Source organism: Sphingobacterium wenxiniae, from assembly GCF_900116225.1.
GTDB lineage: Bacteria > Bacteroidota > Bacteroidia > Sphingobacteriales > Sphingobacteriaceae > Sphingobacterium > Sphingobacterium wenxiniae.
In genome coordinates this window covers 43,857-101,527 of the sequence record NZ_FOZZ01000009.1, presented here as the reverse complement: position 1 = coordinate 101,527, position 57,671 = coordinate 43,857, and the positions used below count along the sequence as shown (strand labels likewise).

51 protein-coding genes (1 of these 51 only partly in view) are annotated in these 57,671 nt (G+C 41.5%); 18 read left to right on the top strand and 33 right to left on the bottom strand.

Features of this window, described 5'->3' with window-relative positions:
- From BM375_RS12510 to BM375_RS12475, 8 genes are all read right to left on the bottom strand, one after another.
- A protein-coding gene (locus BM375_RS12510) for a hypothetical protein (RefSeq protein ID WP_093366517.1) crosses the window boundary here: on the bottom strand, positions 1-193 show its 5' portion. It extends 47 nt beyond the left edge of the window; only the first 193 of its 240 coding nucleotides appear in the window; the start codon lies at positions 191-193; the stop codon falls past the left edge of the window.
- A gap of 1 nt (position 194) precedes the next feature.
- Positions 195-1,073 carry an energy transducer TonB gene (locus BM375_RS12505; protein WP_093366516.1) on the bottom strand — a complete coding sequence of 293 codons (879 nt, stop codon included), beginning with the start codon at positions 1,071-1,073 and terminating at the stop codon, positions 195-197.
- 21 nt (positions 1,074-1,094) lie between these two features.
- Entirely contained in the window at positions 1,095-1,646 is a 552-nt protein-coding gene (locus tag BM375_RS12500; RefSeq protein ID WP_093366514.1) for an ExbD/TolR family protein, read from the bottom strand.
- Positions 1,647-1,664: 18 nt separating this feature from the next.
- A complete protein-coding gene (locus BM375_RS12495) occupies positions 1,665-2,318 on the bottom strand; it encodes an ExbD/TolR family protein (protein WP_093366513.1) in 654 nt (217 codons plus the stop codon).
- Positions 2,319-2,407: 89 nt separating this feature from the next.
- The gene (locus BM375_RS12490; protein ID WP_093366511.1) at positions 2,408-3,241 is read right to left on the bottom strand and encodes a MotA/TolQ/ExbB proton channel family protein; all 834 of its coding nucleotides are present in this window, start codon (positions 3,239-3,241) and stop codon (positions 2,408-2,410) included.
- 423 nt (positions 3,242-3,664) lie between these two features.
- On the bottom strand, positions 3,665-4,015 hold the full coding sequence (locus tag BM375_RS12485) for a translation initiation factor (protein ID WP_093366509.1): 351 nt from the start codon (positions 4,013-4,015) through the stop codon (positions 3,665-3,667).
- Between the two features lie 2 nt (positions 4,016-4,017).
- Positions 4,018-4,896: a diacylglycerol/lipid kinase family protein gene (locus BM375_RS12480; RefSeq protein WP_093366508.1), complete on the bottom strand. Its 879-nt coding sequence runs from the start codon at positions 4,894-4,896 to the stop codon at positions 4,018-4,020.
- A gap of 48 nt (positions 4,897-4,944) precedes the next feature.
- Complete coding sequence (locus BM375_RS12475) at positions 4,945-5,376, bottom strand: DUF2147 domain-containing protein (protein ID WP_093366506.1); 432 nt, start codon at positions 5,374-5,376, stop codon at positions 4,945-4,947.
- A 176-nt stretch (positions 5,377-5,552) separates the two neighbouring features.
- Here BM375_RS12475 and BM375_RS12470 point away from each other — a divergent pair, with 176 nt between their 5' ends.
- Complete coding sequence (locus tag BM375_RS12470; protein WP_093366504.1) at positions 5,553-5,900, top strand: phage holin family protein; 348 nt, start codon at positions 5,553-5,555, stop codon at positions 5,898-5,900.
- A 54-nt stretch (positions 5,901-5,954) separates the two neighbouring features.
- Here the strand turns inward: BM375_RS12470 and BM375_RS12465 are convergent, their stop codons facing one another.
- From BM375_RS12465 to BM375_RS12450, 4 genes are all read right to left on the bottom strand, one after another.
- Entirely contained in the window at positions 5,955-7,355 is a 1,401-nt protein-coding gene (locus BM375_RS12465) for a hypothetical protein (RefSeq protein ID WP_093366503.1), read from the bottom strand.
- A gap of 26 nt (positions 7,356-7,381) precedes the next feature.
- Positions 7,382-9,805, bottom strand: coding sequence for a TonB-dependent receptor (locus tag BM375_RS12460; protein WP_093366501.1), 2,424 nt, complete (start codon positions 9,803-9,805; stop codon positions 7,382-7,384).
- Positions 9,806-9,959: 154 nt separating this feature from the next.
- A complete protein-coding gene (locus BM375_RS12455) occupies positions 9,960-10,754 on the bottom strand; it encodes a hypothetical protein (protein ID WP_093366500.1) in 795 nt (264 codons plus the stop codon).
- A gap of 539 nt (positions 10,755-11,293) precedes the next feature.
- Positions 11,294-13,765 carry a TonB-dependent siderophore receptor gene (locus tag BM375_RS12450; protein ID WP_093366499.1) on the bottom strand — a complete coding sequence of 824 codons (2,472 nt, stop codon included), beginning with the start codon at positions 13,763-13,765 and terminating at the stop codon, positions 11,294-11,296.
- 203 nt (positions 13,766-13,968) lie between these two features.
- Here BM375_RS12450 and BM375_RS12445 point away from each other — a divergent pair, with 203 nt between their 5' ends.
- Positions 13,969-14,859 carry an AraC family transcriptional regulator gene (locus tag BM375_RS12445; protein WP_093366497.1) on the top strand — a complete coding sequence of 297 codons (891 nt, stop codon included), beginning with the start codon at positions 13,969-13,971 and terminating at the stop codon, positions 14,857-14,859.
- A 95-nt stretch (positions 14,860-14,954) separates the two neighbouring features.
- Here the strand turns inward: BM375_RS12445 and nagB are convergent, their stop codons facing one another.
- On the bottom strand, positions 14,955-16,877 hold the full coding sequence (gene nagB / locus BM375_RS12440) for a glucosamine-6-phosphate deaminase (protein ID WP_093366496.1): 1,923 nt from the start codon (positions 16,875-16,877) through the stop codon (positions 14,955-14,957).
- 217 nt (positions 16,878-17,094) lie between these two features.
- On the opposite strand from nagB, the gene BM375_RS12435 reads away from it, so the two are divergent.
- Positions 17,095-17,766, top strand: a complete 672-nt coding sequence (locus tag BM375_RS12435) for a peroxiredoxin family protein (RefSeq protein WP_093366494.1) — start codon at positions 17,095-17,097, stop codon at positions 17,764-17,766.
- A 40-nt stretch (positions 17,767-17,806) separates the two neighbouring features.
- Here BM375_RS12435 and BM375_RS17215 read toward each other — a convergent pair whose 3' ends face one another.
- Positions 17,807-17,983: a hypothetical protein gene (locus BM375_RS17215; RefSeq protein ID WP_170852661.1), complete on the bottom strand. Its 177-nt coding sequence runs from the start codon at positions 17,981-17,983 to the stop codon at positions 17,807-17,809.
- Positions 17,984-18,044: 61 nt separating this feature from the next.
- Positions 18,045-19,430, bottom strand: a complete 1,386-nt coding sequence (gene radA, locus BM375_RS12430) for a DNA repair protein RadA (RefSeq protein WP_093366617.1) — start codon at positions 19,428-19,430, stop codon at positions 18,045-18,047.
- Between the two features lie 108 nt (positions 19,431-19,538).
- Here radA and BM375_RS12425 point away from each other — a divergent pair, with 108 nt between their 5' ends.
- Both BM375_RS12425 and BM375_RS12420 read left to right on the top strand, forming a co-directional pair.
- Positions 19,539-20,045, top strand: coding sequence for an RNA polymerase sigma factor (locus BM375_RS12425; RefSeq protein WP_093366493.1), 507 nt, complete (start codon positions 19,539-19,541; stop codon positions 20,043-20,045).
- A complete protein-coding gene (locus BM375_RS12420) occupies positions 20,045-20,650 on the top strand; it encodes a hypothetical protein (protein ID WP_093366492.1) in 606 nt (201 codons plus the stop codon). Before BM375_RS12425 ends, BM375_RS12420 begins: the two co-directional genes overlap by 1 nt.
- A 3-nt stretch (positions 20,651-20,653) precedes the next feature.
- Here BM375_RS12420 and BM375_RS12415 read toward each other — a convergent pair whose 3' ends face one another.
- Together BM375_RS12415 and BM375_RS12410 are read right to left on the bottom strand one after the other, a co-directional pair.
- The gene (locus BM375_RS12415; RefSeq protein WP_093366490.1) at positions 20,654-21,826 is read right to left on the bottom strand and encodes a dipeptidase; all 1,173 of its coding nucleotides are present in this window, start codon (positions 21,824-21,826) and stop codon (positions 20,654-20,656) included.
- Entirely contained in the window at positions 21,813-23,540 is a 1,728-nt protein-coding gene (locus BM375_RS12410; protein ID WP_093366616.1) for a serine hydrolase domain-containing protein, read from the bottom strand. Before BM375_RS12410 ends, BM375_RS12415 begins: the two co-directional genes overlap by 14 nt.
- Positions 23,541-23,951: 411 nt before the next feature.
- Here BM375_RS12410 and xseA point away from each other — a divergent pair, with 411 nt between their 5' ends.
- The 7 genes from xseA (at position 23,952) to BM375_RS12375 (ending at position 33,251) form a co-directional block, all read left to right on the top strand.
- Entirely contained in the window at positions 23,952-25,214 is a 1,263-nt protein-coding gene (gene xseA, locus BM375_RS12405) for an exodeoxyribonuclease VII large subunit (protein WP_093366489.1), read from the top strand.
- Positions 25,214-25,462 carry an exodeoxyribonuclease VII small subunit gene (gene xseB, locus BM375_RS12400; protein ID WP_093366488.1) on the top strand — a complete coding sequence of 83 codons (249 nt, stop codon included), beginning with the start codon at positions 25,214-25,216 and terminating at the stop codon, positions 25,460-25,462. Before xseA ends, xseB begins: the two co-directional genes overlap by 1 nt.
- Positions 25,425-27,002, top strand: coding sequence for an NAD(P)H-hydrate dehydratase (locus BM375_RS12395; RefSeq protein WP_093366486.1), 1,578 nt, complete (start codon positions 25,425-25,427; stop codon positions 27,000-27,002). The genes xseB and BM375_RS12395 overlap by 38 nt, the downstream gene beginning before the upstream one ends.
- Positions 26,999-28,153, top strand: a complete 1,155-nt coding sequence (locus tag BM375_RS12390) for a sialidase family protein (protein WP_093366485.1) — start codon at positions 26,999-27,001, stop codon at positions 28,151-28,153. The genes BM375_RS12395 and BM375_RS12390 overlap by 4 nt, the downstream gene beginning before the upstream one ends.
- A 128-nt stretch (positions 28,154-28,281) precedes the next feature.
- The gene (gene uvrA, locus BM375_RS12385) at positions 28,282-31,095 is read left to right on the top strand and encodes an excinuclease ABC subunit UvrA (protein ID WP_093366483.1); all 2,814 of its coding nucleotides are present in this window, start codon (positions 28,282-28,284) and stop codon (positions 31,093-31,095) included.
- Positions 31,096-31,106: 11 nt separating this feature from the next.
- The gene (gene pafA / locus BM375_RS12380; RefSeq protein ID WP_093366482.1) at positions 31,107-32,744 is read left to right on the top strand and encodes an alkaline phosphatase PafA; all 1,638 of its coding nucleotides are present in this window, start codon (positions 31,107-31,109) and stop codon (positions 32,742-32,744) included.
- Between the two features lie 54 nt (positions 32,745-32,798).
- Positions 32,799-33,251, top strand: a complete 453-nt coding sequence (locus tag BM375_RS12375) for an RrF2 family transcriptional regulator (protein WP_093366480.1) — start codon at positions 32,799-32,801, stop codon at positions 33,249-33,251.
- Positions 33,252-33,287: 36 nt separating this feature from the next.
- Here BM375_RS12375 and BM375_RS12370 read toward each other — a convergent pair whose 3' ends face one another.
- Both BM375_RS12370 and BM375_RS12365 read right to left on the bottom strand, forming a co-directional pair.
- Complete coding sequence (locus BM375_RS12370; protein ID WP_093366479.1) at positions 33,288-34,586, bottom strand: UDP-N-acetylmuramoyl-tripeptide--D-alanyl-D-alanine ligase; 1,299 nt, start codon at positions 34,584-34,586, stop codon at positions 33,288-33,290.
- 165 nt (positions 34,587-34,751) lie between these two features.
- On the bottom strand, positions 34,752-35,570 hold the full coding sequence (locus BM375_RS12365; RefSeq protein WP_093366477.1) for an SMP-30/gluconolactonase/LRE family protein: 819 nt from the start codon (positions 35,568-35,570) through the stop codon (positions 34,752-34,754).
- Positions 35,571-35,704: 134 nt separating this feature from the next.
- On the opposite strand from BM375_RS12365, the gene uxaC reads away from it, so the two are divergent.
- Entirely contained in the window at positions 35,705-37,120 is a 1,416-nt protein-coding gene (gene uxaC, locus BM375_RS12360; RefSeq protein WP_093366476.1) for a glucuronate isomerase, read from the top strand.
- Positions 37,121-37,132: 12 nt separating this feature from the next.
- On the opposite strand, the gene BM375_RS12355 is transcribed toward uxaC, so the two are convergent.
- From BM375_RS12355 to BM375_RS12340, 4 genes are all read right to left on the bottom strand, one after another.
- On the bottom strand, positions 37,133-37,720 hold the full coding sequence (locus BM375_RS12355; RefSeq protein WP_093366614.1) for an LOG family protein: 588 nt from the start codon (positions 37,718-37,720) through the stop codon (positions 37,133-37,135).
- A gap of 96 nt (positions 37,721-37,816) precedes the next feature.
- Complete coding sequence (locus BM375_RS12350) at positions 37,817-40,234, bottom strand: TonB-dependent receptor domain-containing protein (RefSeq protein WP_093366474.1); 2,418 nt, start codon at positions 40,232-40,234, stop codon at positions 37,817-37,819.
- Between the two features lie 101 nt (positions 40,235-40,335).
- On the bottom strand, positions 40,336-42,051 hold the full coding sequence (locus BM375_RS12345) for a PspC domain-containing protein (protein WP_093366473.1): 1,716 nt from the start codon (positions 42,049-42,051) through the stop codon (positions 40,336-40,338).
- Positions 42,052-42,084: 33 nt separating this feature from the next.
- Positions 42,085-42,417 carry a PadR family transcriptional regulator gene (locus BM375_RS12340; protein WP_093366471.1) on the bottom strand — a complete coding sequence of 111 codons (333 nt, stop codon included), beginning with the start codon at positions 42,415-42,417 and terminating at the stop codon, positions 42,085-42,087.
- A gap of 230 nt (positions 42,418-42,647) precedes the next feature.
- Here BM375_RS12340 and BM375_RS12335 point away from each other — a divergent pair, with 230 nt between their 5' ends.
- Positions 42,648-43,034: a VanZ family protein gene (locus tag BM375_RS12335; protein WP_244525897.1), complete on the top strand. Its 387-nt coding sequence runs from the start codon at positions 42,648-42,650 to the stop codon at positions 43,032-43,034.
- A gap of 177 nt (positions 43,035-43,211) precedes the next feature.
- Here the strand turns inward: BM375_RS12335 and BM375_RS12330 are convergent, their stop codons facing one another.
- From BM375_RS12330 to cdaA, 4 genes are all read right to left on the bottom strand, one after another.
- The gene (locus BM375_RS12330; protein ID WP_170852660.1) at positions 43,212-43,709 is read right to left on the bottom strand and encodes a ComF family protein; all 498 of its coding nucleotides are present in this window, start codon (positions 43,707-43,709) and stop codon (positions 43,212-43,214) included.
- Between the two features lie 210 nt (positions 43,710-43,919).
- A complete protein-coding gene (locus BM375_RS12325; RefSeq protein ID WP_093366469.1) occupies positions 43,920-46,850 on the bottom strand; it encodes an FAD-binding and (Fe-S)-binding domain-containing protein in 2,931 nt (976 codons plus the stop codon).
- Between the two features lie 18 nt (positions 46,851-46,868).
- Entirely contained in the window at positions 46,869-47,780 is a 912-nt protein-coding gene (locus BM375_RS12320; protein ID WP_093366467.1) for a DUF1338 domain-containing protein, read from the bottom strand.
- Between the two features lie 266 nt (positions 47,781-48,046).
- A complete protein-coding gene (cdaA, locus tag BM375_RS12315; protein ID WP_093366466.1) occupies positions 48,047-48,841 on the bottom strand; it encodes a diadenylate cyclase CdaA in 795 nt (264 codons plus the stop codon).
- A gap of 183 nt (positions 48,842-49,024) precedes the next feature.
- Here cdaA and BM375_RS12310 point away from each other — a divergent pair, with 183 nt between their 5' ends.
- On the top strand, positions 49,025-49,744 hold the full coding sequence (locus BM375_RS12310) for a pyridoxine 5'-phosphate synthase (protein WP_093366465.1): 720 nt from the start codon (positions 49,025-49,027) through the stop codon (positions 49,742-49,744).
- 93 nt (positions 49,745-49,837) lie between these two features.
- Here BM375_RS12310 and lepB read toward each other — a convergent pair whose 3' ends face one another.
- From lepB to BM375_RS12285, 5 genes are all read right to left on the bottom strand, one after another.
- The gene (lepB, locus tag BM375_RS12305) at positions 49,838-51,262 is read right to left on the bottom strand and encodes a signal peptidase I (protein ID WP_093366463.1); all 1,425 of its coding nucleotides are present in this window, start codon (positions 51,260-51,262) and stop codon (positions 49,838-49,840) included.
- Positions 51,263-51,433: 171 nt separating this feature from the next.
- Positions 51,434-52,177 carry a 4-hydroxy-tetrahydrodipicolinate reductase gene (gene dapB, locus BM375_RS12300; RefSeq protein ID WP_093366462.1) on the bottom strand — a complete coding sequence of 248 codons (744 nt, stop codon included), beginning with the start codon at positions 52,175-52,177 and terminating at the stop codon, positions 51,434-51,436.
- Positions 52,178-52,194: 17 nt separating this feature from the next.
- Entirely contained in the window at positions 52,195-52,938 is a 744-nt protein-coding gene (locus BM375_RS12295; protein WP_093366460.1) for a DUF5683 domain-containing protein, read from the bottom strand.
- On the bottom strand, positions 52,938-53,849 hold the full coding sequence (locus BM375_RS12290) for a ParB/RepB/Spo0J family partition protein (protein ID WP_093366459.1): 912 nt from the start codon (positions 53,847-53,849) through the stop codon (positions 52,938-52,940). The genes BM375_RS12295 and BM375_RS12290 overlap by 1 nt, the downstream gene beginning before the upstream one ends.
- Position 53,850: 1 nt before the next feature.
- A complete protein-coding gene (locus tag BM375_RS12285) occupies positions 53,851-54,648 on the bottom strand; it encodes a ParA family protein (protein ID WP_093366458.1) in 798 nt (265 codons plus the stop codon).
- Between the two features lie 213 nt (positions 54,649-54,861).
- Between BM375_RS12285 and BM375_RS12280 the strand changes: the two genes are divergently transcribed.
- Positions 54,862-55,383 (top strand): NADPH-dependent FMN reductase, encoded by a 522-nt coding sequence (locus BM375_RS12280; protein WP_093366456.1) that lies wholly within the window; start codon positions 54,862-54,864, stop codon positions 55,381-55,383.
- Here BM375_RS12280 and BM375_RS12275 read toward each other — a convergent pair.
- Positions 55,380-56,207, bottom strand: coding sequence for a UDP-2,3-diacylglucosamine diphosphatase (locus tag BM375_RS12275; protein WP_093366455.1), 828 nt, complete (start codon positions 56,205-56,207; stop codon positions 55,380-55,382). The two genes, BM375_RS12280 and BM375_RS12275, sit on opposite strands and share 4 nt — an antisense overlap.
- A gap of 120 nt (positions 56,208-56,327) precedes the next feature.
- On the opposite strand from BM375_RS12275, the gene BM375_RS12270 reads away from it, so the two are divergent.
- Both BM375_RS12270 and BM375_RS17210 read left to right on the top strand, forming a co-directional pair.
- A complete protein-coding gene (locus BM375_RS12270) occupies positions 56,328-57,044 on the top strand; it encodes a 3-keto-disaccharide hydrolase (protein WP_093366454.1) in 717 nt (238 codons plus the stop codon).
- Between the two features lie 34 nt (positions 57,045-57,078).
- Positions 57,079-57,671 (top strand): hypothetical protein (locus BM375_RS17210; RefSeq protein WP_170852659.1); only part of this gene is annotated, 593 nt, incomplete at its 3' end.

Here is a 57,671-nt window from a genome sequence, read left to right as displayed (position 1 = left end):
AATAAACGATCAACAAAACCCCAAAGATATTCTTGTAAGCCGGATCTATCGCTATGGGAAAGTTATCCCAAAATATGATAACCAATCCCAGTACAAAATAAAACAAGAACATCACGAGGCCTAAAATAGACAGAAATCGCTTTGTTGGCGATTTCTGTCTAAAATTATTGCTTTCTTTGTTAAAACCGAACATATTATTGTTGTAGGTTTAGTGACATTGGCAACGTGTAAGATACTTTTACCTTCCTACCGTTCTGTATACCCGGTTTCCAAGGTTTAGCTTTCTTAAGCACATTTATCAAAGCTTGTCCTGTACCATAAGACAAATCTTTCACTACTTTGATATCCTGCAACGTTCCATCTGTACCGATAACGAAGGAAACTTGGATTTGTCCTTTCACACCAGCATCAATTGCTCCTTGCGGGTATTGATAGTTATCCTGTACCCATTTACGGAAAGCATTAATACCACCTACTGGATCCGGTTGCACCTCCAAAGCTTCGAAAGCATAGATTTTATTCGGATCGCCATCCGGATCTCCAGTTGCACTACCTGTAATCTGACCTTCTACTTTCTTCGGACCGAACTCGCCTGTAGGAACACCAGATGCTCCTTTTGTACCTTTTAACGTAATACGTGCCGGAGTTTTATTCTCCTTTACGATTTCTTCTTGTGAGACCACCTCTTCCTTCACTTGATTCTGCGGAACAACCTTAGGTTCAGGGAAACGAACAAGATCCTCTGCAGGAGGTTCCTGTGCGATACGTTGAGGCGGTTCTTCATCTGGAATCGGCTCCTCTTCTTCCTCCTCTGGCTCCGGAATGTCCAAATCTTCCAAAGTAACCTCGGTAATCATAGGAGCTTCCTCGATCGGTTTATCAGGAAAAATTTTAATATTGAACATTTTTGGTGCACTCAAAAGAAGAACGGATGCTGAAATAATGAACAAACCTATATTGGTTGCCCGCGGAGCAAACTTACGCAGATCGTAGGCACCATATTCTTTGTTCCTATTCGCAAAAACGACATCAAGCCATTCCTTTTTGAATATATCTAATTTAGAACCAAACATATAACTCTTTAATTAATGCGATTAGTCGTTATAAAGACCTTCGCTTTTTAACACTTCTATTTCGTCATCATTGATCTTAGAAATCATGTAGCGCTTCACATCTACAATTTTCATCTCGTCTAAGATATCGACAAGATTACGTTGTACTGATTTTTCGCTTGGTCTGATCACCACAATCAAATCTTTACCTTGACTACGTGCAGGAACTTCTTTCTGCATTTTCAGCAGTACCTGACGGATACCTTCCTTGCCATATTCAACTGTTGCCGGGGCATAAATAGGCTTCGCCAACTGACCGTAGTACCAGGAAATTTTATTGTCTGAGCCTAACAACAACGTGATGGAACGTGTATCTGCAATTTCCAGATTATCGTTTTGATCAATCTTGTTTTTATCCGGCATCGCGACATCCATCGCCTGGGGTTTATTTAATGACGTGGTCAACATGAAGAAGGTAATCAATAAGAACGCTAAGTCCACCATGGCGGTCAAATCGACCTTACCACCGTTTTTCTTGGATCTTACTTTCCCGCCTTTGTCGCCTTTACCACTATCTTGATTTAATTCTGCCATTTTCTCGTACTTTTACCGTTATTCTTCCGCTGCCCTTAATCCAGTAACGAAACTAAATTTATTTTGTTTCTGGTTACGCAGGGTTTCGATGATTAAATTGACCACTGGATATTTTTCCTCTGCATCCGCTTTGATCGCTACCTTCATCGGCCCCGGATCAACGAAGTCTTTTTCACCTTCGCGAGAACGGTTAAATTCTATAGTAGCTTTCCGTGCTTCCTGCACCCAAGAGTATAATTCGTTCGAAGCAGTCTCTGTACTATCTACAGGAATACCAGGTTGAATATTTTCCTTACGTGCATCGTTCTCCAATGAAAGCAATTGACGCAAATTCTTGATCGGAACTCCGAATTCATCCAATTGCTTGAATTTCTCGTAATCCTCCGCTGAAAAGGCAACATTATATTTCTGCGACATATTTCTTAATGTAATCTCCCTAACATTAGGATTCTTAACACCAAAGAAAATCTTCCCGTTTGCTACCGATATGATACCTAGATTATCATCTGGTAATTTATCAGGCGTTGTCGATGCAGGCGTGTCAACCACTAATACCTCGGGCTGACGCGCTGTTGCCGTTAATACGAAGAACGTAAGAAGCAAGAACGAGACGTCACACATCGCCGTCATGTCGATGGATGTACTGGCTCTTTTTACTTTTGCTTTACCCATTTTCTTTACTTCTTTTAATTAACAATTCTTACTCTTTATATCTATGATGATTTATGCATACAAATTCCATAAAAGAATTTGTATTTTTCTTATTTATGGTTTGCAGCGTACGTTTGTACGATTGAGAAACCAGCCTCATCAATAGAATAAGTTAAGTTGTCAATTTTTGCAGTCAAGATGTTGTACATGATGATTGCGAAAGTTGAAGTCGCAATACCTGTGGCCGTGTTGATCAAGGCCTCAGAGATACCGTTTGCTAATTTTGCTGAATCCGGAGCACCACCAGTTGCCAAAGCCGAGAATGCTTTAATCATACCTGTTACCGTACCCAATAGACCAGTTAACGTACCGATAGAAACCAACGTAGCAAGAACGTTCATGTTTTTCTCCAACATAGGCATTTCTAATGCTGTAGTTTCTTCAATCTCTTTTTGAATAGCCAATACAGATTTTTCTGCATCTAAACCAGGATTAGCAGAAACGTCTTTGTATTTCAATAGACCTGCTTTTACCACGTTAGCGACAGAACCTTTTTGTTTGTCACACTCAGAGATAGCTGAATCGATGTTACCGCCATTAATCAATTGTTGGATTTTTCTAACAAAGTTACCTACGTTACCTGTTCCAGAAGCTCTGTTGATAACGATAAAGCGCTCAATAGAGAAAACCCATACCATAAGGAACAAACCGATAAGAACAGGCACAACAACCCCCGCGTGGTAAACCATACCACCGTAGTTACCTGGAAGAGGCTGATTCTCTGGGTTATTATCAATGAAGTTCGAAGGGTTACCCATTACGAATTGCCATACGATATAACCGATAATGAAACAAATAATAATTGCTAAACTCGCAAATAAATTACCTGAATTTCCGCTTTCTTGTTTTTTAGCCGGAGCAGTAGTTTTTGGTGCGTTTGCCATTTTTACTAATTTTTAGATTTTTACTGTTGTTTAATATTAATGTTTAATTCTAATTTGTGCAAGCCAAATACATTTGTCTTGCCATATAGCAAAACAAATATACTATTTTGTATTAAAAATAAAATTTTAACTGCATTAATTTATTCTTATTATAATAAGTCAAATATTAGTGAACCACCAGCGGTTTCCTTCCTTGCTAATATTTGCTTGACCACCTATTACTCATCAAGGCTAATGCGTTTTATTTTACAATGAAAACCATTTTTTTTGGTTTATGCAAATTAATAAATCATTAATTATGAAAAATAAGTAAGTGTTTACTTACAAAAACTTGGTGTTAAAACGTCTGTCGAAAAGAGAGTTTACAAACTCAGGAAAAGTTACAAAACGGACAACTCCAAGACAAATAAATGACATAAGGCATTATCCCCCAACCAATTTAACCTGATAACCCTCGGCCTTCAGCAGATCAAAAATCTTACTCTTGAAATCACCTTGCACTAAAATTTCACCGTCTTTTGCCGATCCTCCCACGCCACATTTTTGTTTTAACTTTTTTGCTAAATCGTTCAAATCATCTTCCGTTCCAATGAAGCCTTCTACAATTGTAACAATTTTTCCCTTCCTCGCCTTCCGATCTAGACTCACTTTTAGGCGTTGCTGGTTATTGGGCAAGGTCCCTATTTCTGCTTGCACACCTGATTCCACATAATCGAAATCATCGGCCGTCGAATATACTATTCCTTCAAATCGTTGCTTTTTCTGCTTGGCCATCACTAACAAATTATTTTTAAAGATTTATGTTTTATGGATACTTCCAACCGTTCGCCCATCTCTACCGGCTCTCCATCCACATGTACAGGTCCTTTCTTATCCCGAAGAATAACAATTTCCTTTCCCGGAATAATTTCAACATAGTCCGATTGGTCTGCACTTTTCGTAAAAAGATGAAACACCATCTTGGGTAAAAGGTATAAGGGAAACTTGTGTACGATGCACACATCCAATATGCCGTCGGTAATGGAAGCTTGTGGCGCGATATAAGCATTGTTGCCATATTGCGGTGAGTTGGCGACACTAATCATGAAGGCCTCTCGGGTATAAGTTTTACCATCAATAATCAGCTGGTAATCACTTGGTTTATATTTTGCCAACACATTCACAACCGAACGCAAATAACCCATCGGGCCACGGATATTTTCTGTAGCAAAATGGTCGCTGACCGAAGCATCAAAGCCCAGGCCTGCAATATTGAAGAAATTGCGTCCGTTCACTTCTCCTGTATCCACTTCGACAGATTCAAAACGATTTATTCTTCGGATTGCAGCTGATTCATTTAAAGGAATACCCAGATATAGTGCTAAACCATTCCCCGAACCTTCCGGAATTATTCCCAAAGGCATACCGGTTCCTAATATTGCAGAGCCCAACTCGTTGATCGTTCCATCCCCTCCAACTGCAACAACTGCATCATAGCCTTCTATTATAGCTAACTTTCCCAGCTCATAAGCATGGTTCGGATGATCGGTAATCTTAAAGGTAGGATCAAATTTTTCCAAATCCAACACTTCCAGCACCTGCTTATTAAAGGCTGTTTTCTTTTTTCCGCCTGAAATAGGGTTGACAACAAATAAAATCCGCTTACGTTCGCCCATGTTTGCTCACTTATGGCAATAAAGATAAGTAAAAGAAGTCAAAGAACTTTATTTCACTGCTTGCCAAGTCTGCGTTCGTCCTATTAGTGAAAATCCAACGTAGCCGCGGACATTCAGTTTATCGCCATCTCTTGTGATGGTGCATTTGTAGCTCTTGCCATTCTTCGGATCTGTGATCGTTCCTCCGGTAAATTCTTTTCCACTTTTAGACAGTCCACGAATAATTTCCAAACCTAATAGTGGTTTATTCTTCCTATCATCCTTGCATTGCACACATTTGTCATTTTCAGGCTTCATCAGTAGTTCACTGATTTTACCATAGTATTTTCCATCCGCCTTTTTAAAAACCTCAACAATAGACTTTGCTTCACCTGTTTCATCGTCTATCGTTTTCCATTTTCCTACAATCTGCTCATTGCTCTGCGCAAATACGCAGGCCACAAATAAAACGCCCAGAATCGTTGTGATTAATTTCTTCATATTATCCTCGTTTATATTAATTCCCTAATCAAATTTAAGGAAAACATTCTATGCGGGCATAGTTTTTCGTTGGATAATTATTCCATCCTATTTTCTTACCCGTTTCTCTGTGCAATTGGCATCTTTTTTGAGACTGCGTAATTAAATTTATTAGCGTTTACTTAAATTAGATTTATATGAGATTTATACTTTCACTTTTTATAACGGGAATTATTATTGCTGCGGCGACTTACATTGTGCCCGGAGCACATGTAGCCAGCTTCTGGTGGGCAATAGTGACCGGTTTGGTCATTGGTTTTGTGAACGCCATCGTGGGTGGTATTTTACGCCTGTTTACCTTTCCACTTAACTGGTTAACTTTTGGTTTGGTCTCATTTATTATCACCGTATTGATGATTATGCTTAGCGATACCTTAATGGGTACCAAATTTGAAATTGATGGCTTTTGGACAGCTACCCTATTTGCAATCGTAGTTGCCTTACTGGAAATGATTTTTGCGAACTTGTTTGACAAGAAAGATTAAACAAAACAGGGACGAACCAATGGTTCGTCCCTGTTTTGCTTTTATGGCTTATGTTTAATAAGCACCTATGAAGTAGCTTCCGGATTGACCTTTCAACTTCGCTCCTTTTGTAACAGCTTTGGTTTTCCAGTTGATAATGTAAAGATTTCCATCTAAACCACTTGGGGTCAATGGTACATAAACATTATCCCCTACTACACCAATATTTTGGAATTGACCAAATGTTGATGAAAGTCCTGCTACTCCCTGAACATCTGTGCTGATTGGTGTAGCTGAGTTATTTCTTAAATCAATCAATGCTACATATCCTCCGTCAACGCCTGTCTCAGTATATAACACAATGCCTACTCCATCTTGAATATATCTCCAAGCTTTTATAGCAACATTATTTGTAGTACCCAATGCTGTTTTCAAATCGAAATTGAAGCCATTGTCATAATCATTAGTTGATTTACTGATACGTAAAATCTGAGAACCAGAAGTAGCAGTAGCTTGATAAACGTGTCCATCAGTACCAACATATTGCGTCATAGTACGGTAGCTGTTATTGCTCGCTTTACTTTGTGTCGACCAGATTAATTTCGGATTGGCCAAAGAAGGATAATCTACAACCAAGGTAACAGTACCTTTGATATTTGCTGCATCGTTTACCCAACCCCATGATTCTTCACCGGTCCTTGAATTAACTGATTTAACAGGTTTTTTTGTAGGGTCTACTTTGCTAAGAGAACACCCGATATACAATTTATTTTTAGCCTGGTTTAATACCGGCACGTCTAAACGCCCTACAGAATAACCAGCTTCTTTTTCAGCAGCCGTAAATGGAAATTCAAATTCCGCAGAGTTAGGTACTCTTGGGTCATCTAAGTCAATATGTGCAATTTTAGCAACACCTCTTGTATATTCATAAGTCTGTGTTCCAGCCTCTGCCTTAGCAGGATCTATAGGAGCCGATGCACCGGAGATATTTACACCTATACCGATACCTTCCGCAGCTTTAACCCAACGAGGTGCAGTCCCTAAAAGATCAGCTACACTAAGTTCTTCTTTCGTGTCCTCGAATTTATTACCTCCTAAAACTTTGTATTTGTTGAAAACACCGCCATTTACGCCTGTATATTGAATATTGTAAAGATAGTTTCCGTTTACAGAACCCTGTACACGAGCGGTTCTTTCAGAACGCAGGCCGTAACCATTAGCATAAATATCAACCTCTTTAGAAGGATCCTTTGCTTCATCTAAAGTAACGGAATAGGCTAATGTTCCTCCATTTCCTGCTGTTCCAGTGTCATCAGGAAACGCTGCTGTCAACGTGATATATGTTCTTGGTGAATTATCTGCACCAGTATTAGTCTCTCCGCCTCCATCAGGACCGTCATTTTTCTCACAGGATGCCATTGTACCCAGTACAAGTGCTGAACCGAACAATACGGTTTTTAGTAGATTTTTATTCATCTCGTATTTAAAATTATTGTTAACTATTATTTTTTATTAAAATGATTAATCATGTAGTTTAACTTAAGGAAGTATCCTCTTCCTGGTTTTTGCACACCAAAATTGTCGTACATCTCGGCATTGAAAATATTTTTAATATCCAAACTCACGACCATCGTGCCCTTTGGCGTACGGTAGCTTCCACCTATATCATGATGAAACTGGGTTGGTGTTGTGAACCATCCATCTGAATCATACCAAACTGTTCGGAAAGAACCGACATAACCAGTATTATAATAGAGATTAAATACCGAACGTTTCTGTATCACGTTATCAAATCGGTACTGTACACTTGCGTTCACCGTAAAAAACGGCTCATTTGGCAATTGTCTGTCATAAAATGCATGGCGTTTACCCGCATCATCAAACTCTTGCTTAAACAGGTTCCTGAACTTCGAGAAGTTAACCAAAGCGTTTAATCTATTATTATACACATATATTATTTCAGCTTCAAAACCTCTAGACTGTGTCCGACCAAGATTGATGTATTTTGTTGTTTCTATATTCGCGTCATTTTCCCGACCAACAATAACGGAATCCACTGATTGTACGGCAATTTTATCATATCCGTTACGCCAGAAAGTATTCGCGTACAAGGAAAGTCTATGTTTGCCTCCATCTAACGGAGAATACCGAAAGCCTAAGTTATAGTTCACATTTTTTTCAGGCACTAAATCCAAGTTTTCCAAAATATTTGCTTCGGGATTACCATAAATTTGTTCATCTCTTGGCGAGATATAGGTATTCTCAGTAGAACCAATGATAAATAAGGATGGTATAACATTATAGGAAACTGTAGCGCCATAACCAGGATTTCTATTGGTTACTGTAACATCGCCACCTGTATTTTTGTAATGATTTTGGTTTATGGTATATTTCACCAACAAATTTGTTCTCAATTTGTTGCCAAGGGTTTGTGCTTCGTAATTAAACCCAAGTATATTTGTGGATGTTCTACGGCTATTTGCAGAATTGGACGGATTGTTAGGGTTCAACAAATCTGTATCCTTACGGCTTGTAGCATTCAAGTTATGATTTAAGGACAAACGATGTCCTTGCGCAACCATATAAGACACATTCGTACGCGCATTTATAATTTCTCGATCTACATTTGTGATAACCGCGGCCCCCTGTTGGCCTTCTCCCACTCGCTTAACTAATGGAACAGGAACGCCATTACGCATAATCTGCTTAGGTTTCCCATCCCAGTTATACATGGTCCTAGCAGTATCTTGTAAATATGTCCCACGGTTACTATATACAGCATCCACATTCAGTGACAAGCCGTCAATAAATAAATCACGCTTGATATAATTCAATTGAAAAACATTTGCTTGAAACTCCTGAAAACGTCCCACATAAGGCTGAGCCATCGTTGTTCCATGTGGAATTTCACTGTGAGTATCTGAAATATTGTAAGACAATAAAAAACGATCTGCCCATTTAACATCTGTAAAACCAAACTCAAATCTTCCTCCAATAGATTTATAGGAGTCATTAAACCTTTTTACTCGTTGGTATCTTTTCAATTTAAGCTCAGCATCAGTGATCATCGCGAATTTACCCCACATCTCATAGCTATTATCTGTGTAAGTATAAAATCCTGAAATACGTGTTGTAAAGCCTGTTTTTTGATCTCGGTACAAAGCGCCAAGATCCGCCTGAAACGTATTGAATGAACCGTAGGAAACCGCCGCCGAGACATTATTTGCTGTGGCATCTTTTTTCATGATGACATTAATCGCTCCACCCACATAATCTCCGGTCAAATGTGACGGTAATACGCCCTTATAGACCTCAATGCGTTCAATCATCGCTGGTGGAATATTATTAAGGTTGAACGAAGATCCAAAGGTTGATATCGGCGTTCCGTCCAAGAATATGCCTACGGCACTTCCTGACATACCATTCAGATTATACTCTATTTGCGAACCAATACCTCCGTTTTGTCTTACACGTACACCGACCGCCCTATCCAACAACTCATTGGTTGTTAGGTTTCTCAAAGAAGCTTCTTTAGTTTCGATAACCGCCACAGCAAATCCTCCTACTTCCATATCCCTTTTTTCGGTATTTCGGCTTACCGTTACTTCCTCAATCCCCACCTGATCCTTCTTTTCCACCTCCACGTCCAGTCGGTGGGTAGCCCGGCTCACCGTTAACTCCATCCGCTTTGGTTCGATTTCTATAGAAGTTACACTGATACTGTATTTGCCATAAGGTACGTTCCGCAGTTCATACCTTCCCTTGGAGTTTGTCATAGAAGCTATATCCAGTCCTTCTATCTTTATCGTTACCTCCCCGATAGGATTTCCATCCTTAGCACGTACTGTACCATCTATAGTGGCCACCTGCGAGAATGCGGCAAAGAACGTGCAGGTAAATAAAAAGACTAAATAGAGTTGTTTCATTTCTTCTTATCTTGATTAATATAGCGCGTTATTTAAACCAAGTCTAAATAACTTTTATAACACGGCGCAAATATAGATTTAATCTAAATAAGAAGCTAACGCAATCGGAAAATAAAATTATACAATTGGAAAATTCATAGGGCTAATGAAAGAACTAGTCTGATTCCCATTCCGCACCTTGATCTAGATTGGTGTCAAGCAATGGCACAAGACGGTCAATAGGCTTTTCCCGACTTGCCAACAAGCGTTCTCGTCGGATATGCAGGCATTCTATGATATTACTTGCATAATGTTGTTTATTAAAAGAGGCTGAATCGCTTCCATCTTGCCCATTGAAACTGAAATATTGAGCTGTACCCACAATCGCAATCAGGCTATCTTCAAATAGTTCAATCAAAAGCCTTGTCTGTAACCGCTTATGCTTCTCCTGTGGTTTAACAAAGATAGTTTTGGCAGGATATATTCTTATTTCTTCGCTCATATTCGTATAATCCCCAACAAACACGTGGAAAGTGATCCCCACGCGACTGAACCGGGGAGGTAGGTTCTGGATTCTTAATTCTCTATGCTCTGGTATGATAATTTGAATACTGCTCTGCTCTCTTTCCCAGTTTATATGGGGTTCCCAATCTACAAGAGTGTCCCATGACACGCGTTGATTGACCCTAAGCCCTACCAGCATGTTAGCATGGGTATATTGATTCTTTTGTTCTTCGGTCAACTGTTCATTATGCTTTCTTAACTTCTGCAAGCGGGCAAGTAAATCATTATAGGTATTCCGTTTGGTCAGCCATGGATTTATGGTCTTAAAAGCATGATACCACTTGGACACCATCTTATTCAGATTACCAAAGCCCTTGGCAGTCAATTGACTTCCTTCACTAAGCGGGTAGTCTTTTCCTTTCTTACGCAACTGGCGTGAAATATAGTTCTTCAATAGCTCGTCCATTATCTCTCTGATTTTGAAAATTTTGTTGATGGCCTATCAAATTCTATTTATTTTTCCTCTAAAATGATTACTCGTAATGGTAGAGGAGAGCTACACAAATTCATTTTACATGCCTCAATTATATTGCATATAAAAGTGAATTTATGTAGGTTTGATACTATATATCTTCTTTTCTGTTAGAGCCCCTATCTGAATCCATTAAGTCCCTGAAAGTCTGTAGAAGTCCGTGTAAGTCCGTGAAAAGTCCCTTTTAACTAATTCTTAACCTATATGTTACTAAGCTTATCCTTGGATCTTTGGAAGGGCTCTTGACTTCTATCGTTTAAGGAATAATAATACAAAAAATTAGGAAAAAATCCAAAAGCAGGTGGGCTGATGCTTATCTGCTGCCTTCATACTCGTTACCGTTTCACTCAAACGAGTACGAGCTAGTGAAAAAATCAAAAAGCAGATAGACTGATGCCTACCTGCTTTCTACATCTGTCTTCATACTCGTTACCGCTTCACTCAAACGAGTACGAGATAGTATCAACAATTATCTAAAACTTATAGTTCAATGCGAATGCCACGTTACGCGGATCAATCTGGTTGATAAAACCTCCACGGAAATAAGAGTTTAAACCGACCTCATCCGTCAAGTTATTTAAGAACAGACGAGCTTCCCATTTCTTAGCTTTATAGCCTAATTGTGCATTCAACGTAGTATAAGCTGGCATGTCAAAAGGTTCTACTCCGGGGTTATACGTATGCCCGTCGTAAGCATTGCTAAATTCGTTGACCGGTCTTTTTCCCACATAATACACCCCCGCGCTTAAACTAAAGTTTTTTAAAGCCCCTTGATTGAACACATATTGAACCCATCCATTAGCTGTATGGTCTGGTGCATTCATCGGTTCGGATCCGTCCACATAAGATGGTGAATTTTTATAACGCGCGTCTAAATAGGCATAGCCCAACATCACAGTCAGATTATCCAATATACGACCGTTCAATTCAGCTTCAATACCATCCCGGACCAAATCCCCTGCCTTGAAATAATATCCCGTAGGCGTGGTTGTACCTTCCACATATTCCTGGTTCGATAGGTTCGATGTATATATATGGAAGTATGTCAAATTGAAACGCAATTTCTCATTCAACCAATCGGATTTGATCCCAGTTTCAAATTGTTCCGTAGTAGAAGCCCCTATTTCTCCTCCGCCGACCATTCTATTTGCTGCACTTCGCAGGCTCGATGAATTGGTGTAAGAACCAAAAACATTAAAGTGCTGAATAGGAGTCACAATAAATCCTGCACTTGGGTTCCACGCTGAACGACGTTGCGAATTATTATTGTTTGCATTTATGGTATTAATCTCGGAATAGCGCAAGCCCAATGCAATCTTAAGATACTTGTTAAACTCGATAACATCCTGTGCCAGGATACCGAAAGTATTGTAATCGGCATCTACCGGAGTACCCAAAGCAAAACCAATAGTCTTGCCAATTCTACTAGCTCCATTGATATCATTGTACACAACATCTTCCAGCCTATTCGACCAACTACTACGAATATTAATGGTATCAATTACACTTGTATTCCCTAATATTACACCCTTATCGGCTGCCGCCAATGTTCCCGCAAAAGAAGTAGTATTCGCATCCACAATACGATAGTCAAAACCAGCTTGCACAGTATGTTTAATTTTACCAGTATATAAATCTTCCCCGATCAAATCAAATTGCACAGTCCTGTTTTTGTCATCGCGTAGGCTTCTCGACATCGATCTGCTGAATAGCTCAAAATCAGGATTATTAGCACGTAATAAGCTTAGTCCTGTAGATTGGTTATCTGTCTGATAGGAAGAAAATGCATACGCACCTCTCAAACGCCAATGATCCGTCAAGGCATGGCTAATTGTAGCCATAAAACTGCTCATCGTCGTATTATTGTTATCGCTTGAAAGCCCGGCCATTCTATCATTCGGCAATAAATATAATGCATTTACTCCTTGTGAACTATTCAGGTTGACCGCAGAAGTGACCGGCGTCTTATTGGAATTCAAATAATCCCCTTCCAATGTAATTGTCGTTTTATCAGAGGCCTTCCATGTCAAGGACGGATTGAAGTACACGCTATTGGACGAAACTGATTTACGGTAACTATCAGCTCTTTCATACGCTCCATTGAAACGAATAGCCAACGTTTCTTTTTTGTCTAATATTGTTTGCACATCGAATGTCGGGCGAAACTGTCCCCAGCTTCCTACACGCGCCCCCACCGTACCGGCGTTGATAAAATTAGGTGTTTTGGTGACCACATTGATCACCCCTCCAGCATTCCCAATATCTGTAATCACCCCTTGTGTAATCGCTGCAGACCCCTTAATCATCTGAATGGATTCTACACCTTGCATATCTACCACTCCAGAAGCTGTCTGAAACTGTGAATCCATACGTACACCATTTTTCAAAACTGGCACACCGCGAAATCCCCGTGTAGACATAGATTCTTTAACACCACCATAACTACCAAATAAAGTTACTCCTGGAATATTCCGCACGGCATCAGTCAGAGTCAGTGCACCTTGGTCTTCAATAACCTTATGTGAGATCACAGAGATACTTTGAATCTGGTCAGATGGCTTTAAAGGCATACGCGTGATGTCTTCAAGACCTTTTGGTTGCTTACCCCGCTCACCAAACACCTCAACATTTTCAATATTATAGCCATTGTTACTTAAAATAATATCCTCAACAACTGTCTGACTACCTTCAGGTCGCAACACAAATTCCTTTTGACCAAATCCGACTCCCGAAAAACGCAAAGGGAATCGTCCCGGACGATCAATATAAAGTTGAAAATAACCATTTTCATCTGTTTTAACGGATTTGTGACCTGACCGTACAGATATTTCCGCTACAGGTTTACGCATTTCATCCAAAACACGACCTTTGACTGTTGTTTGTGCCTGCAAGTAAGTTGTTCCTGCAATCAATCCTATAAAAGGGAGTATTAATTTTTTATTCATATCTTTTATTTAAAATGAATCTAAATTGATTTTGCGGTGGCAAATATAGACCCTATCTTAAATAGCTTGTTAACGGAATCGGAAATAAACCTACAGTATCGGAAAAAAATTTTTAGAGCAAGCCTTGATGTCTCCAATGGATTTGGAAGAAGTGAAAATATAGCTATATTTGCCCATCTTTAGATTCAATCTAAATAGCAATAATGAATTATAACTGCTCATTGGTGCCAACAAGCTATTCCTTCCAACATCAGCACTTGGAAGGAATAACCGCATTTTCCTATACTCCGGAAAGTGATTGCTACATCAATATATTACTCAGTGAAGCTTCTACAGCGGTGACTTATGCAATAGATCAGCGTCCATACCTGTTAAAGAATGGCGCTAATATTATCTATTATCTTCAGGCTGGCACAAAAGTCGAGATATGCAGCGAGGATATATGCAATCGCTTAACCCTCATTTTGGTTGCTCCGGAAAGCCTTCATTTTTTCCATACCAAATATCAAAAGAATTTACTACGATTTAAGGACGGCTTTGCGACTAAATGCGATGCAAGATTGCGGTTATTATTTGAACAGCTAGCCCATATCTCGCAGGAAGACAAACTGTACGATATGCGTAAAGATCTTATTTTACTGGAGATCTTATTGCATCAGATCGAAACACTGGCAGTAGAAAGCCAAACGGAAGAGATTATCGTCGTGAAAAGCCATTATGAAAAAATCCTCTTGGCAAAACAGATCATTGATGAAGATCTATCTAAAAACCACAACATTCCAGAGTTGGCAAAAATGGTGGGAACAAACGTACAATACTTGAAAAAGTATTTCAAGCAATATTATGGAAAGACCGTGATGAATTATATCACGGAGAAAAAGATGGAGCATGCTAAAGAACTGATACTGACCGGCGATCATTTGGTTTCCGATGTTGCTCGCCTAACAGGGTACAAACACGCCACACATTTTACCACTGCCTTCAAAAAGCATTTTGGATTTATCCCCAACTCTCTAAAATACAGCTTCCTCCTGTATCAAGACGCTACTGTATTGACCGAATTGGAACAGATTTTCAACAATATTCCCCTATAACAGTAGCTTCTTAGCTTTCTGCTAAGTTATAAAGAGGCAAAAAAAAAGACTTCCGAAGTTTTTGAAACTTCGGAAGTCTATAGTGGTTTTCCCCGTTAATCAAATTTCCATCTTACGAAAGCTTCGATCGCTTCATAGTCTGCGAGACCTAAACGGTGGTAAAGTTCAGCCGTTTCGCTGGTACGATCTTCAGCACGCACCCAGAATTCACGTGGATCATCGCCCGGGAATACAGGCACATCCTTCTGCGACTGGTGTTTGAAGATTGCCAAGCGCTTACGTTTAACTTCTTGTGGCGAAAGCGGAACAGCCATTTCGATCTCGTGGATCGGGTATTCGTGCCATGCACCACGATATAACCACAACCAACAATCTTTCGTCCATTCATCGGTTTTTGAGAGGCGTTTAAGTGCTTCGAACAAAATATCAAAACATACTTTGTGCGTACCATGTGGATCAGCAAAATCACCCGCAGCAAAAACCTGATGTGGTTTTACCTGACGCAACAACTCCATAGTCTGCTGAATATCGTCTTCAAAAGAAACCTCTTTCGAGAACTTGCCTCTATCATAGAACGGCAAATCCTGGAAGTGGATATTTTCGTCTGGCAAACCAACAAAACGTGCTCCGGCAATCGCCTCACCTTTCCGAATCAAGGCTTTGATAATACGGATAATTTCCGGATCAACCTGATTTGGCTGTTTTGTCTTGAAAAATTCTCTCGCCTCATTATAAATCTTGCTTGTAGCACCATTATCATCTTTAACAGCAACAGCGAAGTCTTGCACAAACTCCAAATAACGCAAAACATCATCATCCCATACCGCTGTATTTCCCGCAGTTTGGTATGCTACGTGTATATTGTGTCCTTGATCGGCCAAACGGATAAACGTACCACCCATCGAAATCACGTCATCATCCGGGTGTGGTGAGAAAAGGATAATATTTTTGCGTGCCGGCTCAGCGCGTTCAGGACGACTGCTGTCATCCACGCCTGGTTTTCCTCCCGGCCAACCCGTAATGGTTCGTTGCAGTTCGTTGAAAATTTTGATATTGATACTATATGCCGAGCCTTTTTCAGTTACCAGCTGCGCCATACCGTTGTTGTTGTAATCATCATCAGTAAGCTTCAAAATTGCTTTATTCAATTTCAAAGACAACCAAACGACAGCCTTTTTCGTCAAAGAATCTGTCCATACCACATCATGGGCCAACCAAGGTAGGTCAAAACGTGTCAATTGGGAAGCCGCATCTTGATCCAACACAAACTCAACATTGTCAGACAATTGCAGATAAGTTGCCGGAATATCAGAGGAAATCTCGCCTTCAACTGCTTTTTTAACAATATCCGCTTTCTTCTCATTCCATGCCATCAGGATAATTTCCTTGGCCTTAAAAATTGTACCTACCCCCATAGTAATGGCTTTTGTCGGCACATTTTCTTTACCTCCAAAATCACGAGAAGCATCTCGGCGCGTCAAATCATCCAAAATGACCAAACGTGTCCCGGAGTTCGGCGCAGAACCCGGTTCGTTAAAACCAATATGTCCTGTACGGCCAATACCCAAAATCTGAATATCCAGACCTCCATAGCTTGATATTTTTTGCTCATAAGCTTCGCAGAACGCCTGAATCTCACTTTCTGCCAACGTACCGTCTGGGATATTGATGTTCTCTTTAGGAATATCGATATGGTCAAAAAGGTTCTTCTTCATGAAAGTCACATAGCTCTGATCTGCATCCGGCTTCATCGGAAAATACTCATCCAGATTAAATGTCACTACGTTTTTAAAGCTCAGTCCTTCTTCCTTGTGCAGGCGGACCAACTCTTTATAAACTTTTACAGGTGTCGCACCTGTCGCCAATCCTAAAACTGCGGTTTCACCTTTTACCTGTTTTTCTTTAATGATTGTAGCTATACGATTAGCAACATCCAAAGAGGCTACATCTTGACTTGGGTACACCTTTACAGGGACGCGTTCAAAACGTGTTTCCTCCAATAAATTTAATCTTGCCATTTATAAGGTATTAAGTTTCTTTATAACTTGAGTAACAAATTTAAAAATAAAACTCATGCAAATCGAAAAAATCACACCAAATACGATAAAAATTTGCACATGAATCAATGCAATCGGTTGATTATCATCTGTAAGTTGTCATTTTAAAGATTTCATTATACTACTAAAGTAATAGATTTTTATATTTGGCCTGTATTAAAGACGTTTATTTATCATCATGAGAAATTTATTCGCAACCATAGCACTGGTTTTCACCTCGCTTTTCGTCTTCGCACAGACCAAAGAAGAACTTATCGAGCAAGTAAAGGCAAATCCAAAAAATATCGAAACATTGAAACTGATTCAACGTGTCGGCGGTTACTATCCTGACTACAAAGAATTGCGTGGACTTTATAAGGGTCTGGATAAATCAGTCCGCAAGTCTAACGAAGGAAAGCTTTTCGATTATTATCTCAAGCGTTTGGAAGCGGCTTCGGTTGGCAAAAAAGCTCCTGCCATTACGCAACTTACACCGGAAGGAGAGCCTTTCTCTTTATCAGACCTTAGAGGTCAATTTGTTTTGATTGAGTTCTGGGCTTCGTGGTGTCCGGATTGTCGTCGAGAGAATCCTAGTTTAGTCAAAACTTATGCAGAATTTAAAGATAAGAATTTTGAAATATTAGGTGTATCCTTTGATCGTAAATTGGAAAACTGGGTAAAAGCTATAGAAACGGATAACTTAACCTGGAAGCATATTTCGGATTTGCAACATTGGCAGAATGCCGCAGGCACATTATATGGAGTCAAATCTATTCCACAGAATATTTTAGTGAATCCTGAAGGTATTATCATTGCGCGCAATCTCCATGGCGAGGAGTTGAACAAGAAGTTACGTGAGGTTTTGAAATAAATTTAGATAGGGATGGTCGTAGCTCCCTCCCTATCTAAATTTATTCTTTTCTTCCTCCGAATAGTTTGGCAAATATCCATATCACCAATGCAATTACAATAACTACAATTAAGATCCCGGACCAAACGCCTGCTTTGAAAATTCCTTCGACAACCGAACAACTGTTGAGTAACATCAGCATGGCTGACAACAAGAAAATCTGTACAATCTTTTTCATAACACACTGTCTTTTAAACTAAGAACAGTTCGCTGGTCAAAAGGTTTGCAACTCATTAAAATCACCCGAACAGTGCCCGGAACAAATCCTCCAAAGTGGCCAATGGACGAATAGCAATATCGTATTTCTTTGCATCCAACCCTTTGGTATTATATTTAGAAATAAATATCCCCTCAAAGCCCAGTTTCTCTGCTTCGGCAATACGTTGTTCGATACGGTTTACCGCACGAATTTCGCCCGACAAGCCCACTTCGCCCGCAAAGGTAAACTGATTTGGCAAGGGAATATCCTGTTGGGAAGAGATTACTGCCGCAATAACAGCCAAATCAATAGCCGGATCTTCGACCCTCAATCCTCCTGCAATATTCAAGAACACATCTTGCGCACTCAACCTAAAACCAAAGCGCTTTTCCAATACGGCTAAGAGCATACTCAAACGCTTGGTATCAAATCCGGTGGAAGTACGTTGTGGCGTGCCGAATGCAGAATTGCCTACCAGTGCCTGTACTTCAATCATCAACGGACGCACACCTTCCAGCATAGCAGCAATGGCGACACCACTTACCGGAGCTTCCCGTTGCGAAAGCATTATCTCTGACGGATTTGACACTTCACGCAAGCCTGATCCTTGCATTTCGTAAATTCCCAACTCAGACGACGAGCCAAAACGATTTTTCACCGACCGCAGAATCCGATAGACATGATGGCGATCACCTTCAAACTGCAATACCGTATCGACCATGTGTTCCAACACTTTAGGCCCCGCAATCGAACCATCCTTCGTGATGTGGCCAACAATAAAAACAGGTGTACTCGTTTCTTTTGCGAAGCGCAATAATTCCGCCGTACATTCGCGCACCTGCGAAACCGACCCCGGCGCAGACTCTATCTGCGATGAATGTAATGTCTGTATAGAATCAATAACCACAATATCGGGCTGTATAGCTTCTATCTGTTTGAAAATATTTTGTGTGGAGGTTTCCGTAAGGATATAGCAATTGGCATTGGAGCTTTGCACCAAACGCTCGGCACGCATCTTGATTTGCTGCTCGCTTTCCTCGCCCGAAATATAGAGTGTTTTCACTTTGGGGATACCCAGCGCCAGTTGCAGCATCAGGGTAGATTTTCCGATCCCCGGCTCTCCGCCAATCAATACCAACGACCCCGGCACTATTCCCCCACCCAACACTCTGTTAAATTCTTTATCAGGTGTGGCCAAGCGTTGCTCGTCCTGATAGACAATCTCATGGATAATCGCGGCTTTATTCGCTCGCTTTGTCCCTTGTTGCACAGCCGTGCTACGCCACTCTGGAACTTTCGAGCTTCCCTTTTCCACAACCTCCTCTACAAAAGTGTTCCATTGCTTGCAGGAAGGGCATTGCCCTAACCATTTGGCAGACTCATAACCACAGCCTTGACAGAAATATGTTGACTTGCTTTTTGCCATCAAACGAAGGTAGGAAATATTCCTCTTTCCAAGGACAGAAACAGGCTTCCTAAAATATTTTTCTTCTGTCTGTAACATCTTGTCCTTATCTTCGACATATAATCCTACATGAACCCGCATTTGGAAATAGAATTTGTCGAGCTGCTGGAGGAAAACCAAAATATCCTCCACAAAATCTGTAAGCTGTATACGGCAGATATGGAGTCGCACAAAGATCTGTTTCAGGAAATGGTCATCCAGCTATGGCATTCGTATCCGAAGTTTAAAGGCGATTCCAAATTTTCTACTTGGGCGTATCGCGTTTCCCTGAATACGGCTATATCACTATACCGGACAAAGAAGCGGAGCATTACGACTGTGGATTGGGAAGATTCCTTGCATAATATCCGCTACGAAGAATACGACCCGCAGCAGGAGGAGCAGTTAAAATTGCTTTATGCCGCAGTGCGACAGCTTGATGATATTGAAAAGGCATTGGTCTACATGTACCTTGAAGAAAAGGACTATACTGAAATCGCTGAAACGTTGGGTATCAGCGAAGGCAATGCTCGTGTCAAGATGAACCGCATCAAGACCAAAATAAGAAACATGTTACACGAAAAAGGAGGTGTTTAATGGACGGATTGGATTTATTAAAACAGCACTGGGATAAGGATCAAAACTTCCCAAAAATAGATAAGGAAGAAATTCGGCGCATGTTGCACAAAAGCTCTTCTTCTATTGTCAAATGGATATTTATTATCAGTATCATTGAGTTGATACTCGGCACCCTCTTTTCGCTATCTATGCCGAGAGCTCCATTTAATGAAACAGAAACTATTGTTCTTAATATCGTGTCGGTAATGTTTTATCTTGTCATCTTATACTTTATCACTAGATTTTTCACCTTATACCGGAAAATCAAGGTAAATGATAGTGTTAAACAGTTGATGGAAAACATTATCAGGACAAGACGTGTCGGACAGAGTTATATTAAGTTTAATATTATTATTTTCACGCTTGCTTTTATGAGCGGGGGAATATATGGGATCCTGGAAAGTGCCAATAAAGACGGAGATCCTGTTTTACCTACTTTTGCTATTGCTGTTTTTTTGTGCATCACAGCATTGTTCGTTGCCCTTCTGATCTTTTTCTACAGGCTTATTTACGGCAGGTTATTAAGGAAACTAAAGAAGAATTATGAAGAATTAATTGAATTGGAAGATGGCATAAAAGAGTAAACCTTAATTTTCATTCTCTTTTAAGATTCGAAGGAAGTTCAGCCCCATAATCTTTGCCACATCCTCACTGCTGTACCCCCTGTTTAGCAAGGCTTCCGTGAGCACGGGAAATTTGGAAACATCTTCCAAACCTTGTGGCGCAGATTCGATCCCGTCATAGTCCGACCCCACGGCCACATGATCTATCCCGACTTTTGACACAAGATAATCGATATGCTCTAATAAGCGTTCCAGTGGAGCGTCGGCCTGTCTTTTCAACCGAACGGGCAATGCCTGATATTTCCGTGTCCCAGACAGCTTCTCATCGCCTTTATCACCGAAATGCTTACGGTATAGCGACTTTACCCGATCATCAAAACCTTTATCCAAAAAACCGGAGTAGAAGTTTACGCCTACAACACCGCCATTTTTCTTCAAAGCCACAAGTTGTTCATCTTTCAGATTACGGTAATGTGGCGTTAATGCATACGCATTGCTATGCGACACCAAAATAGGTTTGGTCGTAACCGACAGCACATCATAGAATGTTTGCTCGCCGCCATGCGAAAGATCGACCATCATCCCCAATTCATTCATCCTACGAATAATGACTTTACCTTCTTCTGTTAACCCCTTGCGTGCGGTGGATGCCTTGTTTGTTTCTATTGCAGCTGCCGATGCCCAAGGGAGGTTGTAATTCCATGTCAGCGTAAGATAACGCGCTCCCCGATTATATAAAGCCTCCAGATTGGCAATAGAATTCTCAATCATATTGCCGCCTTCGATGCCGATGACCGCAGCAATTTTTCCTTCTGCCACAATCTTTTTTATATCTACCGAACTTTTTGCGATAGCAATAGTTTGTGCATTGGCTTTTACCATTTTCTCCAAGGCATCGATTTGTGCATTGGCATGCTTAAAAGCCTTTCCTTTCGGAAATTTCTTATCATCCGACCATACTGCAAAAACCTGAACATCCACCCCTCCTTCTTGCAATCTCGGTAAGTCCGTATGTCCAGCAGACAACCGCTTACTGATGTCCTTTCCTTTAAGGAGAGAAGAATAAATCACATCGTTATGCCCGTCGACAACAAGGATGCTATCGTGGAATGTCTGATAGTCCTGTGCCATGACATTGCCTACCGTCAAACCAATACAACAAGCAATACCGATCGTTTTTAATCTATTTAGCTTCATTAATCGTTTCATAAATCGCATCCTGAATACGGCTACGGATATTCAAATCTAACAATTTTGTGCTTACTTGTGGATGCACACGGTTCGATAAGAATATATAAATCAATTGATTTCGCGGATCTATCCAGATGCATGTACCCGTATAACCCGTATGACCGTAGACCGATTCGTTGGCCAACTTGGAAGGATAGCCCGTTTTGGAGACTGGTTCAAATCGGTCAAATCCTAATCCGCGACGGCTTGTCCTCGATTGCTTCGATGTGAACATATCTACCGTTTCCCGTTTAAAATAACGCACCCCGCCATATTCTCCACGATTGAGCAACATCTGTCCATAGATAGCCAAATCGTTTGCTGTGGAAAACAACCCTGCATGACCGGCTACACCTCCCGCCATCGCTGCACCCTCATCATGCACATATCCCTGCAACAAGACCTTCCGAAATGCTGTATCCTGTTGTGTAGGAACGATTCGTTCTCTTGCAAAACGATTCCGAGGGTTATATCCCGCAGCTTTCATTCCAATCGGGCGATACAATATTTTTTGCACATACTCATCCATAGGCTCAGCAGTTTCGTGTTCCGCTACTTCTTTCATTACGTACATGCTAATATCACTATAAACATAATTGCCGATAGGTTTCACATCCGATTGCAGCATCTCTGGCCACATCACGTCCCGATAATAATTAGTTTTTAGATACGCACTATCCGCCACCTTCACCTGATGTGCATCATCTGGAAAATGTTGCAGATCACCGGGTTTTAGGTTCCGATAAAAAGGGATAAAAGGTGTAAAACCTGCTTCATGCAGCATGACCGTACGCAAGGTGATATCCTTTTTGTTGGTCTGTTTCGCCTGCCACAGGTAATGCCCCATTGTACTATCCAAATTGATAATTCCTCGCTCCTGCAAATGCATCACAACAGGTGTTGTCCCGGCAATTTTACTGACTGAAGCCAGGTCAAAAATATCTTTGGTCGTTGTAGCTTTTTTACCGTCATAAGTATGCGAACCGTAGGCTTTATTGAAAATAACCTGTCCATTTTTCACTGCCATAACCACCATACCTGGCGCACCTTTTTCACGGATAGCCTCTGCAGCAATTCCATCAATCTTTTGTGTCATTTTGACCAGGTTCAAGCCTGATCCTTCTCCTTCGGTATACTGCAGTCGCGTTTGTGTCGTTCTCAATGTGCCCTCTGTTATGGCCATTCCACCAAAAATGGACATTGCCGCATAACGTTGTGACTTTTCCGTGAAATCCGGCACATGCACTCCTGCATTGCTCGGCAGGTTTGAAGACAGCGTGAAACTATCCTTTTCATCCCCAAAGCGAACGATAATAACGTCCTTTTTATTGACCGTAGATTGGGCCGCCATCAACAAAAAGTCACTGCGCAATTCCTGGGCGGTACCCGCGACAATAATAGTATTGCTATACTTCGTGTTTTCATCATATTGGTTAAAATCAAATGACTGCACATCAGCATAATATTGCAACGTTTCAATAAACGTGTTATATTTTTTAGGAGAAGGCGTCACCACGGCTATTTTCAATTCATCCAACCGCTGAAAAGGAATAAGCTTCTTGGCATCATGTGTCAGCGACACTGGGTTTACAACAGTTTGCTTATACTGAGCCGAGGCCTGACCCACAAAAAATAACAGAATTAAACTCCAAAGAAAGGAAGATACCTTATAGCTTTTCATCTCGTTTACATTAGTTTTATGCGTAAATGTAAAAATAAAACGCAACATTCCGCAAATATTGTTGTAATAATCAAGAGAACGTTTGCCCTTTGCCAGGGCTTTATCATGTAGAAAGTTATTTTTTGCACTATCCTTCTAGTCAAATCTTTTCAGCTACACGTTTTTGCATCCTTTTGTAAGGATTCTTTTATAGTCCTCACCCTTAATCCCTCTCCAAAGGAGAGGGAAACCAATTAGTTTCCTTGATAGTTAGACAGGTAGCAAACTATATACCCCCACTCCTTTGGAGAGGGCTGGGGAGAGGATAATAAAGCAGACACTCTTATCTTGACGCAGATACTAATGCTTTCGGAAACTTGAGCGACAAGCCCCCCTATTGCCAATAACCATAAATTTCGTTAAGTTTGGATTATGCCCGAGGTGATAGACAATAAAACTATTTTCACGCTTTCCGAAGTTGCGCGAAGCATCCAAAAAACTATTGCGGATCGCTACAAGAGCCTCTATTGGATAAAAGCAGAAATGAATAAACTCAACCATTATACGCATTCCGGACATTGTTATCCCGAACTGGTCGAGAAGAAAGAAGGCAAAGTTATCTCAGAAATGCGTTCTATTCTTTGGAAGACGGACTATCAGCGGATTAATCAGCATTTTATAAAAATATTGCAGGAGCCGCTCCGAGAAGGCATAACCATCCTTTTCCAAGCAGGTATATCCTACGACCCGATGTATGGTCTAAGTCTCAAAATTGTAGACATCGACCCGACTTTCGTCTTGGGAGAACTGGAAAAAGAGAAACGGGAAAGTATCCTGAGACTGCAAACGGAAGGACTTTTTGATGCCAACAAAAGACTGCCTTTTCCTTTGATTCCAAAACGTCTGGCTATCATATCCGTAGAAACTAGCAAAGGGTTGTCCGATTTCTTTAAGATTATACGCAATAACCCTTGGGGATACCTCTTGGAATGCACCTTGTATCCTGCTTTGTTGCAAGGCGATAAATCCATCGCTTCAATTATCAACCAGTTGAAGGTCATTGCAGAGAGAATAGAGGAATACGACGCTGTTGCCATTATCCGCGGTGGTGGTGGAGATGTCGGACTTTCGTCTTACAATAACTATCTGTTAGCCAAATCTATCGCAATATTCCCTATCCCTGTACTGACGGGTATTGGTCATTCCACCAACGAAACAGTAAGTGAAATGGTGGCATACAAAAATGCGATCACTCCCAGTGAACTAGCTGATTTCCTTATCCAGAAGTTCCATAATTTCGCCATACCAACGGATGAAGCCAAGCAACGGATTATCCTAGCCTGCCAAGCCATTTTCCAACAACAAGAAAATCGCTTGCAACAGATTTCCCAATCCCTGAACTGGAACGGAAAGTCCTTATTATCATCCGAGAAAAATAAACTTGCCAATATAGAACAGCGCTTACAACTCTTCAGTCGTCAGCTTTTAAAGGATCGGTTTTCCGAATTGGCACACCTCAGTCGTATCGTTAACATGGCGAATCCTACCCAATTGCTTAGACGCGGTTTTAGTATTACAAAGATCAATGGTAAAGCGATTACCAGTATCGAGCAGATACAGGAAAATGACGACATCGAAACTTGGGTTCATGATGGAAAAATCAACAGTAAAGTCACTCAAAAGAAGTCAACATAATGGAAACAAACTATACATATATCGACGCATTCAACGAGCTACAACGTATCGTTAGCGAAATCGAAACCGGCGAGACCAATATAGATGAGTTAACGGAGAAAATCCAACGTGCATCCGAGCTCATCACCATCTGCAAAGCTAAACTCATGGCCTCCGAAGCTGAAGTAGAGAAGCTTTTAAGTAAGCTTACCATGGAAGAAGAAAAAGCGGATGAAGAAGAATTTACCAACAGCGACGAAGAGGAATAGCGCCATGAAAGTCCTCAGTGCTGAGCAAATGAAAGTCGTTGACAAACAAACGATACAAGAGGAAGGTTTTCTGTCCATTGATTTAATGGAAACAGCTTCCACAGCTGTCGTAAGGCAACTCAACAAAGATTTCGACACTTCTCAGACCTCTTTTGTTATACTTTGTGGCATTGGAAATAACGGCGGGGATGGTTTGGCTATAGCCAGATTACTAACTGAGCAAGGGACTGATGTTACCATCTTTCTCCAACTGCATCAGCAATACTCTTCCGATAACATTATCAATCAGCAAAGATGCGCAGAGCATGACATAATGATTAGGTCCTTCCATATAGATGAACGGTTGTCCATTTCCCCGAATGCCATTGTTATAGATGCTCTGTATGGCTATGGGCTTTCTCGACCACTATCCGCAGATTGGGCATTTCTTATAGATAGCATCAACACTCTACCCAATACCGTCGTTGCTATTAATATGCCCTCAGGCCTTCAAGCAGACCAACATACAGACACACAAAGCCCCATTATCAAGGCAGATTATACCTACACTTTTCAAAGTCCAAAACTAGCCCTACTCCAACCAGCAAATGGGGAGTACATCGGTATCGTGACTGTCTTGGACATTAACCTAAGCCCTATAGCTATAGCACAACAACATAGCAGCTACCACTATATCACAATCGATTATGTAAAGCAGAGCATTCGCAAACCATCACACTTTTCCCATAAGGGAACTTTTGGACATGCTTTAATTCTTGGAGGTAGTTTTGGTAAGATGGGGGCTATGGTATTGAGCAGCAAAGCAGCCCTTCGCGCCGGTTGTGGACTCGTCTCCTGTTATATTCCCCGTTGTGGTTATACTGTACTGCAAACAGCGTTCCCTGAGGCAATGCTCATGACCGATGACAAAGAGCGAACACTATCTATCCCACCTGAGAACCTTTCGACTTATACGGCCCTCGGTGTAGGCATCGGTATGGGTACGTCCATCGAAGCCCAGGGCTTTTTACATAGCCTGTTAGCAAGTATCGGTCAACTGATTAATAAGCCTAGTTTGGTTTTAGATGCTGATGCACTCAATATACTCTCTTTCCACCCCGACTGGTTAACACTATTACCTGAGGGAAGCATACTAACGCCACATCCCAAAGAACTGGAAAGGTTGATTGGCCCATGGACTGATGATTTTAACAAATTGCAGAAGGTAAGAGTATTCGCTTCAAAATATAAGTCCATCGTTCTTATAAAAGGAGCAAATAGTGCAATTGTATTACCTCACGGAGATATTTACTTCAATTCTACCGGAAATTGGGGGATGGCAACAGCTGGCAGTGGCGATACACTCACTGGGATACTCACCTCTTTATTAGCGCAAAAATATACGCCCGAACAGGCTACTATACTTGGCGTTTTTCTCCATGGTTTAGCTGGAGATTTGGCTATTCAACAAATACATCCACACAGTCTGATTGCCTCAGATATTATAGCATATACCTCAAGTGCATGGAGATATCTATATAACCAAAACTGTACAAGATGAAAAAATTACTTCTATTTATTACCGTAATAACATCACTACTGTTACACGCACAAGAAGTAACTGTATTCAAGTCAGGCGATGATGGCTATGCCAGTTACCGCATCCCAGCCATTATCAAAAACAAGGCGGGTGAACTTATCGCCTTTGCCGAAGGACGCGTAGACCATGCGGGAGATTATGGCAATGTGGATCTTGTTTACAAAATTAGCAAAGACAAAGGCAAGACATGGGGGAAACTACAAATCGCTGCAGATTATGACCAACTACAAGCTGGTAATGCTGCTCCGGTGGTTGATCTATTGGACCCAAAATACCCACAGGGACGTATCTTCCTGTTTTACAACACCGGTAATGATCATGAACACGAGGTCAGAGCAGGAAAGGGATTACGCGAAGTATGGTATATCACATCGACAGACGGTGCGAATACCTGGTCGGAACCGATAAACATCACAGCACAGGTTCACCGACCTAACCAACCAGCATCTGACCCGACCTACACATTTGCCGAAGATTGGCGTGCTTATGCCAATACACCCGGGCATGCCTTGCAATTTGATTCGGGAAAGTACAAAGGCCGTCTATATATTCCTGCCAATCACTCCTCTGGCAATCCCAAAGAGGCGGGCAAGGATTATTTTGCCCACGCCTACTATTCGGACAATCATGGCCAGAGCTTCCATCTATCTGATAAGATTACTTTCGAGGGAGGAAACGAAACTATGGCTGCCCAGATCTCCGACACAGAACTGTACATGAACACCCGCAACCAGCAAGGCAATGTCCGCAACCGCATCGTTAGCTATTCCAGCGATGGTGGCGCAACCTGGGACACAACTTTCTACGATAGGAATCTCCCCGACCCTATTAATCAGGGAAGCACGCTCTCATGGAAAAAAGGCAAAAAATATATCCTTGCGGTCTGTAATGCCTCCGACGAGAAAAACAGAGATAATCTGACACTTCGCCTTTCTAAGGATAAAGGAAAGACCTGGTATTACAACAAGACCATTGCCAAAGCACCAGACGGTTATAAAGGTGCTTATGCGGCCTATTCTGACATCGTATTGATGAAAAAGAATCGGGTAGGTATACTCTATGAAAAGGACAATTATGAGACTATTGTTTTTACAGTGGAGAAAGTGAGGTAGGCGTTGTCGCTCAAGCTCTCCGTCTATCCTAACATCATATTCTTATACCCCCCCCCAAACACTTTTATCCTGAACAAGATAAGTCGAATGAAATAATAAGCGTGAATATTTCCGTACCTTTGTAAGCTATGTCAAAAAAATCTGCGGTAAACGCGAAATCATATATTCAGATTAAGGGGGCACTGGTCAATAACCTTAAAAATATTGACGTGGACATCCCTAAAAACAAGTTGATCGTCATTACAGGGATGTCCGGTTCCGGAAAATCTTCTTTGGCGTTTGACACCCTATATGCCGAAGGGCAGCGACGCTATGTCGAAAGTTTGTCTTCTTACGCCCGCCAGTTTATGGGCAGGATGAACAAACCCGAGGTCGACTATATCAAAGGCATCGCCCCCGCGATTGCCATTGAACAAAAAGTGATCACTTCAAACCCTCGTTCTACGGTAGGAACTTCAACGGAAATATACGATTATTTAAAACTGCTTTTTGCCCGTATCGGCAAAACTATTTCTCCTATATCCGGTAAAGAGGTCACCAAAGATTCCGTGTCTTCCATTGTGGACGAACTCAGCAACTATCCCGAAGATACAACCATCACCATTTTCGCCGAACTTACACCTTTAAACGGCCGTAAGCTAAAGGAAGAGTTATCTATTTTACTGCAAAAGGGTTTTGTAAGGATCTCATTTGAGGGCAAAATACAGAAAATAGAGAGCATCATTGAAGATACTTCCATCAAGAACAAAGACTTCAAAACAGGTGAAGTAGAAATCGTTGTAGACCGCATCCGTTTGGATAAGGAAGATGACACCCTAAGCCGTATCGCCGACTCTTTACAAACAGCTTTGTTTGAGGGAAAAGGAAGCTGCTATGTGGACATCGACGGCGAACGCCACCACTATTCTGATAAATTTGAATTGGACGGCATCACCTTCGAAGAACCTACACCCAATTTTTTCAGTTTCAACAATCCTTATGGCGCATGTAAACGCTGTGAAGGCTATGGCAAGGTTATCGGCATAGACCGAGACTTGGTCATTCCAGACAAAAGCAAATCTGTATACGATGGAGCCATAGCTCCTTGGCGTGGTGAAAAAATGGGGATGTGGTTAGATCGTTTGGTGAAAAATGCACTTAAGTTTGATTTTCCCATCCATCGGGCGTATGGCGATCTCACACCTGCTCAACAGGAGCTGCTTTGGACAGGCAACTCTTATTTCGGAGGCTTAAATGCTTTTTTTGAAGATTTAGAGCAACAAACTTATAAAATCCAGTATCGGGTTATGTTGTCCCGGTATCGCGGAAAAACATATTGCCCAGACTGTAAAGGTTCCCGACTACGAAAAGATGCTTCGTACGTAAAAATCAATGGTCAATCCATTACCGATATTGTGCTACTCCCCCTGCAGGAGGCCTTAGCATTTTTTCAACAGCTTAGCTTAACAGAAAGCGAACAACGCATCGCGAAAAGACTACTAGCCGAAATCGTGAGTCGCATACAATTCTTGTGCGATGTTGGATTGAGCTATCTCACATTGAACCGATTGAGCAATACGCTTTCGGGAGGAGAATCCCAACGCATCAATTTAGCCACGTCCTTGGGCAGTTCGCTTGTAGGCTCTATCTACGTACTGGACGAACCCAGTATAGGTTTACATCCACGCGATACACAGCGCTTGATTGGTGTTTTGAAATCTCTTCGAGATATAGGAAATACCGTTATCGTTGTGGAACATGAGCAAGAGATGATGGAAGCCGCGGATTATCTTGTTGATATTGGTCCTGAGGCTGGAATTAACGGTGGCGAGCTAGTATTTGCAGGTACGTATCAGGAAATCCTGCAAGATGAAAAAAGCCTGACAGGCAAATATCTTAACGGCGATTTGACAATTCCTGTTCCTTTCTCTCGCAGAAAATGGACAGACAGCCTAAAGATAAAAGGGGCCCGGGAAAACAACTTGAAAGGCATCGATGTGACCTTCCCCCTAAATGTTTTCACCGTTGTCTCAGGTGTCTCCGGCTCGGGAAAAACCTCCTTGGTTAAACGTATTTTATATCCAGCCATACAGAAAGCCATTGGTAATTATACAGGAGAGCAAACAGGTATATTTGATGCGCTGGAAGGCGATGTAAACCGCGTGGAACAAGTGGAATTAGTGGATCAAAACCCAATAGGTCGTTCTTCGCGTTCCAATCCGGTGACTTATGTCAAAGGCTGGGACGAAATCCGTGCTGTATATGCGGCTCTCCCTGCCGCTAAGGCTGGGGGGCTTAAGCCTGCAGCCTTCTCATTCAATGTGGAAGGGGGGCGTTGCGATGTCTGCCAAGGTGATGGCGAGGTCAAGATAGAAATGCAATTTATGGCTGACATTGTGCTGCCATGTGAAGCCTGTGGCGGCAAGCGATTTAAACAACATGTGCTTGACGTCGTCTATAAAGAAAAGTCTGTATCGGACATTCTGGACATGAGTGTTGATGAAGCTATATTATTCTTTGAGGATCAACCGAAGATATTGGCTAAAATCAAACCTTTACAGGATGTAGGATTAGGCTATGTGAAACTCGGACAACCCTCCAGCACCCTCTCGGGCGGAGAAGCACAACGGATTAAGTTGGCATCTTTCCTTATCAAAGGCAATAACAGCAAAAAAACGTTATTCATTTTTGATGAGCCTACAACAGGGCTACATTTTCACGATATCCAGAAGCTTCTTAAAGCATTTGATGCATTGATTGCATTGGACAACAGCATTTTGGTTATCGAGCACAACATGGAAATGATTAAATCAGCCGATTGGGTAATCGATATTGGTCCAGAAGGGGGGAATAACGGCGGAGTGGTTGTTTTTGAAGGCACACCAGAAAAATTGGCTGAATGTAACGAATCTTATACAGGAAAGTTTCTGAAAAATCACTTACATTTAACTTCTCAAACTTAAACAAAAATCTCATGTGGAAATCATTTATATCCGGTTTGTTGGGTGTTGGGTTGTTCCTTTCTGCGTCCGCCCAACCTGCACGACCAAAATTGGTCGTTGGTCTAATGGTCGACCAAATGCGTTGGGACTATCTTTATCGTTTTGCCGACCGTTATGGAGCAGATGGCTTTAACCGTTTGCTAAACGAAGGTTTTTCCTGCGAAAATAACGTCATCAACTATGTCCCTACCTTCACGGCAATCGGGCATAGTTCCGTTTATACAGGTTCTGTACCATCCATACACGGTATCGCCAGTAACGACTGGATTATCCAAAAGACTGGGCAAGCCATGTACTGCACACAGGATGATTATGTAAACGGTGTAGGTACATCCGAGACCGAAGGAAAGCAATCCCCGAGAAACCTTTTGGCATCGACCGTTACGGATGAGCTAAAATTGGCAACGAATTTTCAATCCAAAGTTATTGGTATTGCCATCAAAGATCGCGGGGGTATCCTTCCCGCAGGACATTTTGCCGACGCAGCCTATTGGTTTGAAAGCAAATCCGGCAATTGGATAAGTTCCACTTATTATATGGAGGAGCTTCCAAAATGGGTAAATGATTTTAACAGCCAGAAACTGGCCGATAAATACTTGAAACAAGATTGGCCCCCACTTTATCCTATTGGCACCTATAAAAATAGTATTGCCGATGACAACGACTATGAAGGGAAATGGGCTGGAGAAGAGACCCCCACACTGCCTCGCAAAACATCCGAACTCATGAAAGATGCCGGTTATGAATTAATTAAAACAACACCCGCAGGCAATACCCTGACATTAGACTTAGCCAAAGCAGCCATACAGAACGAAAAATTAGGGCACAACCCGACGGGAGCTACGGATTTTCTATGTGTGAGCCTATCGGCGACAGATTATGTTGGGCATCGTTACTCTCTTTCCTCTGTGGAGATTGAAGACATCTATCTACGACTAGATCAGGAGTTGGCAGAAATGCTGAACTATTTGGATAAAACTGTAGGCAAGGGCAACTATACCTTCTTCTTAACTGCTGACCATGCTGCATCCTTTAACCCACGCTTTTATATGGATCAGCGAGGAAATGGTGGCTATTTCTTTGCCCGCCAGCACCTACGTGAGTTAAATGAACATTTAGCCGAAAAATTTGGACATGAAAAATTAGTCCGTAGCCTGATGAACTATCAAGTGCATCTCAATTATGACGCTATTGAAGCCGCACAGCTAGACGAGGGAAAAATTAAAAAAGAAATCATCAAACAGCTTAAAGATGCAGAAGGTGTAGCTTATGTAGTGGACGTAGAAAGCGGAGAAAACATGATGCTACCGCTACCTATACGCGAAAAAATCATTAACGGCTATAACCGTAAAAACAGCGGCGCTATACAAGTCATAACCGAACCACAATGGTACGATGGCACACCACGTTCCACGGGAACAACCCACGGGACCTGGACGCCTTATGACTCGCATATACCTTTAGTGTTTATGGGCTGGGGTGTACAACATGGCGTTACCAACAAGGAGACACATATCACGGATATTGCCCCTACTATCGCCGCTTTGCTACATATCGCAGAACCAAACGGAAGCATTGGGAAGCCCATCGTAGAGGTCTTAGGACAATAGGCGTAAATTGCGTATCTTTGCAGGAAGAGCACAAATTAACAAAAAGGATAAACTATGCTTTCTAAGAAGACAAAGTACGCCATTAAGGCACTGATGGTTTTAGGTCGCAACTACGGCAAAGAACCTATGCAGATCGTAAAGATTGCCGAAGAGGAACGTATTCCTAAAAAATTCTTAGAGCAAATTCTTCTGGAAATGCGAAATGCCGGCATGCTCTACTCCAAAAAAGGGGCAGGTGGAGGTTATAGTCTAAACAAAGCTCCGGAAGATATCTTTCTTTCGCAGGTAATGCGTTTAATTGATGGGCCGATTGCCTTGTTGCCCTGTGTGAGTTTGAATTTCTACCGTTCTTGCGAAGAGTGTATTGAAGAAGGCGCCTGTGGTATTCGCGATACTTTTGTAGAAGTCCGTAACGCAATGTTGCAAATACTCAATGATACAAGTATCGCCCACCTTATCAATAAAGAAACAGAATTATCATTGGATAGTTCACATATAAAACTCTAAAAAGATGGGGCATTTTAATTAAAATGCCCCATCTTTTTACAACACCTCCATCAACTTCTCAAAAGCCATCCCTCGCGAAGCTTTCAGCAGAACCATACAGCCCTTTAAGGGTTTCTCAATCAAAGCCGTCTTCGCTTCTTCTGTTGTTTCATAGAATTGTGCCGCATCATTACGCTGTGCATAAAAAGCCTTTCCGACAAAGATAACTCGGTCTACACCCAACGATAAAGCCTTCTCAATGACTTTACGATGCTCTTCGGTGGACTCTTCCCCCATCTCAAACATATCACCGAGGATAATCACTTTCTTATTCCCTGCGATCACGGCTATATTATCCAATGCCGCGGCCATACTGCTAGCGTTCGCATTGTAGTAATCGGCAATAACAGTATTGTCCGCAGTTTTCGTAATCTGTGAGCGGTTGTTTGTCGGGACATAGCCTTCTACTCCGGCATTAATCTCCGTTGCTGTCAATCCAAAATAATCTCCTACCGCCACAGCCGCTAATATATTTTCCGTATTATACGAACCGGTAAGATGTGTCGTAATCTTATAATCCGTTCCTCCATTTTTATGCCAGGAAACAGTTAGAAAGGGATTAGCGATCTCCAGTCTGCCGATAATATCATTACCTTCCGAAAAACCATACCGCACGACCTTATTTACCCCACGTGCTTGCTCCATTTCAACCAGGTGAGCATTATCCGCCTGCAAAAATAGAACACCATCATGCGATTTCAAGTAATCATATAGCTCGCCTTTGGTCTTTTTCACGCCTTCAAAAGAACCAAAACCTTCCAGATGTGCTTTTCCCACATTGGTAATCAAACCGTGTGTAGGTTCTGCCAAACCACATAAAAAAGCAATTTCTTCAGGATGGTTTGCTCCCATTTCGATAATCGCCGCTTCTACATCCTCGCTAATAGACAGCAAGGTCAACGGCACGCCTATATGATTGTTGAGATTTCCTTTTGTAGCTAATACACGGAACTTCTGCGACAGCACCGCGTACAACAGCTCTTTTGTGGTTGTCTTACCATTCGTCCCGGTTACACCTATAAACGGAATATGCAATTGCTTGCGGTGATGATTCGCCAGTTGCTGTAATGCCTGCAACACATCGTCCACCAGGATATAACGTTCATCCTTCTGGTATTGCGCTTCGTCAATAACGACATATCTTGCCCCCAAAGACAAAGCCTCTTCCGCAAAAGTATTCGCGTTAAACCGTTCGCCTTTTAAAGCAAAGAAAATACTGTCAGGAAGAATATTCCGGGTATCGGTACAAACCCTAGGGTATTGTCGGTACAGTCTGTAAAGCTCATCAATATGCATAACGCAAAAGTAGTAATAAGTGGTCAGATTAGAGGATGGATATGGGAAATTGATAGTTGCCTGTAATCAGATATAGTAGACTTCCGAAGTTTCTGAAAACCCAGATCCCAAATGTCACATTATCCACAATTCAAAGTGAAACTTCGGAAGTCTTCAACAGATTTATCACTTCAATTGAAAAGCCTTTACACTATTGTTATTAAAAGTCGGGATATAAACTTTTTTCGTCTTCGCGTCATAACCTAAATCTGCCGTATTCATCTTACCTCGAACATCTAACAGCTTTTCAAACTCGCCATTAGCTTTCACATAATACACCAAACCGCCCCAGCAGGTCACCAGAAAATCACCATTTCCGACAGGTTCCAATCCATCCCCACCCAGTTCAAAACCTTTGGCAATTACCGTATGGTTCTTTTGAGCATCAATTTTCCACAATTCCGGACCAACTAAAGCATACAGGAAACCATCGACAAACTTCAGCCCATTGACGGCAGTGGTGTTGTCAAGAAACAGTTGTGGCTGGTCATTGCGCAATGTATATATTTTGTTTTCCCGCGTGTCCGAAACATAAACCACGCCGTTGTCATCCACAGTTACATCATTTAGGAAAGTCGATCCCGGAACTTCAATTTCATTGATAACATTCCCGGTGATGATGTCAATCACCACCATTTTGGTAATGTCCGCTACGTACAACAAATCCTTGTATAATGCCAATCCCTTAGGCGCATCCAGTTCAGTTACCCACTCCTTATCTTTTATGCTTCCGTCCGGATTCAATAGAGCTACACCACCTTTCCCGTCTTTCGCACTCCCATCTCCATCAATTAATGACACGTACAATACGTTGTTAGAACCCGAATAAAGAACAGATTCAGGCGTTGGTAAATCCTTTGTTTCCCATAGCGGGGCAAGTTGTTTCTGTGCAAAAAGCGATGCGCTCAACAAAGAAGCAACGCAGGCAAGTACTAATTTCTTCATAATAAATCTGCTAAAAACCTTCAATTAAAATCGTCCCCGACAATCGTTTTCGTAAAAAAATATGGTTTAAGATACGGCATTTATTAATAAAATTTCCAATTTTTAAACAAATTAAAACGACGTTTCCACAAAACATGCAGAATTTTTTAGACGATAACTTTTTATTACATAACGATATAGCAGAAGATTTGTTTCATAATTATGCCAAATCTCAACCAATTATCGATTATCACAACCATTTATCCCCTCAGGAAGTAGCAGAAAATAAAAAGTTTGAGAATCTCACTCAAGCCTGGTTATATGGCGACCATTACAAATGGCGGGCTATGCGCGCAAATGGCATAGATGAGCATTATATCACGGGACAGGCTTCGGACAAAGAAAAGTTTCTGAAATGGGCAGAAACGGTTCCCTATACTGTTCGCAATCCACTGTATCATTGGACACATTTAGAATTGCAACGTTATTTTGGCATAACGGAATTGTTGTCGCCCAAAACCGCAGAAAACATCTACGAGCAAGCCTCTGCACAATTGCAGGCGGAGACGCACAGCACAAGGGACTTACTTCAGCAGATGAATGTTAAAGTGATATGTACAACAGATGATCCCATTGACAGCTTAATCCATCACCAGACTTTTGCCCAAGAACAAAGTAGTTTCCAGATGTTTCCAGCTTTCCGCCCGGACAAAGCGATGCAGACAGAACAACCGCAGGTCTTTAATACGTATATCGATAAGCTGGCGGAAGTCTCCAATCGGGAAATATCGGATTTCCAAACATACCTCGACGCATTGAAAGCACGTCATGATTTTTTTGCCACGCAAGGTTGCTGTGTGTCCGACCACGGATTGTCCCATCTCTATGCTGATGATTATACAGAAGACGAAGTCGCGCAGATATTTCAGAAAATACGGAAACAGGAGCTCATCACAACCGAGGAATGCAATAAATTCAAATCGGCCATGTTGGTCTATTTTGCGGAATGGGATCATGAAAAAGGCTGGGTACAGCAGTATCATGTAGGGGCTTTCCGTAATACCAACTCCAGAAAGTTCAACGAATTAGGTGCTGACACGGGTTGGGATAGTATTGGAGACTTCAAGCAAGGAGAAGCCTTAGTAAGGTTTCTGGATCGGCTGGATAAAGAAAATAAATTGGCGAAGACTATTCTTTATAACCTCAATGCCGTAGACAACGACCTTTTTGCGGCTATGACCGGGAACTTTAACGATGGTTCTGTAGTCGGCAAGATACAATTTGGTTCAGCTTGGTGGTTTCACGACCAACTCGATGGCATGACCAAACAAATCAACGCATTATCCAACATCGGTCTAATCAGTCGATTTATAGGGATGTTAACGGATTCCCGCAGTTTTCTATCTTTTCCAAGACATGAGTATTTCCGAAGATTGCTCTGCAACATTTTTGCTGAAGACATACAGAAAGGTTTAATACCCAACGATATTCCGTGGATCGGTAGTATGATTGCAGACATCTGTTACCATAACGCGAAAAATTATTTCCCTTTTAATGATTCAGCGGTTTAAACCGCTGAATCATTAAATTTCCTCTTCCTGTATCCACTTTGGAACATCAGGCGCTTTATAATTCTCCATTTTTTCCAGAAGCTCTTCAATGGTATCCGCGACAAGCAACATCTCGCGGTTTCCCTTTTTCAACAGTTCCGATTCCACCATATTGTCTATAAAAGCCAAGAGATGGTCGTAAAAGCCATCTGTATTTAACAGACCAACAGGCTTTTGGTGCAGACCTAACTGCGCCCAAGTAATCATCTCGAACAACTCCTCCATTGTACCAAAACCACCTGGCAGTGCGATGATGCCGTCACTTCGTTCATTCATGATTCTCTTCCTGTCGTGCATACTCTCTACGGTTATTAGCTCCGTAACACCATTATGCTCCCTTTCTTTAGAATTGAGGAAGTGCGGAATAATACCGACAACCTTTCCTCCGGCTTCTAAAGCTCCATTCGCCACGGCCCCCATCAATCCTACTTTACCACCCCCATACACCAGCGTAATGCCTCGAACAGCAAATGTCCGGCCTACGTGTGTTGCCTCTTCACTGAACACTTGTTTACTACCCAAGCTGGATGCACAAAAAACAACTATACTTCTCAATGCCATATCAAAAAACTCTATATTTTCTTCCCCACAAGATAAAAAAATACCGCAGAAATTCCTCCTGCGGTAAAAACTAAACATATAAACAAAACATATTCCTTACATGGCCCGGCTTTTCTCTTCCGAGTCGCCACCATTTCTTCTCATCTGCTGTTTGAGGTTACCGAATTTGTATGTATAGGTCAGACGAATAGAACGACTATCATGATATTGACGAATCTTCGCATTGTATGAAGCAAAATCCGTTGATAGATTGTTTTTCTGGGTTCTGAAAATATCCGTACCAGCTAATTTCAAAGAATGCCGTCCTTCCTTGAAGTTATAATTCACCCCTAAATCCATCCCCCAGCGCGCATGTATCCTGTATACATTGTACAGAAATGGACTGCTGTAGTTAACGGACATCTCCGCTGAGAAAGCGGGGGATATTCTAAAGTTGTTCATACTTCTTCCTTGGAAAAACACAGAACCATCATTGATATAAGAACCCGCTATCGGCCCTTTGAATGTCATATAAATTGTTGTCAAATTATTGTTCATCGTCCAGAACTTGCCTATCCGGAATGGTGCATTGATATTCAGATACGATGTGGTCGATTCCCCAAGGTTATCCCGTGTCACCCAGGCTTTACCCGACACCGAATCCTGATCAAGGCTCTCCACGATAGCATCCCTACTAATATCCGTTCCCAAAGTGAAGTTAAACATCTTAAAGGCGGTATAGTTCAATGTAATGCCGTTCGTATATTGCGGATTCAGATAAGGATTACCACGCTGCGAAGTGAATTTATCAATAAAGTACTCAAAAGGATTTAAAAAGCGGTAATTTGGTCTGGACACCTTTCTTGCATAACTCAGCGATAGCACATGGTTCTCATTTACAGTATAACCCACATTTGCCGATGGGAAAATGTCGAAGTAATCCCTTTTCACTCGGCTATCCAACGTAATGGAATGACCATCTGAAACCGTATATTCTCCACGCAAGCCCAACTTCACACTCATTTTACCAAATGCCTGGCTATAGTCTATGTAACCTGCGCTGATTTGTTCCGTGTAAACAAAGTGGTTTGGCCGGCCGGCATAATCCTGCCATTGCCCGTTGACAAAATGCTCAAATTGCAGGTCGTTATCCGATTTTACATTGCTGTATTTCAGCCCGGACTCAAATTTTGCCTTCCCGATAGTCTTAGTAAAGTCCAGTTTTCCGACATAAATATCTATTTTCACAGGTGTGCCCGTCCACTCCAGTTCCGGATCATATTTTAACGAGCCGTCAGGTAAATATGTACGGTACTCATAATGGTTGTCCGCATCGGTACGGAATGCACTCCAATCCAAATCCAAAACCAGTTTTCCACCAAGTGTATCTACTTTTAATTCGTTGTTAAAGTTCAAGGAATAGCGGTTAAACGGCCTGTCCTGCAAGGAGTTGGAATGTAAGATTGAGTCCACGGATTGTAAACTGGAACCGATATTCGTAATACTACTGTTCTCAGAATCTTCCACTTCATTAATCCCTGAAAACTGCAACACCATCGTATTCCTATCAGAAGTTTTCTGCTCCACACCAATCCTATAATTATGGGTTTTATCAAGCTCTTTCATGGTAGCATCCTGATTAAAAACACGGTCGCCTTCCACCGCAGGAATAACACGCTCAATATCAATATCATACTGATTCTTATTCCTTGTAAATCCATAAGAGCCAAAAACTGTCGTATTCTCCTTTTTGTAATTCAAGTTCAATGAGCTGTTGCCTCTTGCATGACGACCATAACCCGCGCTGGCTTGAAAAGTTCCGTTAAAACCTTCTAAACGATTTTTCTTTAGCACAATGTTAATGGAGCCTACCGTTCCTTCAGCATCGTCTTTTGCAGACCGGGTTGTACTCACCTCAATGCTCTTTATTTGGTCGCCATTCATGGACTTTAATAATGCTGTCAATTGCTCGCCCGACATATAGGTTTGGCGGCCATCAATGGTCACGTTAATTCCTGCCTGCCCCATAAGCTGTAGGTTTTCGTCTTTATCTACGCTAACACCTGGTGCCCGTTGCACCACCTCAAAAGCTGTATTCCCTGCTGCCAATGTAGAATTTTCGACATTAAGCACCAACTTTCCATCCCGCTGCTGAACCAAAGGTACACGCCCTTCCACCGCTACTTCTGCAATAGTTTTGGCTTCTGGTTTCAGTATGATAGCATCCATTTTAACGGCCTGATCGTTCAATGAGAAAGTCGTGGATTTATATAATTGAAAGCCTACGGAAGTTACTTGTACAATAAATTCGCCGTGCGGTACATTTTTGAATGTATAGCCCCCCGATTCATCTGTAAGTGTCGTTTTCATCAACGCTTCGGATTTAGCAGTTAAAAGGTAAACAGAAGCTCCTTCAATTGGGTTATTATCTTCGGAAACAATTTTCCCTGTCACATCATGTTGTTGTGCAAAACTGCTCATCGTAACCCATAGAAAACATAAGGTTACGGATAAATAATGGTAGATTTTTTTCATAGTTTTTAGTCAAAAGATTTCCCGGGAGCTATCCGAAAAGATGTTATCCATCATTTCAAGACAGCTCCAGATGAAATATAAATAGTTGTGTTAATCTGTTTTTAGTCTTCCTTTGTATTAATCTCGACCTTCTTATCCTTTACTTCAATAGTCAAATTTGAACCGTCTATGCGGATAACGGAGTCTTGCTTAATTTCTTCTTTAGTTGCTTTCACCTCTTCTACATTTTCTTCTTGTTCTTTTTCTACGGGAGCCTGTTTTGTACATACAAGACCTGTTTTTGTCATTACCCACTCTGTGTACTTTTGCTGATGGTTATCCGGATAATTCACCCAGCAATCATAATAAGAAATATCCCTCAGCTTATGTTCAATCTCTCGATGTAGTACAACTTTAGACCCGACTGGTAAGAAGACGATAGAACGTACGGATTGGTCGCGTTCCAAAGGATTATTTTTTAAAATAAAATGACTTGGAAATAAAATTGTGTTTCCTTCTTGTACAGCTTCATACAAAATATTACCAGCACGTTCAGCAGCCAGGTTATAGGTTCTGCCTTTTGCCGAATAATTATACTGGATATATGGCTGTGCTAAAGAATCCAAACTTTCAAATTGAATACCGATATTACCATGTAGGTATTTTCTAAAATCCTGACCATCGAATTGTATATTAAATTTTGATTTCAAAGAATCCTTCTCGTTTGTATCTAAAATACGCACATCCTTCTCCGTAAAGTAGTACACCTCCTGTTTGCTAATATTTTTCTGTACATTGATTTTGCTCTCTTCTCGGAAATCCTGCGCAGCATAAACACAATAGTAAATAACACCAATAACAGAAACTATCCAAACAGCAAACATCGTCAATGCCGCATAATTGTTCATCTTGTCGGTTTTGAACAAGATGCGCACCAGCAGGAAGAACAGAGCCAAAAATGGGATAATTATCGCGAGGAAGCCAAAGGTCAACGCTATAAGCGCTTCGTCATTCGTCAATACTTCTAATGGCGGAAAGAACATCGGGTTTTCTAAACCGAACAGGTTCATCAGGTTGAACACATAGAAGATAAAAAGTCCTAAAATACTCAATCCAGTATTAATCAGCATCAACCAAGCGATCAACTTGCCAATCAGACCTAGACAGCCTCCCAAGACAGTTCCTGCCTTACGTGCGCCTCTGCTGATTTGTTCACCCGCACCCGAAAGGCTATCTGAAAAACCCTTTGCTTCCTCATCGAAAGATCTTTTAAAGTTCTGCAAATTCGGAGCTTCACCACGCATCGCCATTTTATCAGCACGGGTTGTAGCCTCCGGCATCACAATCCACAATACGGCATACACCAAAAAACCGGATCCACCAATCAATACAAAAAGCACCAACAGAATACGAATCCACCGCGGATCCATAGCAAAATAATGTGCCAAGCCACTACAAACCCCACCCAAAATTTTATCGTCAGGGTCACGCATCAGCTTTTTGCCGAAATGCGTATCTGTAGGCTGCTCCTCTTTCTCTGATTGCTGATAGCTCTCGCCTGCACTCTCCTCACTTTCTTCGAAATCGCTAACACGCCCCATCTGCGTGATAACCTGTTGCACATCTTCTAAATTGATGACTTCTTTTCTACCTGTCTCGATACGCTCGCTGAACATCTCAGCAATACGGTTCTCAATATCTTCCAGGATTTCCTTGCTCTCTGAAGTATTCCCAAAGTGCTTTTTGATTTCGATCATATAGGACCGAAGCGTCTCGTACGCATCCTCCTCAATGTGAAAAACAATGCTGTTTATGTTTATAATAATGGTCTTGTTCATGACTTTGTTTTGCTTTGTATGTTTACGTCTCCGTTAATTTCTTCCTTCCAAAGAGGTCTCCACGGCGAAAACCAGTTCGCGCCAAGTGACGTCCAGTTGCTCCAAAACTTGACGCCCTTCGTCTGTAATCTGATAATATTTACGAGGAGGCCCCGAAGTGGACTCTTTCCAGTTATAGCTCAAGAGTCCGTTATTCTTTAATCTGGTCAGTAGCGGGTATAATGTCCCCTCCACCACCAGCAATTGTGCCTTTTTCAACTCGCTGATAATATCTGAGGCATAGATTTCCCCTCGGGAAATTATAGAAAGGATACAGTATTCCAGTATCCCCTTCCTCATTTGGATTTGTGTATTTTCAGCTATCATAACAATACAAAGATATATGTTTAATACTGTACTATGCAATACATAGTACTATAAAAATTAAAAAATAAACATAACTACCTGATTATAAGCGAAATAATTTTTATTAAAAATTTACAAACAAACCCAACAGGTACAATTATGGCCTAAAATTTCAGTAGAAAAACATAGAAACCATATAGGTTTGTGAACATTTTCTTTGAAACTTCATAAATAAAACCGACTTTAGAATCATGTTGAAATACCTTTTAAACTATTCATGGGCTATTCTTTGGGGTATCCTTATGTTGGTACTGATGAGCATGCCTTCCAGTGATCTACCTAGCACATCTTATTTTGAAGGGTTTGATAAAATGGCGCATTGTGGTTTTTTCTTTGTCTTTACGGTATTACTCCTCTTCGGGGCAACTATACAATCTAAACGCAGGGTTTCCAAGATAAGAACGATTATACTCACCGCAATTATTGCTATTTTTGTGGCGTTCCTCAGCGAAGCTATACAATATTACCTTTCACTGGGCAGACAGGCAGACTGGTGGGATATTTTTGCAGATGGAGTAGGTATTGGAATGGCGCTTTTTGCTTACCTATTGTTGTATCAGAACAGGGCTTCTTATTAGCAGGCTTTTAGGAAATAAGTTCAATATCTGCGGACAAAAACATTTAGAATGAAAAAAAGAGTTGCATATATCTTAATCATTTTGGCAAGCTTAGCTTCGTTAAGTTCTTGCTCCATTTTTAAGAAAGATTGTGGATGTCCTTCCGCCCATGGTGGTAAACAGCGAAGTCGATAAGCATTAAGCAATGGCTATCGTTGCTACGGAGATTTTGCAATCTGCCATTTTCTGTAATATCTCTGCTGCGGAGGCCATTGTAGCGCCTGTTGTCAGCACATCGTCCACCAACAGGATATGCTTCCCCTCCAACGTTTTTGGATTCGCACAAGTAAACACATTTTCCATATTATCAAAGCGCTCCATTCCCTGCTTTTTCGTCTGGCTTTCCGTATGTACAACCCTAATCAGGCTCATGCTATCCATAGGCAAACCCATTGCGTCAGCAATCCCTTTCGCAATATCCGCGCTTTGATTATATCCTCGTTGCTGTTTCTTTTTCTTATGCAAAGGGATAGGTACAATCAGCTCAACTTCTTTAAAAAACGGAGATTCCAATAATTTTTTACCAAAAGCCACACCAAGATAATAGCCTACAGCACGATTACCTTTATATTTCAGATCATGCACAATCGTCTGTACCAAAGACGATTTCGTAAACGACAGATACGATGCTGCCATAATTATGTCCGTCTTTCCCCAAAATCGCTTCACGGCATCATTGACAGCAAAAAGATGATGATCATTTATTGGCAGATGAAACAGACAGGTGGCACATAATGTATTTTCTTGATGCAAAAGCGGTGTTTTACATGCTACACAAAGCGGAGGAAAAAACAATCCTAGGAGGTACTCTTTATATCTTTTGACAGTTCCAGAAACATTCATAAACTACTGATCTCCTTTCCTCAGTGCAAGATACAGAATCTCCACAGGATGTTTGGCAAGTTCTCCCACACCTTCGAGGATTTGATGCCTACAGGAAGAGCCGGGCGCTGCCACGATTTGTTGCGTCTTCTTTGCTCGTACTGCCGGGTAAAGTACCAACTCACCAATAGCCTGTGAAACAGGGTAATGTTCCTTCTCATAGCCAAAAGAACCAGCCATTCCGCAACAGCCCGAAGGAATAATCTCAACCTGATGCCCAGCGGGAAAACGCAAGACATCCGCCACAATTTCCTGCAATCCCCAAGCTTTTTGCTGGCAATGTCCATGCAGCAGAATATCCTGCGGAGTATCGCCAAAAGCTTCTTTTTGGATTCTTCCGAATTGCATTTCCTGATGTAAAAACTCTTCTATCGTCAATGCATAACGTGCAACATGCTTCGCCTTGTCGATAAGCTGTTCATCTACCAAATCCACATATTCATCCCTAAAGCTCAAAATCGTCGAAGGCTCCACTGCAACCAGCAAAGCTTCTTCTCCCAACAATTCCGAGAAAGTCTGAACATTCTGGTTTGCCAACTTTTTGGCTTCTCTCAAAAAACCCTTGGAGAATAAAGCTCTACCACTATTCGCATGGGGAACATGCAGAACAGGATACCCCAACCGTTCCAACAGCAAAATAGCAAGTTTGCCTATCTCCACTTCCTGATAGTTGGTAAATTCATCAAAAAAGAAATAAACTGTTTTTCTGGATTTCGACAGGATGCTTGGCAAAGAACGTTTCCGAAACCATTTGAGTAGCGATTGTTTTGCCACATAGGGTATTTGGCGTTCTTGTGCAAAACCAAGGATAGATTTCATCCAACGGCTGGTTACACCATTAGAAATCAACCAATTGTAAAACCGCGGAACTGTAGACACATACTTCGTCATAATATCTACATGACCAATCATCCATGAACGGAAAGGCACGCCGTTGCTGTCATAATAAGCCTGCAAAAAATCAGCTTTTAATTTAGCCATATCCACACTAGATGGACATTCGGATTTGCAGCCTTTGCAGCTTAAACACAAATCCATAACCTCTTTGATCTCATCGTGATCAAAAGGATTCATCTTAGTAGAAGTGGTCAGCATCTCCCGCAATATATTGGCTCTCGCTCGCGTAGTGTCCTGCTCATTTCGGGTGGCCATATATGACGGGCACATCGTTCCTCCGCTTAATGCTGTTTTACGGCAATCGCCCGAACCGTTACATTGCTCGGCATGTTGCAGGATATTCTGCCCTGTATAGCGAAATACGGAAGGAACAATACGTTCTGTTCGTCCTGCTTCATACCGCAATGAGGTATGCATCGGAGGCGTATCCACAATCTTCCCTGGATTAAATATTCCAAACGGATCCCAAGTATCTTTAATTTCTTTTAGCAGTTGATAATTTTTCTCGCCTACCATCATGGCGATAAATTCGCCGCGCAAACGTCCATCTCCATGTTCGCCACTCAATGAGCCTCGGTATTTCTTGACCAGTTTGGCAATCTCTATGGCAATCGTCCGAAACTGTTTATTGCCTTCTTTGGTCTTTAAATTAATAATGGGCCGAAGATGCAGTTCTCCCGTTGCCGCGTGGGCATAATGCACCGAATACATGCCATATCGACGCAATATCTCGTTGAACTCCGTAATATAGGCTGGCAAATCTTGCACGGCGACCGCGGTATCTTCGATCACTGCGGCAGGCTTTTCATCTCCGGGAACATTGCTCAACAAGCCAAGTCCTGCTTTCCGTAAATCCCACACCCGCTTTTTGTCCGTTCCCAATACCAGAGGGAAAGCATACCCAAGCTCCTTTGCCCGCAGATCAGCTTCAACAAGCCCTACACACCTCCTAATATCGGCTTCATCCTGACCATCATATTCAATAACGAGAATCGCTCCAGGCTCTCCCTCCACAAAAAACCTGTTCCGCCTTTGTTCCATGTTGCTCTTGGTACATTCCAAAATATAATGATCCATGAGTTCAGAAACCAAAGGTCGGTGAGCCAAAGCAATAAGATTAGCCTGCAACGCCTCATCGACCGTATGAAAATGTACACAAAGCAAGCCCGAAGGGCGTTGTGGCAAATCCACCAAATTCAGCTTAATACTTTGGATAAAAGCTAGCGTTCCTTCCGAACCGCAAAGCAACGAGCAAAAGTTAAAGAGCGAACCTCCTGCTGTAAACGGATCCATTGCCAGCAGCATATCCACCGCATAGCCTGTATTTCGCCGCTCAATAGATGGTTTCGGAAATTCTCTACGGATTTCTTCCTGATTATTATAGTCGCTCAGCAAAGTACGAATATGCTTGTAGATTTTACCTTCCAGCGTAGGTAGCGCACATTTTTCACAAAAATCGGCAAACGACAATGCTCCGAAAGTTACCAACGAGCCATCGCTCAAAATAGCTTCGATTTCCAGGGTATGCTCACGGGTACTTTTATAGATAAGCGAGTTTGAACCACAGGAGTTATTTCCCACCATCCCTCCGATCATCGCCCGGTTGGCGGTAGAAGTTTCGGGACCAAAATAAAGTCCATGGGGTTTAAGGTATCGATTCAATTCGTCGCGAATAACTCCCGGCTGAACTTTCACCCACTTTTCCTTTTCATTCAGCTCTAAGATCTGGGTAAAATGTTTGGACACGTCCACCACAATTCCTTGTCCAACAACTTGCCCAGCAAGTGAAGTTCCTGCTGTACGGGGAATAAGTGAAGTCTGTTGTTCTCTAGCAAATTGAATAAGCTGCTGAATGTCTTCGACCGTCTTCGGGTAAGCGACCGCCAACGGTAATTCCCTATAGGCAGACGCATCAGTAGCGTACAGGATGCGCATCTTTTTATCAATAAAAAACTCCCCTGACAGGCTCGCGGCCAACTGTTTCAACGCCTCATCCATGCCTAATACTATCGTTTATTATTGCTTTCCCTTAATCTGCGAAGTATAGGTACTTTCAAAAATCTTATCTGCATTATTGGTTTCAAAGCCGTCTCGACGGTGTTCCGGTTTCAATTCTTTCTTAGGCATATTCTTAAACTGCGGCAATGGACTACGCTCAGCAAACTCGACATAACTTCCCGCGATTTCCAGTGTTCTTCCATCGGAGAAACGCGCATCATACAACGCCGATACCGTACTGCTTTGACGCAATAAACCATCTGCACTGGTTTTTATCTTACCTCCGGAGTTATTGAGTTTGACGCCGATACTTTCCAAGAAAGCGTTGAACTCTTCCAACGTATTATAGCCATCTTTAAGCTCGTGGATACTGATGGTATAATGGTTGAGATAATAACGATTATAGATTACCCAAGCAGCATACTCACTTTCTGCCAACAGCGTTTGATACTCCTCCGATGTAGGCAGATCCCACAATGGTTTTTGCAAAAAAGCAGCGACCTCCTCTCCATTGGACAGTTCTAAAGCGTCTACAGGGTCCGCAGTAATTGGGTCTGTATATTTTTTGATGATGACCTGCACTTGCTCACTCAAATCCTCGACACGCAATTCTGATACAAAAATCCGCGGATAGTGTGGGGCTGGTGGTGCATACCAATACGCATCTAATTTTTTTCCTTCAAAATAAAAGTAATCCTTCTTCCTATAACCATACGCCAAGAAAATCTTCTCAAAGGATTGGATACCAAGATATGACACACCCAGGGTACGAAAAGCAATATGATCGTTCACAATATCTTCTTGGGAAGAGATAACACCCTGCGTTAACAGACTGTTCGTGATTTTTGACACATCCGAAACATGCTGACGGTAATGTTCAAACAAGTCATTCAAGACAATATCCAAGGGGTTTTGCTCATCAAAATGCATAGCCTATATGTTTTAAGTTTATACAGCCTCATTGTGCATTATGAAATAAAAGTATCCTAATTGTCACTCTGAGCTTGTCGCTGTGCCTCGACTATGGCGAAGGAAGAGCGACATGTCTATCCTTCGACAGGCTCAGGATGACAAAAAAGGTGACATCTGCACAATGTGGTTATAGTAGGTATAAATTTAAGCAATCATTCAATAAAACAAAACAAATCAGAAAGAAAATTCGGACATTAATAAAAGATACTGAAGTAAATACAGTGTTAAAGCTCCTCCATCAATATTTTTTCCAATTCCTCAGGGCTGAGGTTCATATTAACATGTCCATCTTTTGCCAGAGAAATTTCGCCTGTTTCTTCCGAGACAATCACAGCAATAGCTTCCGATACTTCGGTCACACCGATAGCAGCCCGATGCCGAAGTCCGAACTGTGGCGGCAAATCTTCGCTGTCTGAAAGCGGAAGAACACTGCTTGCTGTCATAATCCTAAAGTCCACAATAATAACAGCGCCATCGTGCAAGGGACTATTCTTGAAAAAGATACTTTCCAGTAAGCGTTTCGAGATAGGGGCATCGATATATACCCCGCTGGATTGGTAATATTCTTCATCAAAATAACGTGAAAAAACCAGCAATGCTCCGGTTTTTGATTTTGACATGCTTCTGCAGGCATCGATAATAGGCCTTATCTGTTCGCCATTAGTGATTTGCGTTGTTTTCTTATTGCCAAAAATAGACCATAAAAACTTTTTACGCCGAATGGATACATTTTTCCCCACATGAATCAAAAATCGTCGGATTTCCTGCTGAAATACGACAATCAAAGCAATCGAACCAACAGAAATGAAGCCGCCAAAGATTTCGGTCAGCAGTCGCATCTCCATTTGCTTCACGACAAGATAGATACCGTAGAACAAACCTACCCCCAAAAGGATATTAACGGCTATAGTACCTTTAATCAGGCTGTAGATATAATAAATAATAATAGCCACCAGCAGGATGTCAATAACATCCAGCAGCCTAAAACCACTCAATATATCTAAATCAAATATGCCCATGTATGCTCTGCAATTTATGAAAAATACGGCAAGAATTTATTTTCATAAATTATTTTTGTTTATTTTTTTCTCTTAAAAAAGCTCTGGTTCAGCCTTTGGTTCAGAAGAACTGGAAACTTTGTAAATCTGAAACACTTCCTTCTTTCCTATTTTTAAGATACATTTGTATAGAAAGGAAAAGTCATGACAAAACTATCGGTAAACATCAATAAAATAGCGACCTTACGTAACTCTCGCGGAGGAAACGTACCCAATGTATTAGCTGCGGCATTAGCCTGTGAGCGCTTCGGGGCACAAGGAATCACGGTACACCCTCGTCCGGACGAAAGACATATCCGTTATCAGGATGTGTATGATTTAAAAGCGGAGCTGACGACAGAGTTCAACATTGAAGGGAACTGCGAAGAGGACAAATTCGTAGAATTGGTTCTTGCCAACAAACCAACCCAAGTCACATTGGTTCCCGATTCCTTGCAGCAGATTACCTCTAATCACGGTTGGGATACCATAAAGTATCGGGATTATTTAAGCGATATGGTAAAGCGCTTTCAAGATCAAGACATCCGTGTATCCATCTTTGTAGACCCCGACGAGGATATGGTGGAAGCTGCTGCTGAAACAGGAACGGATAGGGTAGAATTATATACGGAGGCTTATGCCACGGAATTTGGTTTTGATAGTGAAAAGGCGATTGCGTCTTATTTTAAAGCTGCTAAAAAAGCGCAGGAAGTGGGGTTAGGATTAAATGCAGGACACGATTTAGACTTGAATAACCTCAAATATTTCAACGAGCATATCCCAGGGCTATTAGAGGTCAGCATTGGACATGCACTTATAGCCGATGCCTTATACCTTGGTTTAGAAGAGACCATTAAACGGTATTTAGCGGCATTGAAAGCGTAATTAGATTTGCGAAAAGCGATATGCGTATTGAGATAAATAAAAAGACTTCCGAAGTTTTAAAAACTTCGGAAGTCTAAAATAACTTCACTATTTCTACTTAATTCCTTTAAAGATTCTATTCCAGCGAATCTTCGATAAGAAGGTGCCATCTTCGTCCCAACTCATCCACGTAAAGAGCGCTTTACCAACAATATGGTCTTCTGGTACAAAACCAAACTCCCTTGAGTCAGAAGAGTTATCCCGGTTATCTCCCATCATCCAATAATAGTTCATTTTTACCGTATAAGAATCTGTCTTTTGCCCGTTTATGTAAATGCCATCTTGTTTTTGCTCCAATGCATTGCCTTCATACACGGTAATTACACGCGCATATATCGGTAAAGTCTCTGCATTTAGAGTCACAACATCACCAGCTTTGGGCACTTGTAAAGGTCCAAAGTTATGGAAATCCCAGTTTCTGGCCTGATCGTGTGGAAAAGCTGACCCTGCGTTGTTATAAGGAATAACCTCTCGAACGCTCGACCATTGCTTCACCTCAGCAATTTCTTCCTCCGTCACATAAAACAAATAAGGCTCGGCAAGGGGTACACCTGTTTGCGGATCCTTTGCATATTCAAATCGCTTTTCTATTAAACGCTGTATATTCAATCCCGAACCGTCTGTATAAATAAGGTAGGCATGTTGTATATCATTCGAATCATAGCCCGAATCACCATTGATAAAGAGTTTCCCTTTTTTCATTTCAACAACATCTCCCGAAATAGCCACTGCGCGCTTAATGTAATTTTCACGTTTGTCGACAGGACGGTTATACGGTGCATCCGCCTCCATTGGAAAATTGAACACCACGACGTCATTACGTTTGATTTCCTGAAACCCCGGCAAACGCTTATATGGAATCTTTATCATTTCCGAATAGGCCTTACCACCTGTTAGGGGCATAGTGTGATGTGCAAATGGGAACGCCAAAGGTGTCATCGGAATACGTGGACCATAGTTCAATTTGCTGACAAAGAGAAAATCCCCAATCAATAAACGACGCTCCATAGAGCCGGTAGGAATCATATAAGCTTCAATAAGAAAACCGCGAATAAGCGACGCTGCTACTGTAGCGAAGATAATCGCATCTGCCCATTCCCTTGCAGTCGATTTATGATAAGGATATTTTTTCTTAAATTCCTCGGTATGCGATTGTCCAAGATATTTCACATTGGGATCTCTCCCCCATAATGGCAAATAGATAAATGGAAGCAATGTTGCTACAGCAGTTTCCCAGAATCTACGCTTACCAAAACTTTTCAGTAAGTCAAAATATAGCGCATAGAAGATAAAAATATTGACAATCGGTACCAATAAAAGAAACACCCACCAAGTAGGACGGGCAGTTAGTTGTGCCATCACATATTCCCTATAAAAAGGAACAATTGCTTCCCAGCCCTGCTTACCGGCCTTCTTAAACAATAGCCATAGTCCGTATAGCGAACCAAGAATAAATATTGCTAAAATAATATACCACATGTGTCAAATTTAAAAAGTAATTTCAAAAATAAGCGTCTCTCGTCAATATCCTGTTAACTTTTAGGTAAGTCGCCCTTTTTCATCGGTAAACCTTATATTACAATAGGCAAACCAACATCTATTTATTGTCTCTTCCTTAGTCTTTCTTCTTTGCTCTCTCTTCTCTTACCCTTACTTATCAAAGTCAAACATCTCTGTCACCTGATAGAAACCTTTCTTACCAAATAACCATTCAGCGGCAACAACAGCGCCCAAAGCAAAACCGGCACGACTATGCGCGGTGTGTTTGAACTCAATCTGGTCGACTTCCGAACTATACAATACCGTATGCGTACCCGGAACTTCCTCAATACGATGACTTTCAATCAAGAGTTCCTCTGGTTTGGGGATAAGCTCTGCACCTTCTCCGATAACATCATTTACCCAACCTGTCTTGCTATCGATCCCATCCAAAATTCCTTCTGCAATAGTAATAGCCGTACCACTCGGTGCATCCAGCTTATGGATATGGTGAATCTCTTCTACCTGTACATCATATTGCTTGTACGGATTCATGGCTTTCGCCAATAGCTTATTGATATGGAAGAAAATATTGACCCCGATACTGAAATTAGAACCGTACAAAAGTGCACGCTCGGCCTCTAAACAGGTTGCCTTTATATCTTCCAGATGCTCATACCACCCTGTTGTACCAACCACGATCGGTAAATCTGCCTCAAAACAAAGGCTTATATTACCAATAGCAGCAGCAGGTTCACTGAAGTCAATAGCAATATCATGTGCTGCCAAGTCGGCTGCAGTAATACTATCCCGATTGTCCTTGTCCACAATAAGAGAAACCTCATGTCCCCGTTTAACAGCAAATTTCTCAATCAGCTGTCCCATTTTTCCGTATCCAAGAAGAACTATTTTCATATGATTAACTGGTTATTTTACTTTAAACTCATGGTCAGTTTCACCCCAGGGGTGACATTATAACCATACATAAACGAAGAGCTGGCAGCTCCATATGTCGGCATCAAGGTTGGGGAGATTTTAAAGCTCATTCCCTCACCAATATCCCATCGGTTTTTCAACATAGAATCCACATACGCTTCTACCACGTTCAATCCCCACCATCCGACAGTGACTAAGATCGTTAAATCCCGATTTCGTCGCGCATAATCTTTTTGCCTGACCAACCCTTCCATATTATCAAATCCAAATAAATCGGGATCGGATTTGGTGCCGGCATTGGAAATACGGTAATCCAATTCGTTCAAAAACTTCTTATAGTACCACTGCCAATAATCAAAGACTAAATAACTTGTCACGAAACCACCATAGATTATCGGTACTTTTATCCACCAGAGCCCTTGATTCGTATATTGCCCCCAACCGGGCACAAAAGTAGATCTTCTCCACGCTACACGCGACAGACGTTCAATCTCCAATCGGGTTGAATCTTTCTGAATCCCTTTATAAAAATACTTTTCCCGTTCTTTTTCTGCCCGCTCACGCTCTTTTCGTTCTTTCCGGGTTTCTTGCCTGACAGTATCCTGCTGGGCTTTATTCAGAGAGTCCTGCAACGCTACCTGTGGGGCTGCTACCGTATCTACGCGAAGTGTATCTCTTTCCTGTGCGTGCACACACACAAAGCCCAATGAAACAAAAATGACAAGTAATAGTCTATACATTACCAATCTAATAATTCAAGGATACGGCTCAAATCGTCCTCGCTTTCAAAAGGAATTTCGATAGCTCCTTTACCTTTGGTGTTTTTCATGTTCAACCGAACACGGGTAGAAAACTTAGATGCTAAATCGTCTTCGATTTTTTGATATTGGAAATTCAACTGTTTCCCTACTTCGTGTTTCTTTGGTTTGGATTGTTGTTGAATATTACGTACCAATATCTCCGCCATCCGTACAGAAAGGCCTTTGTCGATAATCTCTTGATATACGAAAAGTTGTTTTTCCACCTCGCCGACATTAATCAATGCACGGGCATGCCCCATAGAAATTTTGCCATCACGAATGCCAGCTTGAATAACCGGTGGAAGTTTTAATAAGCGTAGATAATTCGTTACTGTAGAACGATTCTTACTCACACGTTCGCCCAGTTCCTCTTGTTTCAGGTTACACTCCTCAATCATACGCTGAAAGCTCAAAGCTACTTCGATAGCATTCAGATTTTCACGCTGTATGTTTTCAATAAGCGCCATCTCCAACATCTGCTGATCATTGGCCGTTCGCACATACGCAGGCACTTCTTCAATACCAGCCAACTTGGAGGCTCTGAGACGACGCTCTCCACTGATGAGCTGATATTCGTTTTTACTAACCTGACGCACCGTAATAGGCTGGATAAGCCCCTGTAGCTTGATGGAATCAGCAAGCTCTTGCAAAGCCTGTTCATCAAAATCTGTACGCGGCTGAAATGGGTTGACCGCAACTTGATTGACTTTGATAAAATTAATACTTCCAGCAGCAGCCGGAACATCCTCTTTTTGAACCGAAGTACTTGTATTTTTAGAGACTTGAATATCCTCGCTTTGCAACAAAGCGCCCAACCCTTTTCCTAATCCTGTTTTTCGCTGTAATGCCATATTAAACTGTTACTTGTTGAGAACTTGCCTCTACTAATCCGTTCTTCTGTAAGATTTCACGTGCCAGATTCAAGTAATTGACTGCTCCTTTACACGACGCATCGTGCATAATTACCGAAATACCGAAACTCGGCGCCTCACTCAGACGGGTGTTCCGCTGTATAATCGTATCAAATACCAACTCGCTGAAATGTGTACGCACTTCTTCCACAACTTGGTTGGAAAGACGTAAACGCACATCATACATCGTTAGAAGTATACCTTCAATTTCCAACCGTGTATTAAGTCTAGTTTGCACAATCTTGATGGTGTTCAACAACTTACCTAAACCTTCCAATGCAAAATATTCACATTGTACAGGAATAATTACCGAATCCGACCCCGTCAATGCATTAATTGTAATGAGTCCCAAAGAAGGCGAACAGTCAATGATGATAAAATCATAATCGTCCTTCACCTGTTCCAGCACCCGCTGCATCTTGAACTCTCGCTCATGCATATTTATCATCTCGATTTCTGCTCCGACCAAATCAATATGTGCCGGTAATAAATCCAAATTGGGAGTCTCTGTTGCTTGAATAGCCTCTCTCGGATCCAAGTCATTCACCAAGCATTCGTATATACTCGACTTAATAGCTCTTGGGTCAAAACCGATACCCGATGTAGAATTGGCCTGCGGATCGGCATCCACCAACAATGTCTTATGCTCCAAAACGGCCAAACTCGCCGCAAGGTTGATAGATGTTGTGGTCTTTCCTACACCGCCTTTTTGATTAGCAACCGCTATAATTTTTCCCATGAGATTGAATCTTATCTAAATCATAAAGCCAACATGCTGCAGCTCGCCAAAATTACCTCAAATTTACATTTCCGCTCATACAGAAACCTTTAAATGATGTTAAAATTAGTATTTTTGGCGAATACCCACAACATCCGACTAAGGTCGCTAAGTTACGAAAAAAATAGCGTATCCCTTTATACTGAATTTGGGGTTTTTACAACAACGTTGAGAATGAATTTAATCATTGCAGGAACAAATAGAGAAGACAGCAATTCCTTAAAAATTGCCAAATATTATCAGCAGGAATTAGAAAAAAAAGGTGGTGACTGGGAGGTGCTTTCCCTAACAGATTTACCTTCGAACATCATTTCCACAGACCTATACGGACAGCGGAGCGAGGCTTTCGCACCCATACAGGAAAAGGTATCCGAAGCTAAAAGTTTTGTATTCGTTATCCCCGAATACAATGGAAGCTTTCCTGGAGTTTTGAAAACTTTTGTGGATGCATGTGCTTTCCCTGCTTCATTTTATCACAAGAAGGCAGCTCTTGTAGGTGTTTCCAGTGGCAAATATGGCAATATTCGTGGCGTAGATCATTTTACAGGCGTTTGCAATTACCTACGTATGCATGTGCTACCATTGAAAATACACATCCCACTTGTTATCCAAGAACTAGACGAAGACGGTCAAATGGTAGATGATTTAACGAAGAAATTCGTGCAGGAACAGATCGAGGAAATTCATCGCTTTTAAGCATCGCCTTTAAGAATATTGTTGAGTAAGTCTTCTATCGATACGCGAAACCGCATATCATCAGGGTAGGTCTGGGCATCTGGCTTTTCTTTTTCGTAAAAAAAGATTTTCCATTTCCCATCATGATATTCTAATGCCGAAAGACTCTCTATCCAATCACCACTGTTCAAATAGGTGCATGTTCCTTTTTTGTTTCTCACCTCACGGATTTGTGGCTGATGTATATGCCCACAGACAACATAATCATAACCATTCTCAATAGCTAGCTCCGAAGCGGTTTCCTCGAAATCACTTATAAATTTCACGGCTTTTTTTACAGAATTTTTTATCCGGCGTGAAAGGGAATACTTTTCCCTTCCCATCTTCTCTAAGCCCCAATTTACCATATTATTGATACGGATAAGAGCGTCATAGCCCCATCCGCCTAATTTGGCCAACCATTTTGAATGTTGAATAGAGGCATCGAACACATCACCATGAAACACCCATGTCTTCTTCCCGTCTAAATCCAGCAGTAATCTATTGTTCAGCACAATATTACCAAACTGCATTTTACCGAATTTACGGAGCATCTCATCATGGTTTCCTGTAATATAAACCACTTCACAACCACCGTACGCCAAATCAAAAATATACTTCAACACTTGCAGATGCGAATCGGGGAAATAGTTCTTTCGAAATTGCCAAATATCCACAATATCTCCATTGAGAATAAGTTTCTTCGGATTGATGGAAGTTAAATAATGTAATAATTCTTTTGCCCGACAACCATATGTGCCTAAATGGATATCTGAAAGGACCACAATGTCAACAGCTCTTTTCATAAGCGTTTTTCCAAAGAAACACATTCGGTATTAATCCAATATTATCCTACAATTAAAAGATTATCAACTTTCAGTTCCGATGAACTTTTTATACATTTAACAGCACAACAACTATCGCACATGAGAATCATCGCACTATTTTTAATCTGCTTGCAATTGATTGCTTGCACAACAACAGAAAAGCAAAACACACTCTCCGCAACAGAGCAAGAGGAGAATTGGCAACTTTTGTTTGACGGGCAGTCACTCCAAGGATGGCACATCTACAACAAAGGCACGGTGGAGTCCAAATGGGTTGCCCATAATGGAGAATTGGTCTGCGACCCTAAAAAGAAAGAAAGTATCTTCGGAGATTTGGTAACGGACAAAACCTATCAGGATTTCGAGTTAAAATTAGAATGGAAAGTTAACAGAGGGGGTAATAGTGGGATTTTCGTCAACGTGATGGAAGACAGTATCTATGCCGCAACTTTTGCTACAGGTCTGGAAATGCAGCTATTGGATAATGAAAATGCGGAAAAAAGACATCAAATAGATTCTACGCATTGGGCTGGATGCCTCTATGCCGTTGACTGTATCGCCTCCAATTCCAAACCCCGACCTTACGGTCAATGGAACGAAAGCCGGATTGTACAGAAAAATGGAAAAGTAAGTTTTTGGCTGAACGGAAAATTAACTTTTGAACAAGAGACGCAGATAGAAAGCTTTCAGGAAATGGTTAAAAGCAGCGGAATGAAAGCCTATCCGGATTTCGCCAAATACCCTTCTGGTAAAATCGCTCTGCAAAACCATACGGATTCCATCGCGTTTCGGAATATTAAAATTCGGGAACTTTAAAGTTAAAGGATAATTTGCTATTTTTAACACCTGTATGGTCACTTTTGAAGAATTCTTCACAAAAAAGAAAATAGACTTATCGCGTTTAAAGGCCGATAATCAAGCTCTTTATCAAGAGTTTGCTGCTCATTATGCATTAATGGGGGAGAAAAGCTTTGACCATACCAAAAAATTTTGGTTCAACCGTCTGCGTAAAAACTACTTATTACCAGATGCTTCTGTAGAGAAAACACAGACACCAAATCAAGACGCTACCCTTGATATAGCCGTTACTTCGAATTCACCAGGTACAGAAACAGTGAAGCCGACAGGATTTAAACCAAGATTCAAAACTTCTGTGGTCAAAACGACTAATGAAGAAAAGCACAATGCAACAGACACTGACCTTGAAACTCCAAAGCCTATAGGGTTCAAGCCACGGTTTAAGCCAGCAGCAACTAATCCTACTGAACAAGAAGTTGAACAGAACACAGAAACGGAAGAACCAACGGCACAGCCGACAGGGTTTAAGCCAAGGTTCAAGGCAGGTATGACCAAAACTGCGGAACAACCGCAGCAACCAGAACCAAAATCCGAAGAGAAAACCCCGGAAGAAACGGCTACAAAACCTACAGGATTCAAGCCAAG

Coding starts and splice junctions, on each gene's coding strand:
- BM375_RS12505 (WP_093366516.1), bottom strand. CDS start 1,073: ATGTTTGGTTCTAAATTAGATATATTCAAAAAGGAATGGCTTGATGTC.
- BM375_RS12500 (WP_093366514.1), bottom strand. CDS start 1,646: ATGGCAGAATTAAATCAAGATAGTGGTAAAGGCGACAAAGGCGGGAAA.
- BM375_RS12495 (WP_093366513.1), bottom strand. CDS start 2,318: ATGGGTAAAGCAAAAGTAAAAAGAGCCAGTACATCCATCGACATGACG.
- BM375_RS12490 (WP_093366511.1), bottom strand. CDS start 3,241: ATGGCAAACGCACCAAAAACTACTGCTCCGGCTAAAAAACAAGAAAGC.
- BM375_RS12485 (WP_093366509.1), bottom strand. CDS start 4,015: ATGGCCAAGCAGAAAAAGCAACGATTTGAAGGAATAGTATATTCGACG.
- BM375_RS12480 (WP_093366508.1), bottom strand. CDS start 4,896: ATGGGCGAACGTAAGCGGATTTTATTTGTTGTCAACCCTATTTCAGGC.
- BM375_RS12475 (WP_093366506.1), bottom strand. CDS start 5,376: ATGAAGAAATTAATCACAACGATTCTGGGCGTTTTATTTGTGGCCTGC.
- BM375_RS12470 (WP_093366504.1), top strand. CDS start 5,553: ATGAGATTTATACTTTCACTTTTTATAACGGGAATTATTATTGCTGCG.
- BM375_RS12465 (WP_093366503.1), bottom strand. CDS start 7,355: ATGAATAAAAATCTACTAAAAACCGTATTGTTCGGTTCAGCACTTGTA.
- BM375_RS12460 (WP_093366501.1), bottom strand. CDS start 9,805: ATGAAACAACTCTATTTAGTCTTTTTATTTACCTGCACGTTCTTTGCC.
- BM375_RS12455 (WP_093366500.1), bottom strand. CDS start 10,754: ATGGACGAGCTATTGAAGAACTATATTTCACGCCAGTTGCGTAAGAAA.
- BM375_RS12450 (WP_093366499.1), bottom strand. CDS start 13,765: ATGAATAAAAAATTAATACTCCCTTTTATAGGATTGATTGCAGGAACA.
- BM375_RS12445 (WP_093366497.1), top strand. CDS start 13,969: ATGAATTATAACTGCTCATTGGTGCCAACAAGCTATTCCTTCCAACAT.
- nagB (WP_093366496.1), bottom strand. CDS start 16,877: ATGGCAAGATTAAATTTATTGGAGGAAACACGTTTTGAACGCGTCCCT.
- BM375_RS12435 (WP_093366494.1), top strand. CDS start 17,095: ATGAGAAATTTATTCGCAACCATAGCACTGGTTTTCACCTCGCTTTTC.
- BM375_RS17215 (WP_170852661.1), bottom strand. CDS start 17,983: ATGAAAAAGATTGTACAGATTTTCTTGTTGTCAGCCATGCTGATGTTA.
- radA (WP_093366617.1), bottom strand. CDS start 19,430: ATGGCAAAAAGCAAGTCAACATATTTCTGTCAAGGCTGTGGTTATGAG.
- BM375_RS12425 (WP_093366493.1), top strand. CDS start 19,539: ATGAACCCGCATTTGGAAATAGAATTTGTCGAGCTGCTGGAGGAAAAC.
- BM375_RS12420 (WP_093366492.1), top strand. CDS start 20,045: ATGGACGGATTGGATTTATTAAAACAGCACTGGGATAAGGATCAAAAC.
- BM375_RS12415 (WP_093366490.1), bottom strand. CDS start 21,826: ATGAAGCTAAATAGATTAAAAACGATCGGTATTGCTTGTTGTATTGGT.
- BM375_RS12410 (WP_093366616.1), bottom strand. CDS start 23,540: ATGAAAAGCTATAAGGTATCTTCCTTTCTTTGGAGTTTAATTCTGTTA.
- xseA (WP_093366489.1), top strand. CDS start 23,952: ATGCCCGAGGTGATAGACAATAAAACTATTTTCACGCTTTCCGAAGTT.
- xseB (WP_093366488.1), top strand. CDS start 25,214: ATGGAAACAAACTATACATATATCGACGCATTCAACGAGCTACAACGT.
- BM375_RS12395 (WP_093366486.1), top strand. CDS start 25,425: ATGAAGAAGAATTTACCAACAGCGACGAAGAGGAATAGCGCCATGAAA.
- BM375_RS12390 (WP_093366485.1), top strand. CDS start 26,999: ATGAAAAAATTACTTCTATTTATTACCGTAATAACATCACTACTGTTA.
- uvrA (WP_093366483.1), top strand. CDS start 28,282: ATGTCAAAAAAATCTGCGGTAAACGCGAAATCATATATTCAGATTAAG.
- pafA (WP_093366482.1), top strand. CDS start 31,107: ATGTGGAAATCATTTATATCCGGTTTGTTGGGTGTTGGGTTGTTCCTT.
- BM375_RS12375 (WP_093366480.1), top strand. CDS start 32,799: ATGCTTTCTAAGAAGACAAAGTACGCCATTAAGGCACTGATGGTTTTA.
- BM375_RS12370 (WP_093366479.1), bottom strand. CDS start 34,586: ATGCATATTGATGAGCTTTACAGACTGTACCGACAATACCCTAGGGTT.
- BM375_RS12365 (WP_093366477.1), bottom strand. CDS start 35,570: ATGAAGAAATTAGTACTTGCCTGCGTTGCTTCTTTGTTGAGCGCATCG.
- uxaC (WP_093366476.1), top strand. CDS start 35,705: ATGCAGAATTTTTTAGACGATAACTTTTTATTACATAACGATATAGCA.
- BM375_RS12355 (WP_093366614.1), bottom strand. CDS start 37,720: ATGGCATTGAGAAGTATAGTTGTTTTTTGTGCATCCAGCTTGGGTAGT.
- BM375_RS12350 (WP_093366474.1), bottom strand. CDS start 40,234: ATGAAAAAAATCTACCATTATTTATCCGTAACCTTATGTTTTCTATGG.
- BM375_RS12345 (WP_093366473.1), bottom strand. CDS start 42,051: ATGAACAAGACCATTATTATAAACATAAACAGCATTGTTTTTCACATT.
- BM375_RS12340 (WP_093366471.1), bottom strand. CDS start 42,417: ATGATAGCTGAAAATACACAAATCCAAATGAGGAAGGGGATACTGGAA.
- BM375_RS12335 (WP_244525897.1), top strand. CDS start 42,648: ATGTTGAAATACCTTTTAAACTATTCATGGGCTATTCTTTGGGGTATC.
- BM375_RS12330 (WP_170852660.1), bottom strand. CDS start 43,709: ATGGCAGCATCGTATCTGTCGTTTACGAAATCGTCTTTGGTACAGACG.
- BM375_RS12325 (WP_093366469.1), bottom strand. CDS start 46,850: ATGGATGAGGCGTTGAAACAGTTGGCCGCGAGCCTGTCAGGGGAGTTT.
- BM375_RS12320 (WP_093366467.1), bottom strand. CDS start 47,780: ATGCATTTTGATGAGCAAAACCCCTTGGATATTGTCTTGAATGACTTG.
- cdaA (WP_093366466.1), bottom strand. CDS start 48,841: ATGGGCATATTTGATTTAGATATATTGAGTGGTTTTAGGCTGCTGGAT.
- BM375_RS12310 (WP_093366465.1), top strand. CDS start 49,025: ATGACAAAACTATCGGTAAACATCAATAAAATAGCGACCTTACGTAAC.
- lepB (WP_093366463.1), bottom strand. CDS start 51,262: ATGTGGTATATTATTTTAGCAATATTTATTCTTGGTTCGCTATACGGA.
- dapB (WP_093366462.1), bottom strand. CDS start 52,177: ATGAAAATAGTTCTTCTTGGATACGGAAAAATGGGACAGCTGATTGAG.
- BM375_RS12295 (WP_093366460.1), bottom strand. CDS start 52,938: ATGTATAGACTATTACTTGTCATTTTTGTTTCATTGGGCTTTGTGTGT.
- BM375_RS12290 (WP_093366459.1), bottom strand. CDS start 53,849: ATGGCATTACAGCGAAAAACAGGATTAGGAAAAGGGTTGGGCGCTTTG.
- BM375_RS12285 (WP_093366458.1), bottom strand. CDS start 54,648: ATGGGAAAAATTATAGCGGTTGCTAATCAAAAAGGCGGTGTAGGAAAG.
- BM375_RS12280 (WP_093366456.1), top strand. CDS start 54,862: ATGAATTTAATCATTGCAGGAACAAATAGAGAAGACAGCAATTCCTTA.
- BM375_RS12275 (WP_093366455.1), bottom strand. CDS start 56,207: ATGAAAAGAGCTGTTGACATTGTGGTCCTTTCAGATATCCATTTAGGC.
- BM375_RS12270 (WP_093366454.1), top strand. CDS start 56,328: ATGAGAATCATCGCACTATTTTTAATCTGCTTGCAATTGATTGCTTGC.